Annotated in this window: 58 protein-coding genes and 1 pseudogene (1 of these 59 cut by a window edge); 28 read left to right on the top strand and 31 right to left on the bottom strand. The window is 67.5% G+C overall.

Going from position 1 to position 56,476, the window contains the following annotated elements; translation table 11 throughout:
* The 3 genes and pseudogenes from DTA22_RS12505 to DTA22_RS12515 form a co-directional block, all read left to right on the top strand.
* A pseudogene (locus tag DTA22_RS12505) lies at positions 1-371 on the top strand (arylsulfatase); the annotation flags it as partial.
* 5 nt (positions 372-376) lie between these two features.
* The gene (locus DTA22_RS12510) at positions 377-1,318 is read left to right on the top strand and encodes an HAD family hydrolase (protein WP_112299610.1); all 942 of its coding nucleotides are present in this window, start codon (positions 377-379) and stop codon (positions 1,316-1,318) included.
* 20 nt (positions 1,319-1,338) lie between these two features.
* Positions 1,339-2,277 (top strand): formylglycine-generating enzyme family protein, encoded by a 939-nt coding sequence (locus tag DTA22_RS12515; RefSeq protein WP_112299611.1) that lies wholly within the window; start codon positions 1,339-1,341, stop codon positions 2,275-2,277.
* Here the strand turns inward: DTA22_RS12515 and DTA22_RS12520 are convergent.
* The 4 genes from DTA22_RS12520 to DTA22_RS12535 form a co-directional block, all read right to left on the bottom strand.
* The gene (locus tag DTA22_RS12520) at positions 2,269-2,616 is read right to left on the bottom strand and encodes a YidH family protein (protein WP_112299612.1); all 348 of its coding nucleotides are present in this window, start codon (positions 2,614-2,616) and stop codon (positions 2,269-2,271) included. The genes DTA22_RS12515 and DTA22_RS12520 overlap by 9 nt on opposite strands.
* A complete protein-coding gene (locus DTA22_RS12525) occupies positions 2,613-4,103 on the bottom strand; it encodes a protein kinase family protein (RefSeq protein ID WP_112299613.1) in 1,491 nt (496 codons plus the stop codon). The genes DTA22_RS12520 and DTA22_RS12525 overlap by 4 nt, the downstream gene beginning before the upstream one ends.
* A gap of 141 nt (positions 4,104-4,244) precedes the next feature.
* Complete coding sequence (locus DTA22_RS12530) at positions 4,245-5,615, bottom strand: amidase (RefSeq protein WP_112299614.1); 1,371 nt, start codon at positions 5,613-5,615, stop codon at positions 4,245-4,247.
* A gap of 36 nt (positions 5,616-5,651) precedes the next feature.
* Positions 5,652-6,626, bottom strand: coding sequence for a D-2-hydroxyacid dehydrogenase (locus tag DTA22_RS12535; RefSeq protein WP_037241887.1), 975 nt, complete (start codon positions 6,624-6,626; stop codon positions 5,652-5,654).
* An 83-nt stretch (positions 6,627-6,709) separates the two neighbouring features.
* On the opposite strand from DTA22_RS12535, the gene DTA22_RS12540 reads away from it, so the two are divergent.
* From DTA22_RS12540 to thpD, 4 genes are read left to right on the top strand one after another with little or no spacing between them, the layout of a single operon-like run.
* Complete coding sequence (locus DTA22_RS12540) at positions 6,710-7,450, top strand: maleate cis-trans isomerase family protein (RefSeq protein ID WP_037242482.1); 741 nt, start codon at positions 6,710-6,712, stop codon at positions 7,448-7,450.
* Between the two features lie 35 nt (positions 7,451-7,485).
* Positions 7,486-8,226 (top strand): maleate cis-trans isomerase family protein, encoded by a 741-nt coding sequence (locus tag DTA22_RS12545; RefSeq protein WP_011596947.1) that lies wholly within the window; start codon positions 7,486-7,488, stop codon positions 8,224-8,226.
* Positions 8,213-8,890, top strand: a complete 678-nt coding sequence (locus DTA22_RS12550) for a GntR family transcriptional regulator (protein WP_037241885.1) — start codon at positions 8,213-8,215, stop codon at positions 8,888-8,890. The genes DTA22_RS12545 and DTA22_RS12550 overlap by 14 nt, the downstream gene beginning before the upstream one ends.
* Positions 8,891-8,926: 36 nt before the next feature.
* On the top strand, positions 8,927-9,841 hold the full coding sequence (gene thpD / locus DTA22_RS12555; RefSeq protein WP_112299615.1) for an ectoine hydroxylase: 915 nt from the start codon (positions 8,927-8,929) through the stop codon (positions 9,839-9,841).
* Positions 9,842-9,882: 41 nt separating this feature from the next.
* Here the strand turns inward: thpD and DTA22_RS12560 are convergent, their stop codons facing one another.
* Positions 9,883-10,326: a MarR family winged helix-turn-helix transcriptional regulator gene (locus DTA22_RS12560; RefSeq protein WP_037241876.1), complete on the bottom strand. Its 444-nt coding sequence runs from the start codon at positions 10,324-10,326 to the stop codon at positions 9,883-9,885.
* A gap of 155 nt (positions 10,327-10,481) precedes the next feature.
* On the opposite strand from DTA22_RS12560, the gene DTA22_RS12565 reads away from it, so the two are divergent.
* On the top strand, positions 10,482-11,681 hold the full coding sequence (locus DTA22_RS12565) for an MFS transporter (protein ID WP_037241872.1): 1,200 nt from the start codon (positions 10,482-10,484) through the stop codon (positions 11,679-11,681).
* A gap of 2 nt (positions 11,682-11,683) precedes the next feature.
* Here DTA22_RS12565 and DTA22_RS12570 read toward each other — a convergent pair whose 3' ends face one another.
* The 8 genes from DTA22_RS12570 to DTA22_RS12605 all read right to left on the bottom strand — a co-directional run bounded on the left by DTA22_RS12570 (position 11,684) and on the right by DTA22_RS12605 (position 20,579).
* On the bottom strand, positions 11,684-12,655 hold the full coding sequence (locus DTA22_RS12570) for a YVTN family beta-propeller repeat protein (RefSeq protein WP_112299616.1): 972 nt from the start codon (positions 12,653-12,655) through the stop codon (positions 11,684-11,686).
* Positions 12,656-12,707: 52 nt separating this feature from the next.
* Positions 12,708-13,556 carry an ACT domain-containing protein gene (locus tag DTA22_RS12575; protein ID WP_112299617.1) on the bottom strand — a complete coding sequence of 283 codons (849 nt, stop codon included), beginning with the start codon at positions 13,554-13,556 and terminating at the stop codon, positions 12,708-12,710.
* Positions 13,557-13,805: 249 nt separating this feature from the next.
* A complete protein-coding gene (locus DTA22_RS12580; protein ID WP_112299618.1) occupies positions 13,806-15,146 on the bottom strand; it encodes an MFS transporter in 1,341 nt (446 codons plus the stop codon).
* 110 nt (positions 15,147-15,256) lie between these two features.
* A complete protein-coding gene (locus DTA22_RS12585) occupies positions 15,257-15,661 on the bottom strand; it encodes a RidA family protein (protein WP_037241866.1) in 405 nt (134 codons plus the stop codon).
* Complete coding sequence (locus tag DTA22_RS12590; protein ID WP_112299619.1) at positions 15,654-16,382, bottom strand: hypothetical protein; 729 nt, start codon at positions 16,380-16,382, stop codon at positions 15,654-15,656. Before DTA22_RS12590 ends, DTA22_RS12585 begins: the two co-directional genes overlap by 8 nt.
* Positions 16,379-17,383, bottom strand: a complete 1,005-nt coding sequence (locus DTA22_RS12595) for a membrane dipeptidase (RefSeq protein WP_112299620.1) — start codon at positions 17,381-17,383, stop codon at positions 16,379-16,381. The genes DTA22_RS12590 and DTA22_RS12595 overlap by 4 nt, the downstream gene beginning before the upstream one ends.
* Positions 17,383-19,101 (bottom strand): hypothetical protein, encoded by a 1,719-nt coding sequence (locus DTA22_RS12600; protein ID WP_112299621.1) that lies wholly within the window; start codon positions 19,099-19,101, stop codon positions 17,383-17,385. The genes DTA22_RS12595 and DTA22_RS12600 overlap by 1 nt, the downstream gene beginning before the upstream one ends.
* Positions 19,098-20,579, bottom strand: coding sequence for an aldehyde dehydrogenase family protein (locus DTA22_RS12605; protein ID WP_112299622.1), 1,482 nt, complete (start codon positions 20,577-20,579; stop codon positions 19,098-19,100). Before DTA22_RS12605 ends, DTA22_RS12600 begins: the two co-directional genes overlap by 4 nt.
* Positions 20,580-20,689: 110 nt before the next feature.
* On the opposite strand from DTA22_RS12605, the gene DTA22_RS12610 reads away from it, so the two are divergent.
* Positions 20,690-21,589, top strand: coding sequence for a LysR family transcriptional regulator (locus tag DTA22_RS12610; protein ID WP_037241856.1), 900 nt, complete (start codon positions 20,690-20,692; stop codon positions 21,587-21,589).
* A gap of 4 nt (positions 21,590-21,593) precedes the next feature.
* Here the strand turns inward: DTA22_RS12610 and DTA22_RS12615 are convergent, their stop codons facing one another.
* The 3 genes from DTA22_RS12615 to DTA22_RS12625 all read right to left on the bottom strand — a co-directional run bounded on the left by DTA22_RS12615 (position 21,594) and on the right by DTA22_RS12625 (position 25,371).
* Positions 21,594-23,630, bottom strand: coding sequence for a neutral/alkaline ceramidase (locus DTA22_RS12615; RefSeq protein WP_112299623.1), 2,037 nt, complete (start codon positions 23,628-23,630; stop codon positions 21,594-21,596).
* A 164-nt stretch (positions 23,631-23,794) separates the two neighbouring features.
* A complete protein-coding gene (locus DTA22_RS12620) occupies positions 23,795-24,523 on the bottom strand; it encodes an acetoacetate decarboxylase family protein (protein ID WP_112299624.1) in 729 nt (242 codons plus the stop codon).
* Complete coding sequence (locus tag DTA22_RS12625; protein WP_174233794.1) at positions 24,520-25,371, bottom strand: SDR family oxidoreductase; 852 nt, start codon at positions 25,369-25,371, stop codon at positions 24,520-24,522. The genes DTA22_RS12620 and DTA22_RS12625 overlap by 4 nt, the downstream gene beginning before the upstream one ends.
* 141 nt (positions 25,372-25,512) lie before the next feature.
* Here DTA22_RS12625 and DTA22_RS12630 point away from each other — a divergent pair, with 141 nt between their 5' ends.
* Positions 25,513-26,688 (top strand): cytochrome P450, encoded by a 1,176-nt coding sequence (locus tag DTA22_RS12630; protein WP_112299626.1) that lies wholly within the window; start codon positions 25,513-25,515, stop codon positions 26,686-26,688.
* Positions 26,689-26,753: 65 nt separating this feature from the next.
* Here DTA22_RS12630 and DTA22_RS12635 read toward each other — a convergent pair whose 3' ends face one another.
* Positions 26,754-27,635, bottom strand: coding sequence for an aldo/keto reductase (locus DTA22_RS12635; protein ID WP_037241832.1), 882 nt, complete (start codon positions 27,633-27,635; stop codon positions 26,754-26,756).
* A 66-nt stretch (positions 27,636-27,701) separates the two neighbouring features.
* On the opposite strand from DTA22_RS12635, the gene DTA22_RS12640 reads away from it, so the two are divergent.
* Positions 27,702-28,526 (top strand): HAD family hydrolase, encoded by an 825-nt coding sequence (locus DTA22_RS12640; protein WP_112299627.1) that lies wholly within the window; start codon positions 27,702-27,704, stop codon positions 28,524-28,526.
* Positions 28,527-28,577: 51 nt separating this feature from the next.
* On the opposite strand, the gene DTA22_RS12645 is transcribed toward DTA22_RS12640, so the two are convergent.
* The 5 genes from DTA22_RS12645 to fadD3 are packed head-to-tail and all read right to left on the bottom strand — an operon-like array spanning position 28,578 to position 34,166.
* Positions 28,578-29,627 (bottom strand): acyl-CoA dehydrogenase family protein, encoded by a 1,050-nt coding sequence (locus DTA22_RS12645; RefSeq protein WP_112299628.1) that lies wholly within the window; start codon positions 29,625-29,627, stop codon positions 28,578-28,580.
* Complete coding sequence (locus DTA22_RS12650) at positions 29,624-30,592, bottom strand: acyl-CoA dehydrogenase family protein (RefSeq protein ID WP_112299629.1); 969 nt, start codon at positions 30,590-30,592, stop codon at positions 29,624-29,626. The genes DTA22_RS12645 and DTA22_RS12650 overlap by 4 nt, the downstream gene beginning before the upstream one ends.
* Positions 30,589-31,749 carry an acyl-CoA dehydrogenase family protein gene (locus DTA22_RS12655; protein WP_112299630.1) on the bottom strand — a complete coding sequence of 387 codons (1,161 nt, stop codon included), beginning with the start codon at positions 31,747-31,749 and terminating at the stop codon, positions 30,589-30,591. Before DTA22_RS12655 ends, DTA22_RS12650 begins: the two co-directional genes overlap by 4 nt.
* Positions 31,750-32,622 (bottom strand): enoyl-CoA hydratase, encoded by an 873-nt coding sequence (locus tag DTA22_RS12660; protein ID WP_005254492.1) that lies wholly within the window; start codon positions 32,620-32,622, stop codon positions 31,750-31,752. It lies immediately after the preceding gene.
* Positions 32,619-34,166, bottom strand: coding sequence for a 3-[(3aS,4S,7aS)-7a-methyl-1,5-dioxo-octahydro-1H-inden-4-yl]propanoyl:CoA ligase (gene fadD3 / locus DTA22_RS12665; RefSeq protein WP_037241820.1), 1,548 nt, complete (start codon positions 34,164-34,166; stop codon positions 32,619-32,621). The genes DTA22_RS12660 and fadD3 overlap by 4 nt, the downstream gene beginning before the upstream one ends.
* A 48-nt stretch (positions 34,167-34,214) precedes the next feature.
* Between fadD3 and DTA22_RS12670 the strand changes: the two genes are divergently transcribed.
* The 15 genes from DTA22_RS12670 (at position 34,215) to DTA22_RS12735 (ending at position 47,004) form a co-directional block, all read left to right on the top strand.
* Positions 34,215-35,435, top strand: a complete 1,221-nt coding sequence (locus tag DTA22_RS12670; RefSeq protein ID WP_112299631.1) for an acyl-CoA dehydrogenase family protein — start codon at positions 34,215-34,217, stop codon at positions 35,433-35,435.
* On the top strand, positions 35,432-36,232 hold the full coding sequence (locus DTA22_RS12675; RefSeq protein ID WP_037241813.1) for an SDR family oxidoreductase: 801 nt from the start codon (positions 35,432-35,434) through the stop codon (positions 36,230-36,232). The genes DTA22_RS12670 and DTA22_RS12675 overlap by 4 nt, the downstream gene beginning before the upstream one ends.
* Positions 36,233-36,331: 99 nt before the next feature.
* Positions 36,332-36,946 carry a TetR/AcrR family transcriptional regulator gene (locus DTA22_RS12680; protein WP_037241811.1) on the top strand — a complete coding sequence of 205 codons (615 nt, stop codon included), beginning with the start codon at positions 36,332-36,334 and terminating at the stop codon, positions 36,944-36,946.
* A gap of 13 nt (positions 36,947-36,959) precedes the next feature.
* Entirely contained in the window at positions 36,960-38,108 is a 1,149-nt protein-coding gene (locus tag DTA22_RS12685; protein WP_112299632.1) for an acetyl-CoA C-acetyltransferase, read from the top strand.
* A 90-nt stretch (positions 38,109-38,198) separates the two neighbouring features.
* A complete protein-coding gene (hypA, locus tag DTA22_RS12690; RefSeq protein ID WP_005244680.1) occupies positions 38,199-38,528 on the top strand; it encodes a hydrogenase maturation nickel metallochaperone HypA in 330 nt (109 codons plus the stop codon).
* A 5-nt stretch (positions 38,529-38,533) separates the two neighbouring features.
* On the top strand, positions 38,534-39,349 hold the full coding sequence (gene hypB / locus DTA22_RS12695) for a hydrogenase nickel incorporation protein HypB (protein ID WP_112299633.1): 816 nt from the start codon (positions 38,534-38,536) through the stop codon (positions 39,347-39,349).
* Between the two features lie 160 nt (positions 39,350-39,509).
* On the top strand, positions 39,510-40,565 hold the full coding sequence (locus DTA22_RS12700; protein ID WP_005244678.1) for an NADH-quinone oxidoreductase subunit B family protein: 1,056 nt from the start codon (positions 39,510-39,512) through the stop codon (positions 40,563-40,565).
* Between the two features lie 57 nt (positions 40,566-40,622).
* Positions 40,623-42,416, top strand: coding sequence for a nickel-dependent hydrogenase large subunit (locus DTA22_RS12705; RefSeq protein ID WP_037241807.1), 1,794 nt, complete (start codon positions 40,623-40,625; stop codon positions 42,414-42,416).
* A gap of 10 nt (positions 42,417-42,426) precedes the next feature.
* Entirely contained in the window at positions 42,427-43,383 is a 957-nt protein-coding gene (locus DTA22_RS12710; protein ID WP_052033678.1) for a NifU family protein, read from the top strand.
* Positions 43,383-44,027: a DUF5947 family protein gene (locus tag DTA22_RS12715; protein ID WP_112299634.1), complete on the top strand. Its 645-nt coding sequence runs from the start codon at positions 43,383-43,385 to the stop codon at positions 44,025-44,027. The genes DTA22_RS12710 and DTA22_RS12715 overlap by 1 nt, the downstream gene beginning before the upstream one ends.
* Complete coding sequence (locus DTA22_RS12720) at positions 44,024-44,671, top strand: DUF6084 family protein (protein WP_112299635.1); 648 nt, start codon at positions 44,024-44,026, stop codon at positions 44,669-44,671. Before DTA22_RS12715 ends, DTA22_RS12720 begins: the two co-directional genes overlap by 4 nt.
* A complete protein-coding gene (locus tag DTA22_RS12725) occupies positions 44,668-46,110 on the top strand; it encodes a hypothetical protein (RefSeq protein ID WP_112299636.1) in 1,443 nt (480 codons plus the stop codon). Before DTA22_RS12720 ends, DTA22_RS12725 begins: the two co-directional genes overlap by 4 nt.
* A complete protein-coding gene (locus DTA22_RS37145) occupies positions 46,107-46,226 on the top strand; it encodes a DUF6893 family small protein (protein ID WP_397517833.1) in 120 nt (39 codons plus the stop codon). The genes DTA22_RS12725 and DTA22_RS37145 overlap by 4 nt, the downstream gene beginning before the upstream one ends.
* Before the next feature lie 7 nt (positions 46,227-46,233).
* A complete protein-coding gene (locus tag DTA22_RS12730) occupies positions 46,234-46,746 on the top strand; it encodes a hydrogenase maturation protease (protein ID WP_112299637.1) in 513 nt (170 codons plus the stop codon).
* A 3-nt stretch (positions 46,747-46,749) separates the two neighbouring features.
* Positions 46,750-47,004 carry a HypC/HybG/HupF family hydrogenase formation chaperone gene (locus DTA22_RS12735; protein WP_005244670.1) on the top strand — a complete coding sequence of 85 codons (255 nt, stop codon included), beginning with the start codon at positions 46,750-46,752 and terminating at the stop codon, positions 47,002-47,004.
* On the opposite strand, the gene DTA22_RS12740 is transcribed toward DTA22_RS12735, so the two are convergent.
* Positions 47,001-47,795 carry a hypothetical protein gene (locus DTA22_RS12740; RefSeq protein ID WP_037241796.1) on the bottom strand — a complete coding sequence of 265 codons (795 nt, stop codon included), beginning with the start codon at positions 47,793-47,795 and terminating at the stop codon, positions 47,001-47,003. The two genes, DTA22_RS12735 and DTA22_RS12740, sit on opposite strands and share 4 nt — an antisense overlap.
* 178 nt (positions 47,796-47,973) lie before the next feature.
* Between DTA22_RS12740 and DTA22_RS12745 the strand changes: the two genes are divergently transcribed.
* A complete protein-coding gene (locus DTA22_RS12745) occupies positions 47,974-48,927 on the top strand; it encodes an alpha/beta fold hydrolase (RefSeq protein WP_128970054.1) in 954 nt (317 codons plus the stop codon).
* 3 nt (positions 48,928-48,930) lie between these two features.
* Here the strand turns inward: DTA22_RS12745 and DTA22_RS12750 are convergent, their stop codons facing one another.
* Positions 48,931-49,914, bottom strand: a complete 984-nt coding sequence (locus DTA22_RS12750; RefSeq protein ID WP_112299639.1) for an NAD-dependent epimerase/dehydratase family protein — start codon at positions 49,912-49,914, stop codon at positions 48,931-48,933.
* Positions 49,915-49,949: 35 nt separating this feature from the next.
* Here DTA22_RS12750 and DTA22_RS12755 point away from each other — a divergent pair, with 35 nt between their 5' ends.
* On the top strand, positions 49,950-50,597 hold the full coding sequence (locus DTA22_RS12755; RefSeq protein ID WP_005244660.1) for a ScbR family autoregulator-binding transcription factor: 648 nt from the start codon (positions 49,950-49,952) through the stop codon (positions 50,595-50,597).
* On the opposite strand, the gene DTA22_RS12760 is transcribed toward DTA22_RS12755, so the two are convergent.
* The 7 genes from DTA22_RS12760 to DTA22_RS12790 form a co-directional block, all read right to left on the bottom strand.
* On the bottom strand, positions 50,594-51,541 hold the full coding sequence (locus DTA22_RS12760; protein ID WP_052033676.1) for a ScbA/BarX family gamma-butyrolactone biosynthesis protein: 948 nt from the start codon (positions 51,539-51,541) through the stop codon (positions 50,594-50,596). The two genes, DTA22_RS12755 and DTA22_RS12760, sit on opposite strands and share 4 nt — an antisense overlap.
* Positions 51,542-51,635: 94 nt before the next feature.
* Entirely contained in the window at positions 51,636-52,211 is a 576-nt protein-coding gene (locus DTA22_RS12765) for a hemerythrin domain-containing protein (RefSeq protein WP_037241786.1), read from the bottom strand.
* A gap of 83 nt (positions 52,212-52,294) precedes the next feature.
* Positions 52,295-53,062, bottom strand: coding sequence for an HpcH/HpaI aldolase family protein (locus tag DTA22_RS12770; protein WP_112299640.1), 768 nt, complete (start codon positions 53,060-53,062; stop codon positions 52,295-52,297).
* 14 nt (positions 53,063-53,076) lie between these two features.
* Positions 53,077-54,033, bottom strand: coding sequence for an aldo/keto reductase (locus DTA22_RS12775; protein ID WP_112299641.1), 957 nt, complete (start codon positions 54,031-54,033; stop codon positions 53,077-53,079).
* On the bottom strand, positions 54,033-54,890 hold the full coding sequence (locus DTA22_RS12780) for an ATP-binding cassette domain-containing protein (protein ID WP_112299642.1): 858 nt from the start codon (positions 54,888-54,890) through the stop codon (positions 54,033-54,035). The genes DTA22_RS12775 and DTA22_RS12780 overlap by 1 nt, the downstream gene beginning before the upstream one ends.
* Positions 54,887-55,702: an ABC transporter ATP-binding protein gene (locus tag DTA22_RS12785; protein WP_112299643.1), complete on the bottom strand. Its 816-nt coding sequence runs from the start codon at positions 55,700-55,702 to the stop codon at positions 54,887-54,889. Before DTA22_RS12785 ends, DTA22_RS12780 begins: the two co-directional genes overlap by 4 nt.
* A gap of 1 nt (position 55,703) precedes the next feature.
* A protein-coding gene (locus DTA22_RS12790; RefSeq protein WP_112299644.1) for an ABC transporter permease crosses the window boundary here: on the bottom strand, positions 55,704-56,476 show its 3' portion. Its footprint extends 175 nt past the window's final position; the window shows 773 of its 948 coding nt (coding positions 176-948); the start codon falls outside the window, past its right edge — the gene reads right to left on this strand; the stop codon is at positions 55,704-55,706.

Consider the following 56,476-nt stretch of genomic DNA (forward strand, 5'->3'; position numbering starts at 1 on the left):
CGTCCCCGCGCCGGGGAATGGTCTACTTCTCCGACGACTGCGACGTGCTGGGCATCCGTTTCGACAACTGGAAGATCGTGTTCATGGAGCAGCGGGCGCAGGGCACCCTCGGACTGTGGGCGGAGCCGTTCACCGCCCTGCGGCTGCCGAAACTGTTCAACCTGCGCACCGACCCGTTCGAGCGTGCCGACATCACGTCGAACACCTACTGGGACTGGTTCCTCGACCACGACTACATCGCCATCTACGGAACCTTCATCACCAGTCAATTCCTCGAGACGTTCAAGGAATTTCCCCCGAGGCAGGAGCCGGCGAGCTTCACGATCGACCATGCGGTGGCGAAGCTGCACGCCTTCCTGGCGAAGGACTGACCGACATGGGGGCCGGGCTGAGTGGTTCCTGGGCGGACGGAGCGACGCGGTCCGCGATCGAGGACTTCGTCGGGCGGGTGACGGCACGCGGGCCGGACTTCGTCGACTCCGCGGACCGGGTGGCCGTGTTCGACAACGACGGCACACTCTGGTGTGAGAAGCCGATGCCCATCCAACTCGACTTCACCATCCGGCGCTTCGCCGAGATGGCCGCGGACAATCCCGATCTGCAGCAGACGCAACCGTGGAAGGCGGCCCACGAGCGCGACCTTCACTGGCTCGGTGCGGCGATGGTCAAGCACTATCACGGCGACGACGGCGATCTGAAACTGTTGATGGGCGCAGTCACCGAGGCATTCGATTCGGTCACCGTCGAGAATTACGATGCGCGGGTCCGGGCCTTCTTCGACGACGCGGACCACCCGACGCTCGGTCGCCCGTACTCCGGCTGTGGATACGTGCCGATGGTCGAATTGCTGCGCTATCTCGAGGCGAACGACTTCACCATCTACATCGCGTCCGGCGGTGATCGCGACTTCATGCGCCCGGTCGCCGGGCGGCTCTACGGGGTTCCGCCGGAACGCGTCATCGGCAGCGCCCTCGGCCTCTCGTACCGTGAAGGGGCGGACGCAAGCGACCTGCTCTACAAGGCCGCGATGGACTTCTTCGACGACGGTCCGGAGAAACCGGTCCGAATCTGGAGCCGGATCGGGCGACGGCCGATCCTGTCGGTCGGCAACTCCAACGGCGACCTGCCGATGCTCTCGTTCTCCGGGCAACCCGACCGCCCGTCGCTTCGGGTGTTGATCCTGCACGACGACGCCGAACGCGAATTCGACTACGTCGCCGGCGCCGAGCAGGCCCTCGAACACGCACGAGAGAAGGGCTGGACCGTGGTAAGCATGAAGAACGATTGGACGAGCGTCTTCTCGCCCGCCGTGACCTGATCAGGCAGAAGGGAAGGCGTGTGGAAACCCAGACCGTCTCCGAAGTCCGGCACGTCCCCGCCCAGACCTTCACGATGGGCTCGGATCGGCACTATCCGGAAGAAGGTCCGGCGCATCGTGTCGCGGTCGACGCCTTCGCCGTCGAGACCCACCAGGTCACCAACGCGCAGTTCGCGCGATTCACGCGCGATACCGGCTACGTGACCGTCGCCGAGCGCCCGCTGGACCCCGCCGAATTCCCCGGGGCTCCCGCGGAGAACCTGCAACCGGGATCGATGGTGTTCACCCGCACCCGGGGCCCGGTCGATCTCCGTCACCTGAGCCAGTGGTGGACCTGGACCGTCGGCGCGTCGTGGCAGCACCCGACAGGCCCCGGGTCGTCGACGGCCGGCCTGGAACAGCATCCCGTCGTCCACGTCGCCCACGAGGACGCGGCAGCGTACGCAGAGTGGGCCGGGCGGTCCCTCCCCACCGAGGCGCAATGGGAGGCCGCGGCGCGCGGCGGACTCGACCGCGCCGAATTCACCTGGGGCGACGCCGCCGAGAGTGAATCCCGTCCGCTGGCGAACTACTGGCACGGGGAGTTCCCGTGGCGCCCGGACCCCGGCTACGGCACCACGACCGCCGTCGGTAGCTATCCGCCCAACGAATACGGTCTGTTCGACATGGCGGGGAACGTGTGGGAGTGGACCGCCGACTGGTACGCGGACCGGCACAGCGACACAGCGGAGTCGTGCTGTGCGCCCCGCAATCCGCGGGGGCCCGGCATGTCGGAGAGCTTCGATGCCCGGCAGCCCCAATTCCGGGTGCCCCGACGGGTCATCAAGGGTGGATCGTTTCTGTGTGCCGACAGCTACTGCCGTCGGTATCGGCCCGCGGCACGGCGGCCGCAGATGGTCGACACCGGGATGAGCCACATCGGATTCCGCTGCGTCACGGCCCTGCCCGGGTCAGAGTAGGACCACCACGGCGAGGAGTGCGAGCACTGTGACGACGCTGGAGGTGACCACGGCGGTGAACGTCGCCGGTGCGAATTCCCCGGATTCGATCTGCCTGCTGATGACCCGATAGCGGACGGTGCCGTAGACGGACACCAGTAGCCCGGCGCCGATCAGGATCAATCCGGCGGCCACGGCGTGGGCGCCGCGGTGCGGTGCGAACTTCGCCACCGCCACGCCCAGCGCGGCAACACTGATACCGGTGCGATGCCAGGCGAGGTAGGTTCGCTCGTTGGCGAGATGGTCGCGTGCGGTGCTACCGGTGTTCGGCTGGGTGGGACCGAAGATGTTGGGGCTCATGCGCCGCTACCCAGGAAGCCGATCTCCGACAGGCGCGACTGGAACCCGGACTCGCCGCCGGACAGTCCCGAGATCCAGATGAGGACCCGACGGGTGGGTGTGGGAGTCCGGGCCACGATCTCGGTGACCCCGTCGCCGAGCGTGGCGGCGCCGATCACCTGGGTGCGTTCGATGTTCGCCCACGCGACGGGGGCGGTCCGGATCTCGACCGTGGTGCCCGGTGTCGGGGAGTCGATCCAGACGGTCCGCAGATCGACGGGCTCGGGAAACGACACGATCAGACCCACTCCTCGCTTCGTCGCCGACAGTTGCTGCGGGTAGCGGTCGGTCGCCCAGGATGTCGCGGGGTTCGCGTCGACGGCGAGGGAGGCAGTGGCACCGTTGTCAGGAAAGCGCAGCGGGGAGTAGACGGCCGCGGATGACGGGGTGAGCGGTGTCTGAAAGGGGTCCGGCACCGGCGCGATCTGGCTGAGCATGCTGTCCGCGACGGCGGCCGGGGGAGCGTCCGACGCGGTGAATGTGGCGCCCGCCGCCCACCCGGCGGCGCCGAGCGCGACGATCAGGGCGAGTGCGCCGCTCAATGCGGGAAGTGGGGCGTTCGGCCTGGGGGGCCGGTTGACGGATGCCGGGCGGGCTCTCTTCGTGGTCGAAGCGAATGCGGATGCGGTGCGAGCCCGCGCGTCCGCCAGGATTCGGTCGAGGGCGTCGACGACCGCCTGCGCGGTGACCATGCCGGGTCGCCGAGCGAGGGCGTTCATGGCCACGTCGGACAAACGTCGTGGAATCGCGGGCCGCACACGATGCGGCGGGACGACGGAACCGTCACCGCGCCTGCCTGCCGGGGGCAGTCCGGCTGCCCGGGTTTCGCCGGACGAGGACAGCGGCCACGTGCCGAGCAACAGGGTGTACAGGAGCGCGCCGAGCCCCGCGACGTCGTCGGCGGCGGTGCCGTCGGCGAGAGTGGCGGGGAAGGCGAGGACCGCGAGTCCTTCCCGGGAGATCCGCACCCGGTTGGGATGATCGAGTGAGAGGCGGGCACCGAAATGGTGTGCGTCTGCGGTCGCCGCGGCGAGGTGCCGCACGGTGCGAGCGGCATCCAACGGACGCGGGACCGTGCGCGCGACATCCGCGACACGCCACCCGGGCGTCCATTCCGCGACCACGGCGATCCGGTCGCCGACCGCCGCGATGTCGTACACCTGCGCGATCCGGCCTTCGTGGCTGAAGCTGGTTCCGGTGGTGTTCCGGCAGAAGCGCGCCACCGGATCCGGACGTGTGTCGGTGGCGCGGACCTGCGCCGAGTCGATGAGGCTGAGCGCGACGTCCCGGCACAGTTCGGTGTCGTGCGCGTGCCACCACTGCACCCAGTGGGGGCCGGCGAACCGTCCGAGGAGCCGGTATCGGGTGGCGACGAGCATGCCCGGGGCGAGCGGATCCGGGCCCTGCGGCGAATGCGGCGGGACCCCGGACACCGGCGTCGCTGTCATCTACTCTCCCGGGCTCGCCCCGACCCCGAAAATCCCTGTCAGGCAACTGTCACCCGGGCAGCAACGCAGACGTTCGCGCAGCACCGGGCCTAGTGCTGATCATCCTCGGATGCAGCGCGAATCGTGCGCTTTTCGGTCGACCTAGCCGAGGACGTGTTCCGCATATCGCGCGACCGCAAGTACGAGGTCGTCGGAGTGGCGGGGGCCGATGATCTGCAGACCCACCGGCAGTCCCGCCGCGGTCCGGCCCACCGGGATGCTGATCGCCGGCTGCTGCGTCAGGTTGAACGGGTAGGTGAACGGCGTCCACTGCGGCCAGCTGGTGAGGTCGCTGTCCGGCGGCACGTTGTAGCCGGCCTCGAACGCCGGAATCGGGACGGTGGGTGTGAGCAGGACGTTGTGCGTCAGATGGAATTTGCCCATCGTGATGCCGATGTCCGCGGCCACCGCGCGGGCGTCGAGATAGTCGACCGCGCTGAACTTTTCGCCTCGTTCCCAGATCTTGCCGAGCCCTGGGTCGACCTTGTCGCGCGCGCCTTCAGGGAAGTTCTTCAGCATGGCCGCGGCCCCGGACGCCCACAGCAGCTCGAAGGCCTCGATCGGATCGCTGAAGCCCGGGTCGGCGGCGGTGACCGGCAGGCCTGCGGCGTCGAGGGCCTGCACGGCGCGGTCGACGATCGCCCGGACCTCCGGATCGACCGTCACGTAGCCGAGCGTGGGGGAGTACGCGACGCCGAGTCCGACCACGTCGCGGCCGATCTCGCCGCGGAAGGTGGTCGCGAATGGGGCGAGCGACGTCGGGTCGCGCGGGTCCGGCAGCGACAGGATGTCCATCAGCAGTGCCGCATCCTCGACCGTGCGGGTGAGGGGGCCGGCATGCGCCAGCGGTCCGAACGGGCTCGCCGGGAACAGGGGGATGCGACCGTGGGTGGGTTTGAAACCGACGACGCCGCAGAACGAGGCGGGGATGCGCACACTGCCACCGCCGTCGGTGCCGACGGAGCAGGGGCCGAGACCCGCCGCGACCGCCGCGGCACTGCCGCCCGACGAACCACCGGCCGTCTTGGCCGGGTCGGCCGGGTTGCGGGTGATCCCGCACAGGGCGCTGTCGGTCACGGCCTTCCAGGCGATCTCGGGGGTCGTGGTCTTGCCGAGGAATACCATCCCGTCTTCGCGGAGCCGGGCGGCCACGGGACTGTCGACGTTCCACGGCTGGTCCTCGTCGACGGCCTGTGATCCCCGGAGCGTCGGCCAGCCGTCGGTGAGGAAGATGTCCTTGATCGAGATCGGTACGCCGTCGAGCAGTCCCTTGGAGTAACCGGTGTTCCAGCGCTCTTCGGACTTCCGCGCCTGCGCGAGCGCCCGCTCCTCGTCGACGAGGCAGTAGGAATTGATGGTGCGGTCACGCTCGGTGATGGCGTCGAGCATCGCCTGCGTCGCTTCCACCGGCGAAAGTTCTCCGGACGAGTAGGCCGTGACCAGTTCGACGGCGGTCATGTCGGTGGGATTCATGAGAACTCCTTCAGCCTGGACGTTCGGGCCCTGTCTTCATCGGCTCGGTACGTAACCGAGGTGCTTGTCAACTACGTTCTCGAGCGGGTACCCCGCAACCCAGCGTTCGAAATTGTCGGTGAACACGGTTACGAGGTCATCTCGCCAGCCGGCGAAGTCGCCCGAATTGTGGGGGGTGATCGAGACGTTCGGCATGTCCCAGAGTGGATGGCCGGCGGGGAGCGGTTCCGTGTCGAACACGTCGAGCGCGGCGCCCGCGATCGTCCCCGTCCGGAGCGCGGCGACGAGGTCGTCGGTGCGGACGAGCTCACCGCGTCCGACGTTCACGAACCGGGCACCCGGCTTCATCGCGGCGAACGTCGAGTCGCGGAACAGGTGGCGGGTCTGCTCGGTGAGTGGTGCCACCGCGATCACGTAATCGGCGACGGCGAGCTGCTCCGGGAGGTCTTCCGTCGCGGCGACCGTCCCGAAGTCGGGGTCGGCGTTGCGTGCGGCGCGGCCGGACCCACTGACCTCCATCCCCGCCGCGCGGAGAAGCCGGGCGATCGCGCGGCCGATGGGGCCGGTGCCGACGATCAGGGCGGAGCGGCCCGCGATCCGCTCGGATTCCCGGTGCTGCCAGGTATGAGTCTGCTGCAGGCGCAGCGAACCGGGCAGATCCTTCGCGAACGAGAGAATCTGGGCGAGCACGTACTCGGCGATCGCCCCGTCGAACACGCCCCGTGAGTTGGTGATCGTGACGTCGCTGTCGCGGGCCTCGGGGAACATGACGGGATCGACGCCTGCCGCGGCGATGTGCAGCCACTGCAGGGAGCCGGCGGCGTGCCAGGCTCCGGGCACCGCGTCGGTGAGGAAGTCGTAGAGGAACAGCACGTCCGCGCCGTCGAGGGCGTCGCTCAGCCCCGCCTTGCCGGTATAGCGAACTTCGGCACGGGACGCGACGGGTGCCATGAGTTCGTCGCTCGGCAGGACGTGGGCATGTAGCACCGCGACGATCGGGTTCCGACTCACGTTGACACCGTATGAGTAACTCGTATGATTGTCAACAATCTGATAATGCTCGGGCGCGGCCGAAACGAAGGTGAGGCCTGGTGTTGGAACTGAACATTCCCGAATTCGAGGGGCCTATCGCGCAACGGGGAATCGGCATCATCGCCCCGTTCGACTTGGCGCTCGAACGAGAACTGTGGCGATGGGCTCCCCTCGAGGTGAGCCTCCATCTGGCGCGCACGCCGTACGAACCCGTGCCCGTCAGCCTGGAGATGGCCGAACTCGTGTCCGAGCGAAGACACCTCATGGCGGCGACGCGCGACGTCCTGCACGTCGAGCCCGAGGTCGTGGCCTATCTGTGCACGTCGGGAAGCTTCATCAAGGGTCTCGAATACGAGCGAACCCTGTGCGACGCGATCTGCGAGGCAGGCGCCCAGCACGCGATCACCACGTCCGGCGCGCTGGTCGAGGCCATCGAACACCTCGAGCTGAGCAGGCTGTCGGTGATCACGCCGTACGACGCCCCGCTCACCGAACGGCTGCACGCGTTCCTGAACGAGGCAGGCACCGAGGTGGTTCGTTCCGATCACCTCGGACTCGGCGGCGGCATCTGGAAGGTCAACTACCGCACGATCGCCGAGCGGATCATCGCTGCGGACGACCCCAGGTCGGAGGCGATCTTCGTCAGCTGTACCAACCTGCCGACCTACGACGTCATCGCCCCGCTCGAGCAGGAACTCGGCAAACCGGTCCTCACCGCCAACCAGCTCACGATCTGGGCCTGTCTCGGCCGGATGAAACTCCCCATGACGGGCCCGGGCAAGTGGCTCCGCAACGTCTTCTGACATCACCCCACACGACACGGAAAAGAGGAGAACGCATGACGAGCACGCCGACCCCCACTGTGGGATTCATCTACCCCGATCACGCCGCCGAGGACGACTACCCCTTTGCCGCGGAGATGCTCGGAGTGGATCTGCCGGTCGTGCACATCTACGGAACCGACCTGCACGCCGTGCCCGAACTGCTCGACCTCGGGAGCCCCGAGAAGCTCGCCGGCGGGGCCGCACTCCTCGCCGAGGAGAAGCCGGACGCCGTCGTGTGGGCCTGCACCTCGGGCAGCTTCGTCTACGGCCCCGACGGGGCGAAGCAGCAGGCCGAGACGCTCGCCGCGGCCACCGGTGTACCCACGTCCAGCACCAGTTTCGCGTTCGTCCACGCCCTGCACGCACTGGGGATCACACGCGTCGCGGTGGCCGCGAGCTACCCGGAGGACGTCGCGAAGCTGTTCGTCGAGTTCCTCGCCGCCGCAGGCATCGAGGTGCTGTCGATGTCGAGTGCGGGAATCGACACCGCGGCCGAGGTCGGTCTGCTCAGCCCTGAATCCGTGGTGGAACTCGCGGTGGAGAACGACCACCCGGACGCCGAAGCCCTGCTCATCCCCGACACGGCCATGAGGACGCTGGGTGCGCTGAGTACTCTCGAGCAGCGCCTCGGCAAGCCGGTCCTCACGGCAAACCAGGTGACCATCTGGGAAGGCCTGCGTCTTGCGGGCCACACGGCGGTGCACCCGTCGTTAGGAACCTTGTTCGAGAAAGGCCACAGTCATGGCTCTGACTGACCTGGAACCCGTCAGTCGTCAATCGACTGCCGAATTCATCGCGGACCGCCTGCGGGTCGCCATCATGAAGGGTGCGCTCGAACCGGGTGCGCAGCTGGGCGAGGCGGAACTCGCCGCGCATTTCCAGGTCTCGCGCGGGCCCCTGCGTGAAGCCATGCAGAGGCTCGTGTCCGAGGGCATACTGCACAGCATCCGTCATCGCGGGATCTTCGTGACGGAGCTGACCCTCGACGACGTCGTCGACGTGTACCGCAGCCGCTCGGTCATCGAGCGCGGGGCGCTCGAGATGATTCTCGACGACGGCCGCCGGGAAGCCACATACCTGGCACTCGAACCCACCGTGCTCGTGATGCAGGCCGCGGCCGAGCGCGGCGACGCCGCCGCCGTCTCGGACGCCGACCAGCAGTTCCATCAGATCCTGGTGGAGAGTTCGGAGAGCCCCCGGCTCATTCGGGCGGCGAGGACGCTCCTGATCGAGACCCGGATGTGCCTGGGTGCGTTGCAGACCACCTACGACGACATCCGCGAGCAGGCGCAGGAACACGCGACCCTGCGCGAGGCGATCCGGTCGGGTACAGCTGGAGAGGTGCAGAAACTGCTCGCCGAACACCTGGACGACGCCGTTCAGCGGCTCCGCGCCGACCAGAAGACTCTGTCGTCGTAGCGACAGTGAAGTAGAGGTAAGTGCCGAGGAGGGGCAATGACTCAGGTAGCTGAGGTTCAGGGATACACCAACCGTCACGATCGCTACCCGACTCGGATCGCCGCCGAGCCGTCGATGCTCCAGCGGAGCGAACCCGCCGTGTGGGGCGGGCCCGCCGACGGGCCGTTCGATTCGTCGGCCCTCGCCGGACACGAGTCACGCGGCTTCACGATCATCGACAACGTGCTGAGCGCCGGCGAAGTGATGTCGTGCCGGGAGGAACTCGACCGGCTGTCCCGGGACCCGGCGATGCGCGACAGCGGACGCGTCATCATCGAACGCGGCACCGACGAGGTTCGTTCCGTCTTCGACGTGCATCGGCGCAGCGACGTGATCGGCGAGCTGATCCGCGACGGCAGGATTCTCGACCGCGCGCGGCAACTCCTCGGCTCCGACGTCTACATCCACCAGAGCCGCATCAACTCGATGCCCGGTTTCAAGGGCACCGGCTTCTACTGGCACTCGGACTTCGAGACCTGGCACGCCGAGGACGGTCTCCCCGTCCCGCGGGCCGTCAGCTGCTCGATCACGCTGACCGAGAACTACCCGTTCAACGGGTCGTTGATGGTGATGCCCGGTTCGCACAAGCGGTTCGTCCAGTGCGTCGGTGCTACCCCCGACGACAACTACACGTCGTCTCTCGTTGCGCAGGAGGTCGGGGTTCCGCGTCGCGAGGACGTCACCCGGATGGCGGCGGAGTTCGGGATCGACCAGTTCACCGGAGCCGCGGGTACCGCGCTGTGGTTCGACTCCAACGTCATGCACGGGTCGGGTAACAACATCACGCCCTACCCGCGGTCGAACCTGTTCCTCGTGTTCAACAGTGTCGAGAACACCCTCGTCGAGCCGTTCGCCGCGGCACGTCCGCGGCCGGAGTACATCGCGTCGCGCGACTTCACCCCGCTGTCCTGACGTGAGTGGCAAAGCGTGCCCCGGCACGCTGCGCCACTCACCTATGCGGGGACTTCGTGCAGGGCTCGGGCGAGGTGGGCGAGCTCGGGAATTTCGGCGGCCTGATCGAGCGCCGCTTCCAGTGTCGCGTCGTGGGTGGGACGCGCCTCGTCCAGTGCGGCCCGGCCCGCGGGTGTGAGCTCGGTGTAGATGCCGCGACGGTCGTCGTCGCACAGAATGCGGGTGAGCAGTCCGCGGTTCTCCAGACGGTTCACCAGCCTGGTGGTGGCGCTGCTGCTCAGCGCCGCCGCGCGGGCGAGTTGTGCCATGCGCATGTGCCAGCCGTCCTGGCGGCTGAGGGCGTCGAGGACCGTGTACTCGACCACCGAGAGATCGTGCCCACGCTGGAGGGCGCGTTCGAGCTCCGCCTCGAGTAGGCCGTGCAGGGCCGCGAGCGTGCGCCATCCCTGCGACCGGATCTCGACGGCGTCGTCAGCGACTGCCATGGGCCACCTCCTGTGGTTACGACTGCCGCTTCAGAATACCAGCTTGCGCACATAGCAGGCGTGTGCAACTATTTATGGAGCGCCTGCAACTACTGCAGGCGCGGTATTCGAGCTAGTGCTCTTATCTCCCAGTCTGTACGAAAGGAGTGGCTGCGATGCCACTGGGTCTGCTCGCCCTCGCAATGGGCGGCTTCGGGATCGGTCTCACCGAATTCGTCATCATGGGATTGCTGCCGGAAGTGTCGGCCGACTTCCAGGTGAGCGAGTCGGTGGCCGGCTACCTCATCTCCGGCTACGCCCTCTCCGTCGCCATCGGAGCGATCGTCATCACCGCGGCGGTCACCCGCTTCGACCGCAAGCGCGTCCTCCAGGCGCTGATGGTGCTGTTCATCGGCGGCAACCTGCTGTCGGCGCTGGCCCCGACGTACGAGGTCATGATGGGCGGACGCGTCCTCGCGGCCCTGTGCCACGGCGCGTTCTTCGGCATCGGCTCGGTCCTCGCCGCCGACCTCGTACCCGCGAGCAAGCGGGCAGGCGCGATCGCGACGATGTTCGCGGGACTGACCATCGCCAACGTTCTCGGCGTCCCGTTCGGCACGTTCCTCGGCCAGCAGTTCGGCTGGCGGTCCACGTTCTGGGCCATCACCGTCATCGGCGTCGTCGCGCTGATCGGCATCGCAACGCTGGTGCCTTCCGTGTCCCGTCCGGCGGACGCACCGGAATCCGCCGGTCTGCGCAGCGAACTGCGGGCCTTCCGGTCTCCGCAGGTGTGGTTCTCGATCGCCGTCACCATCCTCGGATTCGGCGGCATGTTCGGTGCGTTCACGTACATCGCGTTCACCCTCACCGAGGTCGGCGGATTCGCATCGACGAGCGTCCCGTGGCTCCTCGTGCTGTTCGGTGGCGGTCTGTTCGTGGGCAACGTCCTCGGCGGTCGTGCCGCCGACAAGGCACTCACCCGCACGTTGATCACGATCCTCGCCGTGCTCACCGTCGTGCTCGTCGTGTTCGCTCTCACCGCGGGGAGCAAGCCGATGACCATCGTGGCCCTGTTCTTCATGGGCCTCTTCGGTTTCGCGACCGTCCCCGGACTGCAGATGCGGATCATGAACTACGCGGCGCAGGCGCCGACCATGGCGTCCGGCGCGAACATCGCCGCCTTCAACGTGGGCAACGCACTCGGGGCATGGCTCGGCGGCATCACCATCGCCGCGGGACTCGGCTTCACGTCCCCGATCTGGATGGGTGCGGCGCTGACCGTGGGTGCGCTCGGCGTTCTCGTCCTCGCCACCGCACTCGACCGGCGGTCGAAAGATCAGCCGGTGGAGGAGGATCCGGCGGTGGTGTCGGTCTAGCGTCAGCGCGGCAGCGTCGCGTCGCCCGGTGCGCGCGTGATGGTGGCGATCGTGTCATCGTTCTGACTGGTGGCGTAGGCCCTCGCGCCGTCGGCGGAGACCGCGACGCCACCGGCGCTGCCGCCGACGGCGAGCGACGTCACCTCGGCGTTGGTACCCGGATCGAAGACCGTGACGGCCCCACCCTCGGAGTCGACGACGTACAGAGTGTTCCCGTCCCCGGTCACCGCGGCGCCGCCCATCGTCCCGTCGACGCCGAACGTGGCGGTCACCGTGTTGGTGGCCACGTCGATCACCGACATCTCCGCGCCGCTGCGCACGTAGGCCCGGTCGTCGGTGGCCGTCACCGCACTGGGGTGGGAGGCGACGGGAATCGTGTCGACGACGGTCGTCGTGGCCGTGTCGATCACGGTCACCGTGTTGTCGGAGGAGTTGGTGACATACACGTGTGTGCCGTTGGTCGCGAGCTGGATGGGGAAGGCGCCGACCGGGACCGTGGCCGTCACCGTGTTCGTGGCGGTGTCGATCACGGAGACAGTGCTCTCGACGCCGTTGGTGACGTAGGCGTGGGCCCCGTCTGCGGATACCGCGACCGCCAAGGCGAATTCGCCTACCGGAATCGTGGCCGCCACGGTGTTGGTGGCGGTGTCGATCACGGACACGGTCCGGTCGGCGGTATTCACGACGAACGCCCTCGCACCGTTCGGGGCGACGGCGATCCCGGTGGGTCCGCCGCCCACCGGGACGGTGGCGGTGACGGCGTTCGTGGCGGTGTCGATGACGGAGACGCTGTTGGCCCCGGAGTTCGTGGCGTACGCGACTGCGCCGTTGGGTGCGACCGCCACCTGCATCGGCGTCTGCCCGACGGGAACGGTGGCGGTCACGGCATACGTCGGAGCCGCACCGGCGGTGGTGGCCAGGAGGCCGAGCGTGGCGACGCCGATCGTCAGGACAGTCGAAGTGCGGGCGAACATCACCGTCGTAGTGTCTCTCGCACCGTGGCCGTCGTCCGGGATGTCCGCAAGATCACGTGGCAGGCCCGGCGAGTCCCCCCGAGTTCGTGGTCGCGCGGGTTCGCTGCGCCAGTTCGCTGAGGCGACGAGCGCGGGCGATCTCGGCCGGTGTGAAAGGCTCGTCCGCCGGCCGCACGAAGACGAGCGGCTCACCCTCACCCGACGGGATCGCAACGGACGCCGCCGTGGTCGGATGGTCGCTCACGCGCGAATCGACGTACTGGGCGCCGAGGAGTTCCGCGATCGACAGGGGCAGTTCGGAGGGATCGGCGGCTACGCGCGACGCCAACGTCAGTGCCTTGGTCTGGCCGTCGATCAGCGCGAGCGCCGACGCCGGCCAGATGCCCACACTGCTCCCGCCTCCAGCTCGGACGGCATGCGCGAGCGCGTCCGGCGACGTCTCGCGGCACGCGCCGACGATCAACTCGTCGAGCGAACCGCCGTCCAGGTGATGGACGTGCACGGTCAGGATGTTCGCGTCCAGCTTCGCGAGGTTGTGGGCCAGCGATTCGAGCTGTCCCGGTTGGTCGCTCACCCGGACGCGGATGCGCCAGAGCGACTGCCCGGTCGGGAGAGGGCCGTGCTTGCCGTCGGGCGGACCGTGCAGCCAGCCGCCGAGCAGTCTCATCGCCGACGGCTCCACCACCCAGATCACGAGCACCGTGGTGCTGATGGTCAGGACCGTGACGGTCATCAGATAGGAGGCGTGGAAATGAACGACCAAGGCATGGAGCGCTAATTCGACGGGAAAGACGGCGCACAGTTTCGCGAGCGCCAGGCGGACGCGACGGGGGTGCGGAAGCCGACCGCACGCCTCGCACGCGTTGACATGAACTCCGGGTTCCCTCTCGGCATCGTTCATGCCTCCACTGTCGTCCCGAAGTATTGCCGGGTAGTTTCATCGCACGGTCGGTGGTGTGACGGATGAACGTGAAATGTGTTGGGGTGCAACGCTGATGTGGTGGGCGAGACACCGCGTCACCGCGTGTGATCGGGCGCACCCTTCGCGGTGGCCGATGCGCACCGGGCATGGTGACGCCGCTGCCGCCGGGGACTGTCGACCGGCAGCAGCGGCGTGATCAGGAGCGTTCCGCGCAGTGATCGAGAGCGCTCAGCGCAGTGAGGCGGCGTCGCTCAGGTCCGTTCCCCGGGTCTCCGGGGCCATGAGGAAGCTGACGAGGGCTCCCACCCCGGCAATGCCCGCGGCGATGTACATCGTTGCGGAGAGTCCGAGATTGGACAGCGCCCACGGGGTGGCGAAGGTGCCGATCGCCGCGCCGATCCGGCTGATGCCCGTGCAGAGGCCGACCGCAGTGGCCCGCACCTCGGTGGGGAACAGTTCGTTGGGGTAGATCCATTCGAGGATGGAGGGTCCGCCGTTGAAGAGCGCGTAGATCGCGAACGCGAACGCGATCACCCACAGGCCTGCGTCCGGCTTGATCGCGAGGAACAGCAATCCGAGACCGGAGAGTACGAACCCCCAGATCAGGATCGGCCGGCGACCGAGTCGATCGACGAGCAGCAGTGCGACGATGTTGCCGATGAGGAAGAACAGGTTGATGAGCCCGTAGCCGATGTGGGCCAGATTTCCGGAACCGAGGTTGAAGAGTTCGAGGATCTGCGGCCCGAATGCGTAGATGGCGAACAGGGTCACGATCGTGCACGTCCAGAAGATCGAGATGAAGACGACCCGCTGCAGGTACCCTCCGCGCATCAGTCCGCGGATCGAGGTGGTCCCTTCCTCGTCGGGCAGATCGTCCAGGGTCGCATCGTTTCCGATCGTCTTTCGCAACACCGTCAGTGCCTCCGCGGAACGTCCCTTGCTCAGAAGCCAGCGTGGCGACTCGGGGATGCTCGTCCGCGCGATCACGATCAGGGTGGCGGGGACTGCCGAGGACAGCAGCATCCATTTCCATCCGTCGGGATGGTTGAGCAGAAGGTAGCCCACGAAAGCGGCGGTGGTAGCGCCTACGAACCACATGGCATTCAGGCCGCCGACGAGTTTGGCGCGCCAGGCCTTCGGTGCGAACTCCGTCACCAGGGCGGTGGCGATGGGGTAGTCGGCGCCGACTGCGATGCCGATGATCAAACGCAGAATGAACAGTTGCATTTCGTCCGCCGCGAAGAATTGCAGCACCGAGCAGACGATGATCACGATCAGGTCGATGGTGTACATCAACTTTCGGCCGATCCGATCGGTCACTGCGCCGAACACGGCGCCACCGAGGAAGACGCCGATGAGAGCCGATGACCCGATGAGGCCGGCCCACAGCGCGCTCATGTCCCATTGCGCCTGGATCTGAACCATCGCGATGCCGATGATGCTGAGGATGTAGCCGTCGAGAAAGGGTCCGCCCGAGGAGAAGAGGGCGAGTTTGGCGTGAAAGCCGTTGAGCCTGGCGCTGTCCAGTGTGACGCCCGATCGGGCGGTGACGGTGGTGTCGAGGTTCATCTGAGGAATCCCATCGGGGGTGTGGGCTTGAGGGTCGGTCCCCACGTGATGTGGTTGCTGCCACATTAGGAAGTGAATCAGCGGCGCGGAATTACCAATCTCCTACCAATTCATGCTCCGTGCTTATCAATTCGGTGGTCGACGGCCGCGACCGCGTCGATTTCGATTCTCTTGCTGCCGCGGAAGCGTGCAACCTCCACGGTCGTCCGTGGCGGTAGCGGAATCCCTTCCAGTCGATCGAGATACGCGGTGTTGTATTCGTCGAACTCCGAGAGATCGGCCAGGTACACCGTGGTCTTCAGGAGCGTGTGCAGGCCGCCACCCGAAGCCAGGAGCGTCGCTTCCAGATTGTCCAGTGCGACCTTGACCTGCTCTCCGATCGCGGCCGGGGTCTGTCCGTCCGCGGTGGTGGGGATCTGCCCGCACGCCCAGATGGTGCCGGCGAACACGGCGGCTCTCGAGTACGGTCGTTCGATCCCGTGCGGATGAGCGACGAGTTCACGCTGGTCAGTCATGCTGGGCCTCCGGAACGAGAAATCGCCTGCCGAGTGCGTACGCCCGCGACCACGTCGCGGTGTCGACGAAGACGCCGTAGGAGACGGCGTGGCGGTATCGCGTCTCCCGTTCGGCGGCGGTGTGGACGGGACGGGACGAGTTCGCGGCGAATGGTGCCGTCCAGACGAGCGTGCCTCTGTTGGATTCTGCGCCGCATTCGAACGTGACGGCGACGTCGCGGTACATGTCGCCGGCGGCTGTCACGACCGTCGCGCGCCGCTCGTGGTCATCGAGAGCGACCAGCCACAGTGTCGTGCCGGACCGGGAGGCGGCGCGGAGGGCGTACCAGTCGGCGGCCTCGTGGTCGTCGATCCCTGACAGCAGGACCGGTCGTGCTTGCGACAGCGCGAGGTCGACCGCCAGGGGTCCCGACAGCAGGCCGCTCCGGGGCGAGTGGTCGACGATGTCGACAGCGGAGCTTTTCGACAGCGTCGCACCGGTGGGACCGCTCGACGGATCGAGCCGGTCCAGCGTGTCCAGGAGAGTGTCGATCCCGGTACGCGCGTGGAGTTGCATCGCCGTCACGGTGTCGGCCGCGGCGCCTGCCTCGCCCGAACTGACACCGGCCGCGTACAGGGCGCGGAAAGCGGTCTCGCGAACCTCACGTACCGCCAACCTGATTCGGTTGTTCGTGGTGGGGAGTGTGTCGCGCTCGGACGTATGAGTGAGCATGTCGGTCATCGGCGTTCCTGTGTCTCGTGCAGGCCGGGAAAGACGTCGTCGAAGAGCCGCAACCAGTTCTCGCCGAGAATCTTCGCGATGGTCTCGTCGTCGAGTCCGACATCGTGCAGGCACTCGGTGAGAACCGGGAAGTCGGACGGGCCGGAAAACCAGTTCGGCCACATCGGCCACTCGGGTTCGACCGGATTCTGGCTGGGCGGGCGCCAGCGACCGTTGCGCAACCACGCGACGTAGTCCTCCGACCAGTTTCTGGTGCAGTCACTCCCGATCGCGACGTGGTCGGGCCCGATCTGGTCGACGAGTCGCGCGACCATGACCGCGAAGTCGGAGCTGGAGGTGGTTTCCCCGCCGAGAACGTTGGGGTAGAGGCAACATCCGATCACGCCGCCACGGGCCGCCAGCGCATCGATGACCTCGTCCGGCTTGTTGCGGGGGCTGTCGACGAACCACGTCGGGTTCGAATGGGTGATCGCGATAGGCCTTTCGGATGCGTCGATCGCATCCAGGCAGGTACGGTTTCCGACGTGCGAGAGGTCGACGAGCATCCCCACGCGATTCATTTCGCCGATCAGTATTCGCCCGAACGCGGTGAGTCCCGAGTCGTGCTCGTCGTAGCAGGCGCCGCCCGCCAGGTTCTGAATGTTGTAGGTGAGTTGCGCGACACGAACGCCCAATCGATGGAAGATCTCCACCATCCGGTAGTCGTCCCCGAACGGCGAGGAGTTCTGGAACCCGAGGAGTACGGCGATCCGGTTGTCCCGCTTCGCAGTGCGAATGTCTTCGGACGTCTCCGCGAGGGTGACGATGTCGTTGTTGTCGGCGGCGAGTTGATACCACTGCGCGACGGCGCCGAGAGTGTCGGTCGGCCCGTCCCACACCGCGCAGGTGGCGTTCACACCTGTGACACCACCGGCTCGGAGTTCCTCGAGGACCTTCCGGTCCCAGTTGTTGATCTGAAGACCGTCCACCACCAGCAGGTCGGAGTGAGTGAGCGTGTGCACTAGGAATCCTTTCGCGGCTTGCGGGTGAAGATCCAGTCGTCGTCGACTCCGGCGGCGACGTCGTCGGCCCGTGGGGCTCCCGAGTAGAGGGTCACGCGGAGCCAGTCGGTCGATTGCGGGCTGTAGTTGTCCATTCCGTACATCGCCAGCTGGAATCGCTGCAGATTCAGGGGAAGGAACTTTTCGGCGAGCAGGTTGTCGTGTGCCTCCGAATACGGGACGTCGGCGAGTGTCTGGACGCGGGCGACGATTCCGCGGTGCCACGGGTGCTCGACGAGAAAGGCGGCGACCGGCGTTTCGTCATGCGTCGACGCGAGATCGCGGTCCAGAGCGGCGACGGACCGGGCGATGTCGATCGGATGCTCGACGTTCTCGCCGGGATCGATACCTCTGCGTCCGCGACGCGGCTCTTCGTTGTTCTCCGAGGAGAACCAGAAGTGGGTCAGCTCGTCGGGATCGTCGAAGTCGAAACGCCGCACCCACGCGTAGCGTTCTCGCACGACGGAACGCAACTGGGCGCAGGTCTGCGCGGGATCGACGTCCTGCCGTTGATCGCAGCACAGCAACTCCTCGACCTCGGCGTCGAGTTGAGGATGTACCTCGACGATCACGCTGTCCATGACACTGCGGACTTCGGGGCCGAATGTCGCCGCCTGCTCGTGGAGTTCCCGCCACGCATGTGTCGTTGCTTCGCCGCCGATCGTCCCGCTGTCGATGTACTCGGCCAGCATGGCCCGGAGTGGTTCGAGCTGGGACGAGAGTTCGCCGCACGGGACGAAGGGCGCAGTCGCCAGGTCTGCACGTTCGCGGAAGTAGTGGGTGGCTCGCTCGAGCAGGTCACCGGCAGTGTGGATGCGCCGATCGGCGGGTGTGGTCGCCTGTGCCAGGGCGTGCGCGAGTGGGAGCTCGCGCGTGGCGCACCAGGCGTCGAGCACGTGCGGGTGGTTGATCACGTAGGGCACCATGCCGAGACCCGTGGCGTTGCCCAGCCCGAGGTAGCGTCGCCAGTCTCCGGACAGCCGCACCGACAGAGGGTTTCGGGCGCGGGCACAGTGCTCGACGAGGTCGTAACTGAGCTCGCGCAACAGCCAGGCGGTCAGCATGTGTGCCCGGTAGGGGAGACGCAGAGGATGGCCGGCATCGAGCCGATCGAAATCTGCGAGCCCGAACTTTCCGTTGCTGTAGAACGCGGTACTCCGCAGAATGTAGGCGGCATCGCCCATGGTCGTGATGTCCGGTTGAGTGCCCTCGGAGAGGCGGTCGACGACGTAGTCGAAGAATCGGGCACTGCGGTTTGCCCGCGTCCAGATGAGAGTGCCGTCGTCTGCCCGGCCTTCTTCCTGACGCGGTACCTGCGAGCGCAATGCGTTCGCTCGGCTCTCGGTCAGCGGTCCCTCGATCAGGGCGCCGGTGACGTCCCAGGCCTTGGCGATGACACGATCGGTTCGATCGCTCTCGATGAGGGTCGTCGAGAACACGACGAATCGCACCTCGTGTGAACCGATGACGACGCGGTACACGATCTCGCCGCGGCCGGCATCATCGACGTCCCAGCGCTCGCGTTCCACCCGCCAGTTCTGCGCGGCCGCCGTTCGGAGGAAGGACCGGGCGAAGCTGTGCCGGGTGTAGCGTGCCGCTCCCATGTCGGCCGGGTCCAGGACCTGCTCGGGCGATCGCGCCAGGGTCTGTGTCCGGCGGAGGGTATCGGTCGGCCTCATGCGTCACTCCTCGGCGTTCCGGTGCGGGCGTAGGCGATCTTGCTCCAGGTGAAGAACTCGGCACTGGTTGCCGCATTCTGCTCACGGGGAGCAGGGAAGGAGGAGTCCTTGAGTCCGCCGAAGGGAGCATGGAGTTCGGACCCGGTGTTGGGGGCGTTGACTTTGATCAGTCCCGCTTCGAGGTCACGAATGCAGCGTCGAACTGCGCGCTCGTCACACGTGAACACTGCGGCGGTGAGGCCGAAGGGTGTCGCGTTCGCCATGGCGATGGCCTCGTCGAGGTCCTCCGCGCGCAAAATCGTGGTCACCGGTCCGAACACCTCCTCTCGGCAGATGGTCAATTCGGTGGTGCCGGCGAGCAGAGTGGGGGCGACGAAGGCGGCACCCGACGTGGGGAGTGGTGCGCGCGCCAGCAATTCGGCGCCCTCGGACAGCGCCTGGTCGACTGCGGCCGTTACCTCCTTCGCCGCGCGGGACGAGACGAGCGGGCCGATCTGCGACTCGGGTGCCAGTCCGTCGCCGACCACCAGTTCCTCGACGCGGGCGACGAGTTCGGGAACGAGTGCGTCGTAGGCGTCGCCGACCGCGATGATCCTTCGCGTCGCCGTACATTTCTGACCGGTGCTTCCCATGGCACCGGCGATCAGCACGGCTGCTGCGTCGTGCGGATCGACGTCGGGGAGCACTATTGCCGCGTTGTGCCCGCCGAGTTCCATCTGGACCTTGGCGCCGCGGGGGACGGCGGCAGCCTGGATCGACCTGCCCACCGGTACCGACCCGGTGAAGGTGACTCCGGAGATCTCTTCCCGGGCAACCAGTTCGGCGCCGATCGGGCCCGGTCCCAGGATCATGTTGAGGACACCTGCCGGGACACCCGCTGTGGCAAGGACTTCGGCAAAGGCCGCGGCGACCGCAACTGTGTCGCTGGCGGGTTTCCAGACGACGGTGTTGCCCCAGAGCAGTGCAGGCGCCAGCTTCCAGGCCGGGATCTGGAGCGGGAAGTTCCACGGGGTGATGGCGGCGACGACGCCGAGCGGGCGCCGGACCGTCCGGATCACCTCGTCGGGATGGGACGAAGGGTAGGTGGCGCCGTCGGCGTTCCTGCCCTGCGCTGCGTGGTAGTAGAGGGTCTCGACGGTGGCCCCGACTTCGGCGCGCGACTCGGGGAGGGTCTTGCCCTGCTCTCGGGTCATCAGCTCCGCGATCGCGTCCGCACGTTCGGCCAGGATCTCGGCGGCCCGGCGAAGGACCAGTCCGCGGGCGATGATCCCGCGGTCGTCCCATTCCCGCCGAGCCGACACTGCGGCGGTCACCGCTGCGTCGAGGAGGCGGGTGTCGGCGGGATGGTATTCGGCGACCGCGGTCTCGTCGGCCGGGCTCGTCGTCGTGGTGACCGGACCGTCGCCGTCCACCCATTCACCGCCGATCAGGTGGCGTAGAAAGTTGTCCGTGTCCGGCGCGGTGACGTGGTGCTCCACTGCTGACTCCTCGAAGGCATGGTAGTTCGGTGCCTTCAACGCTAGGCCGGGCACACACCGCGCAGAAGTACCTATTGTCAACCGACTGATAAGTTGCAAGTATCAATCGCGTGGAACTGCGGCAGCTTCGATACTTCGTCACGGTGGCCGAGGAGATGAACTTCAGGCGCGCTGCGGAACGCCTGCACATCGCGCAGCCGGCACTGAGTCAGCAGATCAGCAAGTTCGAGAAGGAACTGCGAACCACCCTGTTCGAGAGAACCACGCGACGCGTCGAGCTGACCGACGCGGGCCGGGTGCTCCTGGACGAGGGCCGACGCGTCCTCGCGGAAGCCGATCACGCGCTGGCGGCAGTGGAGCAGGTCGCGCACGGTGAGGTCGGGCTGCTGCGCATCGGCTTCGTCAGTTCCGCGGCGCTGAGGATCGTCCCCGCCACGGTGCTCGCCCTGCAGAAGGCATGGCCCGGTGTCCAGGTCGAACTGTCCGAGTCGACGACCGACCGTCAGCTGTCCGGGATCGCCGACGGAATTCTCGACATCGGACTGGTGCGTGAGGTCGACCGTGCGGAGGGCATCGTGGTGCGCCCGCTGACCCGCGAGCCGCTGCTGGTCGCGATGCACTCTTCGCATCCCTTCGCGAACCGGACGTCGGTGCGGCTCGTCGAATTGCGCGACGAACGGTTCCTCACCTTTCCGCGAGGCCAGGTTTCGCGACTCTACGACCACATCGCCGCCCTGTGCCACCACGCGGGCTTCCGGTTGGAGGCCGCCCAGGAGGCGCTGCAGTTTCCGACTCTCCTCGGGTTGGTCGCCGCGAACACCGGCGTCACCATCGTCCCCGCCAGCCTCAGGGCCCTGCACCTACCGGACCTGCGGTACGTTGCGCTCTCCGATCCGCAGGCGGCCTCGACCGTCTCGGTCGCGTATCGCGCCGACAGACAACAGGTCCCGGCGATCCGGCATTTCCTCGACGTCGCATCGTCCCTCGACCTGACGGACGAAACCCGATAGGCGGTTATCCGACCTCGAAGTCGTTCGACGTCCCGGTGAATGCGGTGATCGCGCCTGCCGCGTCGCGGCTGTTGCCGAAGTGCTGCACACGGTAGCGACCGGCGGGGGTACCGTCCGGGACGTCCCACGTGATGCGCGCGAGCGACTGGTTCGGCCCGGTGCGCGTCCAGCTGTACTTGGTCGACCAGTCGCCGTCGTCGGCGTGACGCACCCAGCCGTCGCCGACCCGGCGCTGGATCTCGAGGAACGTGCCACGTCGGCGCGCATCGTTCCGGGGGTGGCCGGTGACGAACTCGACCGCGATCTGTTCGCCCGCCGACACTTTCGCGGCGGGCTGGGTCAGCACGTCGCCGAAGACGCGGCTTGCGGGCGGTTCGTCGCGGTCGATGCCCGGACCGAGGTAGGGCTGGAACTGCGACAGGTCGCGGGGTGCCGGGCCGCGGGGAACGTCGCGGCCGGTGCGCAGAGCGTCGGCCAGTGCCGCGAACCCCTGCTGGTACGCGGGCAGCGTGTACCGGCCGAAGAGGGTCGAGCCGCCCTCGTACTGCTGCGCGTCGTACTCCTGCGGGGTGGTGCAGTAACTCGCGTACGAGTTGGCGTAACCCTGGAAGATCACGTTCTCCAGGGGCACCCCGAGTCTGTCGGCGACGGTGCGGCGGATCCGCAGCCCGGATACGATCGTGAATTCCGCTGGGCCGCCCACGACATACACGCCGCCGATGCGGATGATCTGAATCTTCAGCACGTGCGGAACCCACCCGTCGGGTGGCAGCAGACCGACGGCCACCAGCACGAGTTTCGGGGCCTGCGCGTCCTGCAGCCACTGCGGGATCGGCGCGTCCATCCCGCCGAGTGCGTCGACGAGCGGGTTGGTGGTGCCCTCCGGGAAGATCGGGATGGCCGGACCGTCCTCGGTGCTGCCCGCGCTCATGGCGGCACCGACACACGCGGGGGACGTCCGGTAGGTGCGGCCGTCAGGGGTGTATTCGCCGCCGACCTCCTGATTCGCCATGTCGAGGTACATGATTCGGCTGTCCATGCCGCCGGTGAGGGACTCCGACGCCGACTCCCACGCCGTCCGGGCGGCCTCGACCTGCCGCTGCCCGATGATGCGGGTGTTCTCGAACTCGTCGTCGGTGGGACCGTGGCCGGGCCGGAGGTCGAGGTTGGGGGACATGTCGCCGGTGTTCGTCTGCGGGAACGCGGCGACGAAATGCGGCTTCCGATCGTCGAGGTAACGGACACCCTCGTGGTCGTGCTCCCAGAAGTAGGCGGCCGCACCCTTGTTGTCGCCGGAGATCAGATGGTTCGTGTCGGTGAGCGAGGCGCCGTGGGTGGGGAACCAGTTGATCGCCCCGACGTCTCTACCGCCCTGCGTGATTCGCAGGACCCGCATCGACGTGTCGATGCCCAGGGGGTAGTAGTCCCTGTCCTCGGCGGGGTTGCGGTCGAACGCGATCCGCGAACGGTTGACGCTGGCATCGGTGAGTTCGCTGCGGCCGTACGACACCGAACCGGGAGTGAGGGAATCGTGCGCGGCGGTGATCGCCTCGACGATGCCGCCGACCTCGGCGTCGAACACCTGACGATTGTGGCCGAGCACGGCGAGGTTGTAGGCGTAGTCGTGGGAGGCGCCGCCGCACGCCGCGTGGGAGTGCACCGCCGTGAGCATGACGTTCCGCTCGGTGTACAGGTCGCCGTGGAGTTCCGCGAGCCGGGCCAGCACGGCGTCGTGCACTGACTGGAAGATCATACAGACGTCGACGCAGACGTAGACCACACGCTGCCGGCCGGGCTCGGCGAACACGAACGCCCGCGCACGGGTTCGCTGATGCAGTCCCTCGGCGCGCTGCTCGAAACTGGAGTACCCCATCATCCCGACGTCGGCGACCGGTCCGGTGGCGTCGGAAATGCCGACACCGACGAGGAATTCATCCGAACCGTCGGTGCCGGGATCTGCGGCCGCCGTCCCGGAACCGAGCGCGGCGAGCGCCGGAGTCAGCGCCGCCCCCGCGAGCACGCTGCGTCGTCTGATCTGCACTACCGATCGTCCTTTCGGCGGCCGCCCCCCCGAGGGCGGGTGCCACGAATTGGTCAAGCGTCCAGAACCGTAGCCGGTATTGGACCCCAGTTCGGTAATCGGCGCAACCCCACCCCACGTGAGTGGCAAAGCGTGCCCGCGCACACTTCGCCACTCACGTGCGGTCAGACGGGCTGCGCGTCCCCGAACGTCATCTTCAACTCGGGGATCGAGGACGTGACGAGAGCACGTTTCGGAAGTCCCAGCGACCGCAGTTCGTCGGCGATCGGGTGGCTGCCCAGTTTCAGCTCCGCGCCTCCGGGCCGGGAGCGAACCCCGGTCGGGCTCATGTCCCAGGTGGTGAACCGGGTGAGTCCGTCGAGGTGCGAATAGGCGGCGAGCGACGTGCCGGCCCCCGAGCCCGGTACCGGGATCCCCTGCTTGACGCTCAACTGGGCGATCAGCCGACCGCCCTGACTCACCGAACCGCGCTTGACGGAACCGGTGTGGTCTACGTCGAAATCGGCCAGGACCTTCGGAAAACCCCAGATACCGCGGCCGGCGGCCAGGGTGAAGTCGCCGTCGACCGGCAGCTGATGAATCAGAGCACCCGCCCTGCCCCGGGCCAGCGCCTTCAGGTCCTTCGGGACCGAGGCACCGTCGGAACGGTGGTCGCGGACGAGGAACGCCACCCCGAATTCGTTGTACGGGCCGAGGTCGCCGTCCGCGTAGTCGACGAACACGAGAACACACACTCCGCGTCCCGGCCGGAACTGCAGGATCTCCAGTCCGGTGTAGTCGATCAGCGACTGGGCGGCGACGGTCGGCACCGAATACATCGCCATGAACGCCGACGCGGCCCGGATCTCCACGGGCATGTCGACCTGCTTGCCGAGAACCTGATGCGACGTCACGGCGCGACCACCCCGCGCAGACCGTCGGCGCCGAACATGGGCTCGAACATCGACCCGAAGTCGGGTCCACGACGCAACATCTGGCCGCCGTCGACGTTGATGATCTGACCCGTGATCCAGGTGGAGTCGGGGCCGAGGAGGAATTTTGCCAGTGCGGCGATGTCGGTGACCTCGCCGACCCGTGCGATCGGGGTGTTGGCCAGATAGTCGTCGAGGACGGGTCCGCCGTCGGTGATGAGCGCGACGAGGTCGGTGCGGGTCAGGCCGGGGCGGATGCAGTTGACGCGGACGTTGCTGGCCCCGAGTTCGTCGGCGGCGAGTTGCGTCAGGTTGTCGACTCCCGCCTTGGACGGACCGTATGCGCCGAACCAGCGGTGCGTATTGCTGCTCGCGATCGAGGAGATGGTGACGATGGAACCGCCGCCACCGGCGACGAGCGCCCGGGCGGAATGCTTGATCGTCAGCATGGTGCCGGTGACGTTCAGGTCCACGGTCCGCCGCCACGCATCGACGTCGAGTTGGGTCACGGGTCCCACCGATTCGTTCCCGCCTGCGCACGTGACGACGCCGTCGAGCAGCCCGGTGCGCTCGCCCGCCTTGGCGACCGCGCGGACGACGTCGTCTTCGTTCGTGACGTCGGCGGTGACCGTGTCGACCGTCCCCGCGGGATCGTCGGCGGTGATCTGCTCCGCTGCGCGTGCCAGCTTCTCCTCGTTGCGACCACAGATCGTGACGTGGACGCCCTCGGCGGCCAGGGCGGTGGCTATGCCCAATCCGATGCCACTGCCGCCGCCGGTGACGAGCACGGACGTCTTCGCGAGCCCGCTGCTGCCGTCGTTGGTAACCACGTACACCTCCAGTTAATAGAACTCGTGCCAATTCTCGAGTCGAGGATCTGCGAAAACTGTCGCTATACCACTGCGTCATAGTAAGAACACGTTCTATTATCAGGGCACGAACGGCGGGATTCAATGCTGAGGAGTACCTCGATGACGGACAGGCCGGAGTTCGATCTGATCGACGGACGGTTCTACTCGGGCGAGCTCGGCGACCCGCGGCAGGCCTACGCGTGGATGCGCGCCCACGAACCGGTGTATCGCGCGGACGGGATTCTCGGCGCCGCGTCGTACGAGGCCGTCCTGGCGGCCGAACGCGACCCCGAGTTGTTCTCGAACGCGGGCGGAATCCGGCCCGGGGTGGGCCCGCTGCCGCAGATGATCGACATGGACGACCCACAGCACCTGCAGCATCGCCGACTCGTCAACGCCGGCTTCACCCGGAAACAGGTGGAAGCGAAGATCGGCCGAATCCGGGAGATCTGCGATCACCTCATCGACGCCGCCTGCGACAAGGACGAAGTGGACTTCGTGCGCGATCTGGCCGCGCCGCTCCCCATGGCGGTCGTCGGCGACATGCTCGGGGTGCGACCCGAGGAACGCGACACGTTCCTGCAGTGGTCCGACGACCTCATGAACGCGCTCGGCAGCAACGCCACCCCGGAGGAACTTCAGGCACAGGCGAATGCCTACCTGGCATTCAACGAATTCACGCTCCGCACCATCGAGGAGCGGCGGCAGAATCCGACGGACGACCTCACCAGCATCCTCGTGCACAGCGAGATCGACGGGCACCGGCTCAGCGACCCGGACATCGTCGGCGAAACCCTGCTGATCCTGATCGGCGGCGACGAGACCACCCGGCACGTCCTCAGCGGTGGCATGGAACAGCTGATGCGTCACCCCGACCAGCAGGAGCGCCTCGTGAACGACCCAGACGGCATCCCGGCGGCAGTCGAGGAGATGCTGCGCTGGTCGTCGCCGATCAAGAACATGTGCCGCACCGTCACCCGCGACGTCGAATTCTTCGGAACCGCCCTGCGCGAGGGCGAGAAGATGATGCTGCTCTTCGAATCCGCCAACTTCGACGACGCGGTGTTTCACAATCCCGAGGTGTTCGACATCGAACGGTCGCCGAACCCGCACGTCGCGTTCGGTTTCGGTACCCACTTCTGCCTCGGCAACCAACTCGCCCGGCTCGAAGCGAAGATCATGTTCGAGCAACTGCTGTCGCGGCTGCCGGACATGGTGCTCGTCGACGACGGCCCACTGCGGCGTCGCCCCGCCAACTTCGTGTCCGGTCTCGAGGAGATGCCGGTGAAGCTCTAGGCGCTTCGCGCCCGTGCGCCTTTTGGTAGCTGGAGCAGCCAAAAAGGCGCACGGGCCCGGAGGGCCTACTCCGGTGCGCCGATGTTCAACTCATTCGGGTGGGCTCCGACACGGGTGCCGTCGTCCATCGTCTCGATCTCGCTGAGGTCCTGCTCGCTGAGCTCGAAATCGAACACGTCGATGTTCTCGCGGATCCGCGACTCGTGGACCGACTTGGGAATGACGATCAGCCCGCTCTGCAGATGCCAGCGGATCAGCACCTGGGCCGCGCTCTTGCTGTGCCGGTCGCCGATGCGGGTGATGATCGGATCCGTGAGCAGCGTGTTCGGCTTCGAGTCGTCACCCCACCCCGAGTTGCTGGTGCCGCCGAGCGGGCTCCACGATTCGACGGCGATGCCGTGGTCGACGGCGAACCTCCGGATCTCCTGCTGGGCGAGATGCGGATGCAACTCCACCTGATCGACCGCCGGTACGACGCCGCCGCGGTCGATCAGCAACTGCAGGTGACGCGGTTCGAAATTGCACACACCGATCGCCTTGGCACGACCGGACTCGGCGATCTTCTCCAGCGCATCCCACGTGCGGAGGATGCGGTCGTCGTCCTGCAGCGGCCAATGGATCAGGTACAGGTCGACGTAATCGACGCCGAGACGTCCGAGGCTGGCATCGAACGCTTTCAACGCCGGCTCGTAGCCCTGGTCCGCGTTCCACAATTTGGTGGTGAGAAAGATGTCTTCGCGGGCGACTCCCGAGTTCGCGATGCCGCGGCCCACACCTTCCTCGTTGCCGTAGGCGGAGGCGGTGTCGATGTGCCGGTAGCCCGCCTCGTCCAGGGCGAACCCGACGGCGTGTTCGGTCTCGTCGTTGTCCGCCTGCCAGACTCCCAGGCCGAGCTGCGGGAGGATGGTTCCGGAATTCAGCACGATGCTGGGTACTCGAGGACTCATGCTGTCCAGGCTATCGACTGTGGTGGGGTCATGAGGGGTACATGCGCTGCCTGGCATCATGCGGAGGTGACGCAAATTCGGTTGTTGGCGACGGACCTCGACGGCACCCTGCTGCGATCGGACCGCACGATCTCCCCGCGCACCGCGCAGGCCATGGAGGACGCGCGACAGTCGGGGGTCGAGGTGGTGTGGGCGACGGCCCGCGCCAGGCATTCGGTGCACGAGCTTGCGCAGTCGTGCGGATTCCGCGGCAAGGCGATCTGCGCGAACGGGGCGGTGGTCCTCGATCTGGCCGACGGAACCCCGGTGATCACGACGACGACGACCATCGCGATGGCGTCGGCCGCGGCGGCGATGGACCGGGTGCGGACGCTGATGCCCGGTGTCGTGTTCGCGAACATCGGCCCGACCCGCTTCGTCGCCGAACCGGCGTACGCGGCGTTGTGCGAGTTCGCCGACCACCACCGGCACCCGCACGAGATGACGCTGTCGGAGCTGCTGCCCGACATCGACGAGCCGATGGTGAAGATCGTCGCGCGGCACCCGGAGGTACCCAGCTCGGAGCTCTACCGGGCGGCGGTGGCGGCGGGTGTCGACGGCGTCGAGCTGACGCATTCCGGCGCGCCGTACGTCGAGATGGCGGCATCCGGTGTGTCCAAGGCGAGCGCGCTCGCCGAGCTCTGCGCGGTCGACGGGATCTCGTCGGAGGAGGTCGCCGTCGCCGGGGACGCCATCAACGACGTCCCGATGCTGAGGTGGGCAGGCACGGCGCTGTGCCCGTCCAACGCGCTGCCGGAAGTCCTCGCCCTGGCCGACCACGTCCTGCCCAGCAACGACGAGGACGGGGTCGCCAGCTACCTCGAGGCGCTGGCAGGCGCTCCGCGCCCGTGAGTGCTTGACGAGTGCAGAGACTCGTTAACCACGCACGGGCGGCGAAGCCGCCTACAGCCCGGCGGCGGTAGCGAGCTCGGGCAGGTACTCCCGCGGCTGCCCGAACAGCTGTGCACTCCCGTGCGCACGTTTGAAGTACAGCTGCGCGTCGTGTTCCCACGTGATCGCGATGCCGCCGTGCAGCTGGATGGCCTCGGCCGCGACGTGCTGCAGCGCCTCCGAGCAGTACACCTTCGCGATGACGGCGTCCTCGTGCGTCCCCGACAGCGCCGCGGCGTACGACATGGACCGGGCCGTCTCGACGAGGGCGTACATGTCGGCCATGCGATGTTTGAGCGCCTGGAACGACCCGATGGCCCGTCCGAACTGCTTGCGCGACTTCGCATACTCGACCGTCTGCTCCAGCGCCGCGGACGCCGCGCCCACCTGTTCCGCCGACAATGCGATCAGCGCGACCGTGCGCAACTGCTCGACGAGGTCGGTGGGGGAGACGAGCCTGCGCGCCGCGACTCCGTCGAAGACCACCTCCGACAGCGGACGCGTCGGGTCCATCGCCGGGACACGGCGACGCGTCACGCCGTCCGCCGCCGCGTCCACCTCGAACAGGCCTTCGGACGTGAGAACCAGCAGCACGTCCGCGACGTCACCGCCGAGCACGTACGACGCCGTCCCCGACAGCGTCTCTCCCGACGCGGTGACCCCGAATCCGGACCAGCCGTCCGCGTCTGCCCAGCACAGCGCGGCCACCGAGCCTGCCGCGATGCCGGGCAGCAGTCGGGCACACGCGTCGTCGTCCCCCGACAGCACCAGCGCCTGCGCGGCCAGCACGGCGCTGCCCAGCATCGGCGACGGCGTCAGCGTGCGGCCCAGCTCTTCCTGCACCACATGGACTTCCAGCAGCGACGCCCCGACGCCGTCGTACTTCTCCGGCACGGCCAGCGCGGCGACGCCGATCTGCTCGCACAGCTTCGACCACAGCGTGTCGTCGTAACCGTGGTCGGTGGTGATAGCCCGGCGGACGGCGGCCGAGTCGGAGTGCTTACCCAGCAGATCCCGGACCGACGACCGGAGCGCGGCCCGCTCCTCGTTGTCGAAACTCATGACGCCTCCACGAGCGAATCGACGACGCGACCGCGGTGGAACGCCGGCGTTCCCCAGGCCGTGACCAGCGCCCGGACCTTGGTGAGCCACAGCGAGAGGTCGTGCTCCTGCGTGTACCCGATGGCACCGTGCACCTGCAGCGCCACCCGCGCGGCCCGGTACGCGGCATCCCCGCACGCGACCTTCGCCGCCGAGACGTCCCGGGAACTGTCGACGGACCCGTCCCGCACCGACAGTGCCGCACCGTGCAGCAGCGGCCGCGACATCTCCAGCCCGACCGCGACCTCGGCGAGGTGGTGTTTGATGGCCTGGAACTGCCCGATCACCTTGCCGAACTGCTTGCGCTGCTTGGCGTAGTCGGTGGTGACGTCGAGCAGGGTCTGCCCGAGTCCCTGCAGCTGGGCGGCGGTGGCCAGGGCGCCGAGATCGAACGCGGGCGCGAAGTCGACGTCGCCCAGCGTGTCGCTCGCGGTGAGAGGGAACAGCCGTCGCGACGGATCCACCGAGTTCTGCGCCGCCCCGGTCTGTCCGAGGCTCACCGTCGCGCCGTCGACGAGCAGAACCAGGTCGGCCGAGTCGGCATCGACGGCGAACGGCACGTTCGGGGCGGCGGCGACCGTGGCGAGGGAACCGGAAGCCAACGCCGCCAAGCGGTCCGGGGCCACCTGCGCGAGCAGGGCCGGCGCGACCGCGACGGTTTCGGCCACCGGCCCGGGAACGGCATGACGTCCGAGTTGTTCGACGGCCACGACGAGGTCGACGGCGTCCGCGCCCAGGCCGTCGTGTTCGTCCGCGATGAGCAGTCCGTTGACGCCGGTCTCGGCGAGACGCTGCCACACCTTCAGGCCCGGGCCCGTGTCGCCGGTGTTCCACGACCGGATCACCGACGGCATGTCGGCCTTCGACAGCAGGGCGTCGATGCTGGACGCGAAGTCCTGATGGGAGGAGTCGAGTGTGAATCTCATCGATCCGCCTTCGGTAGGCCGAGCAGCCGCTCGGCGATCACGTTCTTCTGAATCTCGTTGGTGCCGGCGTAGATCGGACCGGACAGGGAGAACAGGTAGCCGTCCATCCAGTTGTCCGCGAGCTCCGCCGAGGCGCCCTGCAATTCGAGTGCCGTCTCGTGGGTGGCGATGTCCCACTCCGACCAGAACACCTTGTTGATCGACGATTCGGCACCCAGTTGCCCGCCGTCGGCCAGTCGGGTGACGGTGCCGAACGTGTTCAGCTGGTAGGCGCGGGCGCCGATCCAGGCGTCGGCGACCTTGTTTCGCAGGGCCGTGTCGTCGGTGCGTCCGCTGTCCCGGAACAACTCGACCAGCCGGTCGACGGTCGCGAGGAAGCGGCCCGGGCTGCGCAGCGACAGTCCGCGTTCGTTGGACGCGGTGCTCATCGCCACGCGCCAGCCCTCGTTCACGCCGCCGATCACTCCGGACTCGCCGGGGTTCGCGGGGTCGTCCGGGACGAAGACGTCCTCGAGGAAGATCTCCGCGAAACCGGGCTCGCCGTCCAGCTGATCGATCGGGCGCACGGTCACACCCGTCGAGCGCAGGTCGAACATGAAGTAGGTGATGCCCTTGTGCCGCTGGGCGTCCGGGTCGGACCGGAACAGCCCGAAGCCCCAGTCCGCGAAGCTCGCCCGCGAACTCCACGTCTTCTGCCCGTTCAGCACCCAGCCACCGTCGACGCGCCGGGCCGTGGACCGGAGCGACGCGAGGTCGCTACCCGACTCCGGCTCCGACCAGGCCTGCGCCCAGATTTCGTCGGCGCGGGCCATCCGCGGCATGATCCGGGCCAACTGTTCGGCGTTCGCGTGCTCGAACAGCGTCGGGGCGAGCAGGAAGATGCCGTTCTGACTGACGCGTCCGGGCGCACCCGAGCGGTAGTACTCCTCCTCGAACACCACCCATTCCAGCAGCGACGCGTCCCGTCCGCCCAGTTCCTCCGGCCACGACACCACCGACAGCCGGGCGTCGGCGAGGGTGCGTTCCCACTCGCGGTGCGCCTCGAAACCCTCGGCGGTGTCCATCGACGGCAGCGGCTCGGCGGGAACGTTGTCGCGCAGGAACGTTCGGACCTCCTCGCGGAAGGCGACGGTGGCGTCGTCGAACTCGAGATCCACTTACTTCGCCCCTTCGTTCGAGTTGCGTGCACTGGCCGCCATCGACTTGGCATCCATGCCGCCGAGCGGATCGGTGTCGATCTCGGCGTTGTGCGCGTGCGCGAAGTGGTGGAGGCCGAAGACGGAGTCCATTCCGTTCCGCATGCCCATCTGGTCCTCGCACTGGTTGACGGCCTTCTTGGTGAGCGCGAGACCGAACCGGGGCATGGCGGCGATGCGTCCGGCGATGGCGAGGGTCTCCTGCTCCAGGTCCTCGCGGGGCACGACACGGTTGACCATGCCCACCTCGTACGCGCGCTGCGCGGTGAACCGGTCGCCGGTGAAGAGGATTTCCTTCGCGAACCGCGGTCCGAGCATCCACGGATGCGCGAAGTACTCGACCCCCGGAATGCCCATACGTACGACCGGATCGGAGAAGAACGCGTCGTCCGACGCGACAATGAGGTCGCACACCCACGCCAGCATCAGGCCGCCGGCGATGCAGGCGCCCTGGATCATCGCGATGGTCGGCTTCGGGATTTCGCGCCAGCGACGGCACATCCCGAGATAGACCTCCATCTCGCGGGCGAACCGCTGGTCGCCACCCGGCTTGTCGACGTGGTCCCACCACATCACGGCCTTGTTGTCGTAGTGCACGTGATGGTCGCGGCCCGGGGTGCCGATGTCGTGCCCGGCGCTGAAGTGCTTGCCGTTGCCGGCGAGGACGATCACCTTCACGTCGTCGTCCTCGACCGCGCGCTCGAACGCGGCGTCGAGGGCGTACGTCATCACCGAGTTCTGGGCGTTGCGATAGTCGGGGCGGTTGAGCGTCACGAATGCGACACCGTCACGCACCTCGTAGGTGACGACGTCACCCTCGTCCGGAACCGTCATTTCTTCTCCTCACGCAGAACGTTTTTCATGACCTTCCCGGAGGGGTTCCGGGGGAGGGAGTCGACGAAGCGCACCGACCGGGGCACCTTGAAATTGGCGAGTCGCTCCTTGCAGAACGCGACCACGTCGTCCTCGGCGAGCGTGACGCCCGGCTTGGCGACCACGTAGGCCCGTCCGACCTCGCCCATCCGCTCGTCGGGAACACCGATGACGGCAGACTCCGCGATGCCGTCGAGTCGGGCAAGGGCGTTCTCCACCTCAGCGGGATACACGTTGAAACCGCCGGAGATGTACATGTCCTTGAGGCGGTCGGTGATGTCGACGTAACCGCGGTCGTCCAGGGTGCCGACGTCGCCGGTGTGCAACCAGCCGTCCGCATCGATGGTCTTGGCGGTCGATTCGGGGTCGTCGAGGTAACCGAGCATCACGTTCTCGCCGCGTACCAGGATCTCGCCCTGGTCGCCGATCCGGACCTCCATCCCGGGGATGGCGCGGCCCGACGTGGTCGAGACGGTCACCGGGTCGTCGTCGGTCCGGCACATCGTGACCACCACCGCCTCCGTCTGACCGTAGGCGGTGAGGACGGCGTCGAAACTCAGCTCCGACTGCATCCGTTCCACCAGGGCGACCGGCACCGCGGCCGCGCCCGTGATCGCGACCCGCAGGCTGGACAGGTCGTACTTCGGCCGGTCGGGGTGGTCGAGGATCGACTGGAAGATCGTGGGGGCGCCGGGCAGCACGGTGATCTGCTCGTCGTGCACGGTCGCCATCACCCTCGGCACGTCGAACACCGCCATCGGCACCACCGTCGCCCCGTTCAGCAGGCACACCAGGAACCCCGCCTTGTATCCGAAGGTGTGGAAGAACGGATTGATGATCAAGTAGTTGTCGTCGGAGGTGACCTCGGCGCACTCGCCCCAGGCCTGCGCGATGCCCACCGACTGCCGGTGTGCACTCATCACGCCCTTGCTGCGGCCCGTGGTGCCCGACGTGAACATGACGTCGGAGACGTCGTCGGGGGAGACGGCGGCCGCTCGGGCGTCGGCCTCGGCGCGGGTGTCCTCGTCCGCGAGTGCGAGGAAGTCGTCGAAGGCGAAAACGCCGGGCAGCTCGACGTCGCCGCCGTCGACCGGAACCCGGACGACCGTCGGCAGGTCCAGAGTGCTCGACTCGTCGCGAAGTGTCGCGTACCGGTCGGTGCCCAGGAAGTTGCCCGCGACCACCAGGGCGGTGGTCTTGGTGCGCTCGAGAATGTCGAGGGCCTCGGTGGCCGTGTACCGGGTGTTGATCGGGACGAGGGTCGCACCGGCGTAGTGGATGCCGAGTGCCGCGACCACCCAGTGATACGTGTTGGGCGACCACACCGCGACATGGTCGCCGGGCCGCACGTCCTGTGAGCTGAGTGCTGCGGCGAAATCGCGGACACGGTCGTGCAGTTGTGTGAAGGTCAGACGGACGTCGCCGTCCGCCACGGCTGTGAGCTCGCCGAATTCGCGTGCGGCCCGTTTCAGGGCGGACGGGGTGGTTGTCGGTTGTTCGGTCACTGGGCTCCCTACCTACCTAGCAAGTGCTTGGTAGGTTATCTTACAGACGTGGACCAGAGCGAGAGCCCGGACGGGCTGATCACCGACGACGACTTTGCGCAGACCGTCAGGACGTGGCTGAACGACAATCTCACCGGCGACTTCGCCCGGCTGAAAGGCAAGGGCGGCCCCGGCAGCGAGCACGAGTTCTTCGAGGAACGGCTCGCCTGGGACCGTCATCTCGCCGCGGCGGGATGGACCTGCCTCGGCTGGCCGAAGGAGCACGGCGGGCGCGGAGCCACCCTGGCTCAGCAGGTGGTGTTCCATCAGGAGTACGCGAAGTCGGGGGCGCCGGCGCGGGTCAGCCACGTCGGCGAGGAACTGCTCGGGCCGACGCTCATCGCGTTCGGCACCGAGGAACAGAAGCGTCGCTTCCTTCCCGGAATCAACACCGTGACCGAACTGTGGGCGCAGGGCTACTCCGAACCTGGCGCCGGTTCCGACCTCGCGAACGTATCCACCACGGCGCGCCTCGACGGCGACAAGTGGGTGATCAACGGGCAGAAGGTGTGGACGTCGCTCGCGCACGTCGCCCAATGGGCGTTCGTCCTCTGCCGCACCGAACCGGGATCCAAGCGGCACCAGGGCCTGAGCTTCCTGCTCGTCCCGCTCGACCAGCCCGGCGTCACGGTCCGGCCCATCCAGCAGTTGACCGGCACGTCCGAGTTCAACGAGGTGTTCTTCGACGACGCCGTCACCGACGCGGATCTGGTGGTCGGGGAGCCGGGCGACGGCTGGCGGGTCGCGATGGGTCTGCTCACCTTCGAGCGCGGCGTGTCCACGCTCGGGCAGCAGATCGGTTTCGCCCGCGAACTGCAGGGCGTCGTCGACCTCGCGAAAGCCAACGGTGCGGCGACCGACCCGAACATCCGGGAGAAGATCGCCCGCGCGTGGGTCGGGCTGCGGGTGATGCGGGCACACGCCCTGCGCACCCTGGAAGCGGTCGACGCCGGGACCTCCGGCGCGGAGGCGTCCGTCGCGAAGCTGCTGTGGGCCAACTGGCACCGCGACCTCGGCCAGCTGGCCATGGAAGTGCAGGGCGCGGCGTCGCTGCTCGCCCCGGCCGATCCGTCGTCCGACGTCACGAACCCCGAACATCTGGAACTGGGCGAGTGGCAGCGACTGTTCCTCTTCACCCGCGCCGACACGATCTACGGCGGATCCAACGAGATCCAGCGCAACATCATCTCCGAGCGCGTGCTCGGACTCCCCCGAGAGGCCCGTTCATGACTACTACTCCACTCGCCACCGCGCCCGTCGAGACCCCGGGACACGACCTTCTGAAGGGTAAGAAGGTCGTCGTCACCGCCGCGGCGGGCACCGGCATCGGCTACGCGTCCGCGCGGCGTGCCCTGCTCGAGGGCGCCGACGTGCTCGTGTCCGACTGGCACGAACGCCGGCTCCTCGAGACGAAGGAGAAACTTGCCGCCGAGTTCCCGGGACAGGTGGTCGAGGCGCTGACGTGTGACGTGTCCAGCACGGAACAGGTGGACGCGCTGATTTCGGGGGCGGCCGATGCGCTGGGCCGGATCGACGTCCTCGTCAACAACGCCGGACTCGGCGGCGAGACCCCGCTCGTCGACATGACGGACGAGGAGTGGGATCGCGTCCTCGACATCACGCTGAACGGAACGTTCCGGGCCACCCGCGCGGCCCTGCGCTACTTCAAGGGGGTCGAGCACAACGGTGTGCTGGTCAACAACGCGTCCGTCCTCGGGTGGCGGGCCCAGCACTCGCAGGCGCACTACGCGGCCGCGAAGGCCGGAGTCATGGCGCTGACCCGGTGCAGCGCGATCGAGGCCGCCGAGTACGGGGTCCGGATCAACGCCGTCGCGCCGTCCATTGCGCGGCACGCGTTCCTCGCGAAGGTGACCAGCGAGGAACTCCTCGACAAGCTGGCGTCCGACGAGGCGTTCGGCCGCGCCGCCGAAGTGTGGGAAATCGCCGCCACCATCGCCGTGCTCGCCAGCGACTACACCACCTACCTCACCGGCGAGGTCGTGTCGATCTCGTCGCAGAGGGCGTAGGCGGCTCCGCCGCCCGTGCGTGGTTGACGAGTGTCTGGACTCCTTAACCGCGCACGGGGCCGAAGGCCCTAACAAGCGCTTGGTTGATAGGATGTGACGATGACGCCACCCCCCGCCGACGACACGTCCGGCAAGTCCGGACGCCGCACCGAACTCCTCGACATCGCGGCCACCCTGTTCGCCGAACGCGGCCTGCGGGCCACCACCGTGCGCGACATCGCCGACGCCGCGGGCATCCTGTCGGGCAGCCTGTACCACCACTTCGACTCGAAGGAGTCGATGGTCGACGAGATCCTACGGGGCTTCCTCGACGACCTGTTCGGCAAGTACCGCGAGATCGTCGCGTCCGGACTCGACAGCCGCGCGACCCTCGAAGCGCTGGTCACCACGTCGTACGAGGCGATCGACGCGTCGCACTCCGCGGTCGCGATCTATCAGGACGAGGTGAAGCACCTCGTCGCGAACGAGCGCTTCGGGTACCTGTCCGAACTGAACACCGAATTCCGCGAGCTGTGGATGGGTGTGCTCGAGGCGGGAGTGACGGACGGCAGCTTCCGGTCCGACATCGACGTCGAGCTCGCCTTCCGATTCCTCCGCGACACCGCCTGGGTCGCCGTCCGCTGGTACCGGCCCGGTGGCTCGGTGACGGTCGACACCGTCGCCAAGCAATACCTTTCGATCGTCCTGGACGGACTTGCGAGTCCCCATAACTGACTAGGAGTTTCACATGACCGAGGCCTACATCGTCGACGCCGTTCGCACACCGATCGGCAAGAAGAACGGTGGCCTGTCCGGCGTGCATCCCGCCGACCTGGGTGCGCACGTCATCAAGGCCGTCGTCGAGCGCACGGGCATCGACCCGGCCGATGTCGACGACGTCATCTTCGGTTGCGTCGACGCGATCGGCGGACAGGCGGGAAACATCGCCCGCACCGCGTGGCTGGCCGCCGGCTACCCGGAAGAGGTCCCGGGGGTCACGGTGGACCGGCAGTGCGGGTCGAGCCAGCAGGCCGTGCACTTCGGTGCGCAGGCGATCCTGAGCGGCACCGCCGACCTGATCGTCGCCGGCGGTGTGCAGAACATGAGCCAGATCCCGATCGCCTCGGCGATGGTCGTCGGTCAGCAGTACGGGTTCGACACCCCGTTCGGCGGGTCGACGGGCTGGACGGAACGCTACGGCGACCAGGAGGTGTCGCAGTTCAACGGCGCCGAACTGATCGCGGACAAGTGGGACATCAGCCGCGAGGAACTCGAGCGCTGGGCGCTGCAGAGCCACGAACGGGCGCGGACGGCCATCGCCGAAGGTCGCTTCGACCGCGAGATCGTCCCGTTCGGTGACGTGACGACGGACGAGGGTCCCCGCGAGACCAGCCTCGAGAAGATGGCCGCGCTGAAGACCCTCACCGAAGGGGGTCGTCTGACGGCCGCGGTCGCGAGCCAGATCTCCGACGGTGCGAGCGCGGTGTTGCTGGCCTCACCGGAAGCGGTCGAGCGGTACGGCCTGACGCCCCGGGCCCGCATCCACCATCTCAGCGCCCGCGGCGCCGACCCGATCTTCATGCTCAGCGCCCCGATCCCCGCCACGCGCCACGCGCTGGAGAAGACGGGCTCGAGCATCGACGACATCGACCTGGTCGAGATCAACGAGGCCTTCGCGCCGGTCGTCCTCGCATGGATCAAGGAGATCGGCGCCGACCCCGCGAAGGTCAATGTCAACGGCGGCGCGATCGCCCTCGGCCACCCACTCGGCGCGACCGGCACGAAGCTGATGGCCACACTCCTCAACGAACTCGAGCGCACCGGCGGACGCTACGGCCTCCAGACCATCTGCGAGGGCGGCGGCACAGCCAATGTCACCATCATCGAACGCCTGTGAGTACTCATTAACCGCCCGCGGTTAATAAGTACTCACAGGCGCGAAGCGCTACGCTCGAATCACAGGTGACGAGTCCTGAACGGGGCCGTGATGCACGAGTTGGCAATCACCCAGAGTGTCGTCGACGCCGTCTGCGAGACCGCCGCGGGACGGACGGTCCACAGTGTGCGTGTGCAGGTGGGGGCGTTGACGGCCGTGGTCGCCGATTCGATGCAGTTCTGTTTCGAACTGGTCACCGAAGGGACCGTCGCGCACGGTGCCCGTCTCGACATCGACCACACCCCGGGCGGTGCGCACTGCCGTGAGTGCGGCGAGGATTTCGCGCTCACGGACCTGGTGTTGCTGTGCCCGTGCGGAAGTGCGGACGTGGAGGTCACGTCGGGTCGGGAACTACGAATCCTCTCGATGGAAGTGAGCTGACGCAAATGTGTACCACCTGTGGATGCGGAGACGAGACCGGAACGAGGATCACGGTGCCCCACGAGCACCCACACGACCACGAGCACCCACACGACCACGAGCACCCGCACGACCACGAGCACCCGCACGACCACGACCACACTCACGAACACCCCCACGAACACCCCCACGAGCACGCGACCGAGACGGTCACCCTCGAGCAGAAGGTGCTGGCGAAGAACGACCTCATGGCGGAGCGCAACCGGGGCTGGCTGGCCGGCCGCGGGGTGCTCGCCCTGAACGTGATGAGCTCGCCGGGGTCGGGGAAGACGACGCTTCTCGAACGGACGATCGCCGACATCGGTGGGCAGCGACGGGTCTCGGTGGTGGAGGGCGACCAGGAGACGATGCTCGACGCCAACCGCATCAAGGCGACGGGATGTGCTGTGGTGCAGGTGAATACGGGCGCCGGGTGTCATCTCGAAGCCGAGATGATGCGGGACGCGTTGACCGCCCTCGACCCCGAGCCGAACTCGCTGCTGTTCATCGAGAACGTGGGGAATCTCGTCTGTCCGGCCCTGTTCGATCTCGGTGAGAAGAGCAGGGTGGTGGTGATCTCGGTGACCGAGGGGACGGACAAGCCGCTCAAGTATCCGCACATGTTCGCGGCGGCGAACCTGGTGATCGTGAACAAGGCGGACCTGTTGCCGTACGTGGACTTCGACGTCGACCTCTGCACGAAGTATGCGCGGTCCGTGAACCCCGACCTTCGGATGATCACGCTGTCGGCGACGACGGGTCAGGGCATTGCGCAGTGGTACGACTGGATTGCGAAGCAATGACGCCATTACACGACGGGGTCGAACTGCGCGGTGCGACGCGCCGAGGACCGTTGACATCCGCTCGGCGGCGGAGCTAAATAAATATCAGCGCCACACAGGTGGGCCGACGGTCGACTCCGGTGGCGACAGGAGTTGTGTTCACTCCGGAAAGCGACCTGATATGCCGACACAGGAAGCAATCAACGCCGAGGACACCCTGATTCACGTGCTGTGGATCAATGCGGGACTCAGTTGCGACGGCGATTCGGTGGCCTTGACGGCTGCGACGCAGCCCAGTGTCGAGGAGATTGCTCTGGGAGCCCTGCCGGGTCTGCCCAAAGTGGCCGTGCACTGGCCGCTGATCGACTTCGAGAACGGCCCGGAGGGCGGCGCCGACGACTTCCTGGAGTGGTTCTGGAAGGCGGATCGCGGCGAACTCGAACCGTTCGTGCTGGTGGTGGAGGGTTCCATCCCGAACGAGCAACTTCACGACGAGGGTTACTGGTGCGGTTTCGGCAACAACCCCGAGACTGGCCAGCCGGTGACGACGAGTGAGTGGCTCGATCGTCTCGCTCCGAAGGCGACGGCGATCGTCGCGGCGGGGACGTGCGCCACGTACGGCGGTATCCACGCGATGGCGGGCAATCCGACCGGTGCGATGGGCGTTCCCGATTACCTCGGCTGGGATTGGAAGTCGAAGGCGGGCATCCCGATCGTCTGCGTTCCCGGTTGCCCGATCCAACCGGACAATCTGTCGGAGACGCTGACGTATCTCCTCTACATGGCGACCGAGCAGGCGCCCATGATTCCGCTCGACGACGCTTTGCGTCCGCAATGGCTGTTCGGGGCCACGGTGCACGAGGGCTGCGACCGCGCCGGCTACTACGAGCAGGGTGACTTCGCCACCGAGTACGGCTCACCCAAGTGCATCGTGAAGCTGGGGTGCTGGGGTCCTGTCGTCAAGTGCAACGTCCCGAAGCGGGGCTGGATCAACGGTGTCGGTGGGTGTCCGAATGTGGGCGGTATCTGCATCGGGTGCACGATGCCGGGCTTCCCGGACAAGTTCATGCCGTTCATGGACGAACCCCCGGGCGGCAAGATCTCCACCGCGGCGTCCGGACTGTACGGATCCGCCATTCGGAGCCTCCGCAAGATCACCAAGACCACCTTGGACAAAGAGCCGCACTGGCGCAGTCGCGGTACGAAACTGACCACGGGCGCCACACGCACCTGGTAGTCCCGCTCGGGGTCTCGGGCGGTAGTCCGCCGGCCTCGAACACTGAGAGGTACGTCGATGACAACGATCATTCCGGAACCTTCGCACAAGTCGGAATCCGACGGCCTGGTCGAGATGGCGTGGGATCCGATCACGCGCATCGTGGGCAGCCTGGGCATTTACACGAAGATCGACTTCAAGCAGAAGGAAGTCGTGGAGTGTCACAGCACCTCGTCGATCTTCCGTGGCTATTCGATCTTCATGAAGGGCAAAGATCCCCGCGACGCCCACTTCATCACGAGCCGCATCTGCGGTATCTGTGGTGACAACCACGCGACGTGTTCGTGTTACACCCAGAACATGGCCTACGGCGTGCAGCCGCCGCACATCGGCGAGTGGATCGTCAACCTCGGCGAGGCCGCGGAATACATGTTCGACCACAACATCTTTCAGGAGAACCTCGTCGGTGTGGACTTCTGCGAGAAGATGGTCTCCGAGACCAATCCGGGGGTGCTCGCGCAGGCCGAGAAGACCGAGGCGCCGCACGCCGGCGAGCACGGCTACAAGACCATCGCCGACATCATGCGTTCGCTCAACCCGTTCACCGGTGAGTTCTATCGGGAGGCGTTGCAGGTCAGCCGGTGGACGCGAGAGATGTTCTGCCTCATGGAAGGTCGGCACGTCCATCCGTCCACCCTGTATCCGGGTGGTGTGGGCACGGTCGCGACGATCCAATTGATGACCGACTACACGACGCGTCTGATGCGCTACGTGGAGTTCATGAAGAAGGTCGTCCCCATGCACGACGACCTGTTCGACTTCTTCTACGAGGCCTTGCCCGGCTACGAGAAGGTCGGCCTGCGCCGGACTCTCCTCGGCTGCTGGGGGTCCTTCCAGGATCCCGCGGTGTGCAACTTCTCCTACAAGGACATGGAGAAGTGGGGACGGGCCATGTTCGTGACGCCCGGCATCGTGGTGGACGGCAAACTGATCACGACGTCCCTCGTCGACATCAATCTGGGCATCCGAATCCTGCTGGGCAGTTCGTATTACGACGACTGGACCGACCAGGAGATGTTCGTGAAGAACGATCCGCTCGGGAACCCGGTCGACCGCAGGCATCCGTGGAACCAGCACACCAACCCACACCCGCAGAAACGCGACATGGAGGACAAGTACAGCTGGGTGATGTCGCCGCGATGGTTCGACGGCACCGACCACCTCGCGCTGGACACCGGCGGCGGACCGCTGGCCAGGCTCTGGAGTACCGCCCTCGCCGGCCTCGTCGACATCGGGTACGTGCAGTCGACCGGTCACAGCGTGAAGATCAACCTGCCGAAGACCGCGCTGAAGGGCCCGGTCGAGTTCGAGTGGAAGATCCCGCAGTACGGCAGCAACACCATCGAGCGTGACCGGGCGCGGACCTACTTCCAGGCGTACGCGGCGGCGTGTGCGCTGCACTTCGCGGAGAAGGCGCTCGCCGAGATCCGGGCGGGGCACACGAAGACGTGGGAGAAGTTCGAGGTCCCCGACGAGGGCATCGGCTGCGGATTCACGGAGGCGGTACGCGGTGTCCTGTCGCACCACATGGTGATTCGCGACGGCAAGATCGCGAACTATCACCCGTATCCGCCGACCCCGTGGAACGCCAACCCTCGCGACAGCTTCGGGACACCGGGCCCGTACGAGGACGCGGTGCAGGGTCAGCCGATCTTCGAGGAGAACGACCGGGAGCACTTCAAGGGTATCGACATCATGCGGACCGTCCGCAGTTTCGACCCCTGCCTGCCCTGCGGTGTGCACATGTATCTCGGTGAGGGGAAGACGCTGGAGAAGCTGCATTCGCCCACCCAGTCCGTGACCGGCGAGTGACGAGGTACGCATGGAGAGTGGCGGATCGGAGACGTGGGGGAGTGACGAAGTAGGAGACGACCCCGATCGGTGGCGGACAGCCGGCGAGAGGATCGACAGCCTGTTGGACGCGAGTTCGACAGGTGGCTCGGTGGCACGTGATCGCGCCGAGCAACTGGTCCGTGAGGTGGTCGAACTCTATGGCGCCGGGTTGCAGCGCGTCCTCGAGATCATCGGTGACCGCGACGACGACCTCGTCGAGCGGCTCGCCGACGACGAACTCGTGGCCAGCCTGCTGCTGGTGAACGGACTCCATCCGCACGATGTCGAGACGAGGGTCGCGACCGCGCTCGACAGTGTGCGCCCCTACCTGGGCTCCCATGGCGGTGACGTCGAATTGCTCGGCGTGGTGGACGGTGTGGTGCGGCTTCGGTTGACCGGCAGCTGTAAGAGCTGTCCGTCGTCGGCGGTGACGCTGGAATTGGCAGTCAAGGACGCCGTACTGGCTGCCGCACCGGAGACCGTGGACATCGAGGTGGTGGGTGCCACGCCCGCCGCAGGATCCGGGCTGATCGCCGCGGAATCGCTGTTCTCCCATGTTCATCCGGACGGATCGGACGGGTCGAGCGGCACCGGGACGTGGGTGTCGGTGCCCGAACTCGAGGAGCTCACGCCCGGGGAGGTGGCGGGATTCTCCGTTGCCGGGCTACCGATTCTGGTGTGCCGGATCGGGGAGCAGTTGTTCGCCTACCGCGACCGGTGCGCCGCCTGCACCAACTCGCTGGCCGGGGCCACGCTGCAACGCAAGGCGGGTGGGCAGGTGGGAGACGCGGTGCTGCGCTGCCCGTCGTGCCGGGCGCACTTCGACCCGCGCCGGGCGGGCCTGCGCCTCGACGGTGACGCGGACGCCGAAACGCTGTCGCCGCTTCCGGTCCTCGTGCGTGACGGCGTCGTCTCCGTCGCGGTGCCGGCCGCGGAGGTGGCGTGATGAGCCCGTCGGGGAACGGACTGCGCATACTGCAGCGCATCGCGTCCGAGCGGCCCACACCGGTGGTCGGGGAGCGGTGCGACATGTGCGCCGTGCCGATCGCCGACGCCCATCAGCACGTCGTGAACGTCCAGGACAGGCAACTGATGTGCGTGTGCCGTGGGTGCTACCTGCTGTTCACCGACGAGAGCGCCGAACTGCGCTTCCGGGCCGTCCCGGAACGCTACCTGTCGTTCCCCGACTTCGAACTCGCACCGGGACGCTGGGACGAACTGGAGATCCCCGTCGGGCTCGCGTTCGTGTTCCGGAACTCCCTGCTGGGCAAGACCGTCGCGTTCTATCCCGGCCCGGCAGGTGCCACCGAGTCGGAGCTGCCACTCGACGCCTGGGACAGCGTCCTCGCGGCGAACCCGGCGCTCGGACGGCTGTCCGCCGACACGGAGGCGTTGCTGCTGCGGATCCCGGAGCGCGGCGGCGGCGACCCCGAGTGTTACCTCGTCCCCATCGACGCCTGCTACCAACTGGTCGGCGAACTGCGGCAGGTGTGGCGGGGGTTCGACGGCGGCCAGGACGCCCGCCGGGTCATCGACACGTTCTTCGAGACGGTGCGTGCGCGCAGTCGCGTCGCGAAGGAGCCGACGTGACCGAGCTGTCGTTCCACGTGGAGGACGTGTTTCCGGAACCGTTCGCGGTTGCGCCGAATCTCACTGCGCGAGTGGAAGTGACGGAGTCCAGCGATGCCGTCGTGCACGCGATGGCCGTCCGGTGCCAGGTCCGTATCGACCCCCAGCGCCGCCGCTACACGGACGGCGAGGCGGTGGGCCTCCTCGACCTGTTCGGGCCCCGTGAGCGGTGGACGTCCACACTCAAACCGTTCCAGTGGATGCAGACCAGCACCGTGGCCCAGGGGTTCACCGGGTCCAGCGTGGTGGAGTTGCCGCTGCCGTGCACGTACGACTTCGAGGTGACGGCGTCGAAGTATCTGCACGCCCTGGACGAGGCCGGGTCGACGGTGCCGCTGGTGTTCCTGTTCAGCGGAACGGTCTTCACCCGCGGGGTCGCCGGTTTCGGTGTGGAACGGATCCCGTGGGACCGCGAGTCGACCTACGACCTGCCGGTGTCGGTGTGGCGCGAACTTGTTCAGGCGCACTACCCGAACACGGGGTGGGTGCGCCTCGACCACGACACCCTCGCAGCGCTGGCGCGCTACAAGGCGGCGCACGGGCTGATCGGCCTGGACGTCGCCATTTCGGACCTGCTGCAGGGAGCCGGGGAGGTGATCGCATGATCTCCCCGGCGTCCCTGCAGCGAGTACGTGCCGTGGCCGACGCGGTCCTGTACGAGGGCTACCTGCTGTATCCGTATCGTGCGAGTTCGTCGAAGAACCAGTCGCGGTGGCAGTTCGGCGTCCTCGGACCGTCGGGTGCGGCCGAGTCGGGGATCGGCGAAGCACCACGCATGTCCTGCCAGACCCTGATGCGGGCCGGCGACGGTGCGGGGGTGAACGTCACCCTCCGATTCCTGCAGCTCCAGGTGCGCAGCATCGAACGCGCGGTCGCGGACTCGGCGGAGTTCGTTCCCGTCGACGAACTGACCGTCGCGGGCGCGAGCTGGCTCAGCTGGGACGAGGCGGTGGAGCGCGAATTCGATCTCGGCATCCAGCACCCCGCGCAGTGGCCGGGCGAACGCAACCTCGACGTTCACATCGACGGCGGCACCCAGGTGGAGGAACTGCGGGACGAGGACGGATCCCTCGCCGGCCGCGTGGTGCGCACTCGATGGCCCGCACACGCCGTCGTGACGGTGGGGAGCGACAGCGTCGACGGGCTGAACCGCGTGCGGGTGTCCGTCGAGAACACGACCACCGCGCAGGACGTTGCCGGCTGGGACAAGGACTCGGCGATCCGGCAGTCCCTGATCGGCGCCCACCTGATCCTGGCGGCCGAGAATACCGAGTTCGTCTCACTCCTCGAACCTCCCTCGGAGGCGGCGCAACTCGCGGGCACGTGCGCGCACGAACGGTGCTACCCGGTGCTGGCCGGGCTGCCGGGGGAGACGGACCTCGTCCTGGTGTCGCCGATCATCCTGTACGACCACCCGGAGGTGGCCGAGCAGAGCGACGGGGCACTGTTCGACGCCACCGAGATCGACGAAATCCTCACACTGCGCGTCATGACCCTCACCGAGGAGGAGAAGCGGCAGGCCCGCGCCACCGACCCGCTCGCCGCCCAGATCATCGACCGGTGCGAGCAGATGTCGCCGGCGACGCTCGCCCAGATGCACGGCATCCTGCGAGACCCGCACCTCCCGGACCCGCACCTCCCGGACCCGCACCTCCCGGACCCGCACCTCCCGGACCCGGGCCTCCCCGACATGGGGCTCGTCCCGGAACTGACCGACGACATGCCGTGGTGGGATCCGGACGCCGACACCGCCGTACGCCCGGACGTCGACGGCGTGATCGTGAACGGCATCCGGGTGGCGAAGGGCACCGTCGTGCGGATCCACCCGTCGCGGCGCGCCGACGCCCAGGACCTGTTCTTCGCGGGACAGCTGGCTCGCGTGGTGACCGTGCACGCCGACGTCGACGGTGGCACCCACGTCGGGGTCGTGCTGGTGGACGACCCCGCGTCGGAGTTGCACGAGTGGTACGGACGGTATCTGTACTTCGCCCCGGACGAGGTGGAGCCGGTCTCGGCAGACACCGGAAAGGATGGACAGCCATGAAGATTCTCGGAGAGATGACTACCGCGGCTCTGGCGTTGGTTGCGGTCGCGGGCGTCGCGATCGCCGTCATCGCGATTCCCGATATCAGGCGATATCTGCGTATCCGGAAAATGTGAGACGCACGTGACGGTGGGCAGGCGAGTTCTGGTTGCCGGTGTAGGCAACATCTTCTTCGGCGACGACGGTTTCGGGCCCGAGGTACTGCGCGGGGTCGCGGCCAGGTCGCTGCCGCCGGGAGTTCGCGCCGTCGATTTCGGCATTCGTGGAACGCATCTGGCATACGAGCTGCTCGACGGGTGGGGCGCTCTCCTGCTGGTGGACGCGGTGCCCGACCGCGGTGAGCCCGGCGCGCTGAGGGCGTTCGAGGTGGGCTCCGACTCCGTCCCGGCGGCGCCGCTGGACGCGCACAGCATGGATCCGGGGGCGGTGTTCGCGAGCTTGCGCGCGCTCGGCGGAACCCTGCCGCGGACCGTGGTCCTCGGCTGCCAGGTGGAGAACACCGGCGAGGGGATCGGGCTGTCGCCGCGGGTCGAGGCCGCCGTCGGACCGGCCGTGGACATGGTGTTCGAGGTCGTGGACCAACTGCTGGAGTCCGACTCCGCGGCAACGCTGCAACCGGACGGGACGGAGGGCTGAATCGTGTGTCTCGGTATTCCCGGTCAGGTCGTGCGGATGCTGGAGGGCTACGGCAACCAACTCGCGCTCGTCGACGTCGTCGGCGAACAGCGCAAGGTGAACATCGGCATGCTGCCCGAGGACGTCAGCCTGGAACCGGGCGACTGGATCGTCATCCACATGGGATTCGCCATGGAGAAGGTGGACGAGGCGGGCGCCGAAAAGGCGATGGCGGGACTGGAGATGATGGGGCGGTCGCGGACGGCGGACGAAGACTAGCCCTGCGTGCCGGCATGATGCGGGTCCGGTGGTCCGGCAACGAAGTCGCGCGCCCGGTTCCAGCGGGCGTGGTAGCGCTCGTCGAAACGTGCCTGGGACCGGGCCATCCGCCGCGGTCGGGTCCGGTAGCGGCGCACCGCCCACCAGGAATCGGGTTTGGCCAGGCGGATCGCGCCGACGATCGCGACCGGCTGGAACACGACCCCGACGATCCCCGTGACGAACTTCCCCTTCAGCAGGCAGATCACCGAGATACCGAGCGTGACGAACAGGTAACCGATCGACACCCACCATTCGGTGGTGCCGATCCGACCGGTCACGAGTTCGGCGCCTCCGATCATCAGACCGGTGATCATCAACGCGCAGAAGATCGCGTCCACCGACTTCCTGCCGGCAGTGCTCCAGTACACGTCGTCGAGGTGCACCCACAGCGCGAACTCGTCGAAGGTGAGCGCGAGGCCCACTCCGAACGCCGCCGCGAAGACGTTGAGCGCCGTGCCCTCCGGGGTGGTGGCGATGAGTGCCACCCCGGCGAGAGTCATGAGGAGGATCCCGAGGACCTGGTGGTGAACGTGAACGCCGCCGATGGTGATGTCGCCGATCAGACCGCCTTCCGGCTCCACCGCGTCGTCCGGTTCCGCCGCTCCCGTTTTCGCGCGGATTCGGCGGGTGATGATCCGGGTGACGACGAACGTGACCAGGACCGCGATGAACAGCCACATCACCGGAACCAGCACCACTACCCGGCTGTCGCCTTCGGTATCCACGACGATCTCGGCGAGAAGGGCCATCTCGACACTCCGTCAGGTGGGGGACATCATCTCCAATCTGGGTATACACCTCACCGGCGGGCTGCGGACGAAGACCGGCCCTTCCGTGTGCCCGCCGTGACGGCCGTTGTCGAGCCTTGACCTCGGCTGGGCGCTGGAGGAGCGTGATGAGTCCCGGCTCGGGATGAGGTGATCGGTTGTGCGGAGATCGCGTCGGCTTTGGGTGGGGGTGCTCGTCGCGCTGATGGTGGCCGTCTCGTCCTGCGCGTCGGACTCCGATGACGCTGCCGCGCGAGACGTTGCAGGCCCGGTGGATATCGGAGGGGGCCGCAGTGTGTATCTGACGTGCGGCGGCGAGAGCCGTGACGGCGACCCGACCGTGGTCCTGGTCTCGGGGTATCACGATTCCTCGGATGTGTGGACGCAATCCGACGTGCTGAGCGTGATCGGTTCGGCGGCGGGGCCGCCGGTGTTCGAGGGCGTCTCCGCCTCGCATCGGGTGTGCGCGTACGACCGGCCCGGCACCGTGCGATATGTCGAGGGAACTCCGCTGACCGACCGCAGTTCTCCGGTCCCGCAGCCGCGCACGGCCGAGGACATCGTCGCGGAACTGTCGGCGGTTCTGAGCGCTGGGGAGGTGGCCGGGCCGTACATCCTGGTCGGGCATTCGCTGGGCGGGTTGATCGTGCGCCTCTACGCGCACACCCATCCCGATCAGGTGCGCGGGGTCGTGTTCGTCGACGCATTCAGCCCCACCGTGCCCGCGTTGTTCGGGCCCCAGTGGCCCAGCTATCGCGACGAACTGTTGAATCCACCGATCGACCAGTTGCCCATACCGTCCATGCACAGCCCCGAGTCCGAGCGCGTCGACCTGGACGCCAGTGTCGCGCAGGTTCTGTCCGCGCCCCCGCTGCCCCCGATGCCGCTGGCGGTGCTGACCAAGACCGAATCGTTCGCGGGACTCCAGTCGCTGCCCGGTCTCCCCGCCGAGGACGTGAACCGGGTGTACGAGAAGGCGCAGGACGACCTCGTCGCGTTGGAACCGGCGACGCCGCACACCTTCGCGACCGGTAGTGACCACTACATTCAGTTCTCGCAACCCGATCTCGTGGTGAGCTCGACCGAACTGGTGATCTCCCGGGCCGGGCGGTAGTGGCTACCGTCGGGACGGGAAATGGTGCAGGGCGCCGACGCCGACGCCGACGCCAGAGGCAGTCCACAGGCGGGCAGGGTCGTACCAGTGGTCGCGGCCGATCAGGTCGAGGTGTCGTTCGGTCAGACCGTGCCGGGCACCGGCGGTGACTGCTTCGTCGAAGGTGAGACTCGTGGCCGGCAGTCGGAGACGGCCCGAGTCCGCGAGTGCCTGACCGAGTTCGCGGACGGACACCGGGTCGGGATGGCAGGCATGGAATACGTCGCCGGGGCGCGCGGGGGACTGCGCGGCGAGGCCGGCGAGGAGCCGTGCGAGATCGTTCACCGCGATGATCGAGATCCGGGATCGTCCCTCGTCGACCCAGGCCCCCAACGTCTCGAGGATCCGGGTGAATCCGGGAACGAACCAGCGGTCGCCGTGGCCGTGGACGAATCCGGGCCGGACGACGCAACCACCCCGTTCGAGGACGCGGTGTTCGGCAGTCAGCCTGCTCGCGCTCAGTGCCGAGACGGGTGCGGGCGCGGCCTCGAACTCGCCGATTCCGCTGTGCGGCCCGGACCCGTACACGCCGATGGTGCTGACGTAGATCACCTGGTCGATGCCGTTTCGGGCCGCGGCGGCAAGCAGATTCTCGGTGCCCTCGACGTTGACGGCGACGCACTGCGCCGGGTCGTTCCCGGTGTAGGAGGCGGCATGGATCACGACATCGGCGCCGATGAGCGCCCTTTCGAGGCTCGCCGGATCGGCGAGAGTCGCCCGGGCCGACACGACGCCCGGAATCTCGGTGTGTGACGGTGTGCGCGCCACCGCGGTGCAGTGGATTCCGGCCGACGCCAGTGCCGTCACGGTGGCCGATCCGACGAAGCCGGTGGCTCCCACCACCGCGACACGGACCGGCGTGGAGGGTGTTCGACCGTCGTCGGTCGCGGTCGACGCTGGTACCGTCTCTCCGGGCAATGGGCGTGTGGTCCGTGCTTTCATCGTCATCGTTCTTCTCTCGTGCGGCAGGGAAAGGTGTGAACGTGGTTCAGCAGGCGCGTGCTGCGGCGACCCGACAGCAGATCGTCCGCGGGGCGGCGGAGATGTTCGAGAAGTCGGGGTTCGAAGGAGCCAGGCTCGGCAACATCGTCGAGAACGCCGGAATCACGAAGGGGGCCTTGTACTTCCATTTCCGCTCGAAAGAGGATCTCGCGCGGTTCATCATCGGTGAGCAACACCGGATCTCCATCGCGTCGGTCGAGGCGATCGGCCGTGAGCAGGTTTCGGCGATCGAGCAGATCGTGATGCTCTGTCACGAGATGGCCCGGCAGATCGTGAACGACCCGATCGTGCGAGCCGGTATCCGGATCACCCTCGAACTCAGTGCCGACGACCAGGGCCCCGCCGATCCCTATCTCGACTGGATCAACAGTTGCGAGATGCTCGCCACGCGGGCCGTCGAGCAGGGAGATCTCCTCCCGGACATCGATCCGCCGAGGCTGGCGCGGTTCGTCATCGGCGCCTTCACCGGCGTCCAGACCGTCTCCCAGGTGTTGACGCAGCGCACCGACCTCGAGCAACGCGTCGACGACATGTGGGGGTTCCTGCTCCCCGGGATCATGCCCGCGACCCGGCATCAGGACATCGCCCGGATCCGCCGGGCCCGCTGGACACCCGACGACGCCGATTAGCGCGCGCATGCGCTCACCGCGGTAGGGGCCAGCGCCGCGGTTCCTCGCACGACCGCCACGCCGCCCTGCACGAGCGCTCCGCGGATCGACAACGCGCCGTCGTCGACCACATCCAGCCGGATCGTGGCCCGCTCGTCGAGTTCGGCGAAACGGTGGAACGTGGCGCCCAGGGACACGAGGTGCGCCTCGGACACGCCGAGCCGCGCGTAGGCTGCCTGCCGCAATGCCTCGAGCAGAAGCATCCCGGGAATGTGATCACAGGGATGGTCGAACAGCACGGGGTGCGCGGCGTCGATCCGCAACTCCCACTCGTTCTCGGAACACCGGGGACCCAGGACCACGTGCGCGTCGTCGACGTGACCGACCAGCCCCGCCGGAACGGGGTCGGGGCACCACGGCGCCCCGACCGTCCGCGGTCCGCGCTCACCCCACCGGGCCCGCGAGTACGCGGCCGGCGGAAACACGGCCGCGTGACCCGTCGCGGTGCCCACGTCCTGTCCGCCGAGCCGGAACCGCAGGTCCACGCGGAACGCGGACAGCGCACCGCCGCGGTACACGTGCTCGGACACGGTGACCTCGACGACCACGTCGGCGGCCGCCGCGCCCACCGCGAGCGTTCCGGGCACCGCCTGCACCTGGAGGTGCTGCATGACGAACCGGTTCGGCAGCGGAACGGAGTAGCGGGTGTGTCCCAGGTAGATCGCAGTCTGCCGGAGCGTTTCCGCCAGCAGCATCGTGTCGTAGCGCCCACCGCGGGCGCGGTAGAAGCCGTGCAGGCGGGGCCACTGCGCGGCGACCACGAACTGATCCGGCCCCGCTAGCGAGACGCAGTCGGTGAGGAAGACCTCGGCCACGGACTGGCGATGCACGTACCTGCGGGGCACCGTCCGCTCGAACGACATCGGGGGAAGCGCATCGGGCATCGGACGGGAAACTCGAACCACAACCCCATCTCCCCACGAACCGGTCGGCCCGATGCCGCGGACCGCCGAACTATAGAACACAGACCGCGCGGTCTGTGATGTGGGGAGTGCGTTGCTACTGGCCCTTCAAACTTCCGATTCGCAGTGATCCCGCGCTGCTACCCTCGTCGAGGTCCTCTTCGATCTCCCGGACGTACTCTCTCGGATCTTTGTCCGAGGTGTCCACATCCCTCGTGGAACGGTGCACGAGGAAGTATTCGGCGAAGCGCCGCCCGAGCGACTCGCGAAGATCCCCCGGGGCGGTCCGGAAGTCAGCCAGCCCCTCGCGTTCCTCCTCGGCCATGTGCTCGTCGTTGGCCCGGCGCGTTCGGCCGACGGCCGCCCACCACTCCGCGGAGAGGACGGGAAACCCCGCCGCCGCACGGACGCCGTCGCGGATGTCGTTGTGGTCCCCGATCGCGTCGAGGGTTTCCGCCTCCGCCTCCGCGTCCTCGCCGACACGCAGCAGCTGCGGATAGAAGATTTCCTCCTCGGCCGCGGCGTGCAGATCGAGGCGTTTCGCCAACGGCGTCCACACCGCCTCGACGGCAGTGACATCCACCCGGCGGTGAGCCTTCAATTCGTCCAGTGCGGCGAACTGTCGTCGGAACCACTCGTGGTCGTCGAAGATCAACTCGATGATGTCAGGCATGATTCGGTCCTTCGTTGCATCTCTCCCTCGGGCAAGGAATTCAGAATCTTCCTCGTGTCGGCACCGTTCCGGGCGCGGAGCGCCTATCGTTCCCCGGTCGCGGCTTTGAGATGCGCGGCAGAGGCGGCTTTGAGATGGGTGAGGTCGGACGCGACGGTCGCGAACGTGTATCCCTCGGCGAGTCGGCGAGCCGCCACCGCACCGTCGGGGGTGTGGATGCCCGCCGCGATGCCTGCCGCCGCGGCAGCCTCCCGGACGCGGACCAGGGCCGCCTCGAACTCGTCGTCCACGCTCGGATCGTTCGGGTGCGCACCACCCACGGCGAGGCGCAGATCGGACGGCCCGACGTAGACCCCGTCGAGTCCGGGGACGGCGCAGATCTCTTCCACGCTCGCCAGTCCCTGCGGTGTCTCGATCATCACGACGACGACCGTGTCGCGGTTGGCGTCCGCCGGGTTCGGGCCGATCCGCAGTTGGGAGCGCATCGGCCCGTACGAGCGAACGCCGGCAGGCGGGTAGGTCCCGGCCGCAACGGCCTGGGCAGCTTCCTCGGCGGTGTTCACCAGCGGAACGATCACTCCCGCCGCGCCGGCGTCGAGTGCCCGGCCGATCGGTGTCGGATCGTTCGACTCGACCCGGATCATGCCGACCGTTGAGCCTGAGGCGTCGATGGCGGTGAGCCCCGCGACCATGCCGGAGTATCCGATCAGGCCGTGCTGGAGGTCGAGGGCGATGTAATCCCAGCCGACGTGGGCGAGCCATTCCGTCGACACCGGGCTGTCGATCACGGACCAATAGCCGACGATCCGTTCCCGGCCGCGGAGTCGGGCGGCGAATTCCTGGGCGCTCATGGGGGCGATGTCTCCTAGCGGTTGTAGTTGGGCATGGGTCCGCGCAGGGCGCTGCCCACTTCGTCGCACGCGTCGATCAGTTCGTTGTCGAGTGTGCCCTTCGCGACGGCGGCGATGTTCGACTGCAGTTGTGCCACCTTGGATCCGCCGAGGAGGATCGGGCCCGCCGCGGGCTTGGACACGAGCCAGCGCAGAGCCAGTTCGGTGAGCGGGATGCCGGCCTTGTCGGCGATCACGGACAACTGCGTGATCGCATCGAAGATCGCGGTGTTCCAGTACCGCTCCTTGTACATCTGCGCCAACCGCGAATCACCGAAGCGGCCGTCGGCCGGCTGGGCGTCGAACGAGTGCCGTCCGGTGAGGAGACCGCCGCCGAGTGGGTTGTAGACCATCGTGATCAGTCCGGTGACCGCGGCGAATTCGACGTACTCCTCCTCGATCCGCCGGGCCAGGAGGTTGTACAGCTGCTGGGCCACGATCGGGCGGGGCGCGCCGACGGCGTCGGCCGTGTGGTTCAGTTCCGCGATCTGCCAGGCCGCGAAGTTGGAGACACCGAGCGCGCGGATCTTGCCCTCCGACACGAGATCGGCGACGGTGGAGAGAGTGTCGGCGAGGGGGGTGGCCCGGTCGGGCTGATGGAGATAGAACAGGTCGACGTAGTCGGTGTCCAGTCGCTTCAGGCTCGCCTCGACGCTCGCCCGGAGGCCCGCGGGAGACAGCGGAGAGTTGCCGCCCGCGTCGGGGTGGGGCATTCCCGCCTTGGTGGCGAGGGTGACACGGTCGCGACGCGTGCCCAGCAGTCGGGCGAGGATGCGTTCGGACTCTCCGCCGGCGTAGCCGTTGGCGGTGTCGACGTGGGTGATGCCGGCGTCGAGCGCGGCGTCGACCATTGCGGCGGCACCGTCGAAGTCGACGGTGTCCCCGAACGTCATCGTGCCGAGAACGAGTGAGGTCAGGTCGAGTTCGGGCATCAAGCTACTCCTCGGGATACGGTTCGGGGAACCTCGGTTGCGCCGGGCGGGCGCGAGACGATGTGACGGGGTTTGATCCCGACCATGGTGGTGGGATCGAGCGCGGCGGCGCGGAGGGCCTGGGTGTACGGCTCGGCGGGACGTTCGAGAACATCGGTGGTGGAACCGCTTTCGACCACCTGCCCGCGCGACATGACGATCACGGTGTCGCTGATCTCGCGGACGACGCCGAGGTTGTGGGAAATGAAGACGTAGGTCAGACCGGTGTCGTGCTGGATCTCGCGGAGGAGGTCGAGCACCTGAGCCTGCACCGACACGTCGAGCGCGCTGGTGGCCTCGTCGCACACGAGGAGTTCCGGTCCGCTCGCCAGAGCCCGGGCGATACCGATGCGTTGCCGCTGACCGCCGGAGAACTCGGCGGGTCGACGGTGGAGCGCCGTGGCGGGCAGGCCGACCTGATCGATCAACGCCGCCGCCCTGCGCGCTCGCTCGGGCTTGCTCCGGACGCCTTGGAGGCGGAGGGGTTCGCCGACGATGTCGACGGCGGTCAAGTGCGGGTCCAGAGATCCGTACGGGTCCTGGAAGACCATCTGCACGCGGGACCGGAAGGGACGCAGCGCCTTCTCCGACAATTGCGCGATGTCGGCACCGCCCACGAGGATGCGGCCGGACGTGGGCGTGAGGAGCCGGACGATCGCCTTCGCGATGGTCGATTTCCCGCACCCGGACTCGCCGACGACGGCGAGCGTCGCACCCTTGTCCACGGAGAAGCTGACGGTGTCGACCGCGCGGAACACACCGTCGGGGACGGGGTATTCGACGACGAGATCTTCGACGGACAGCAGCGGTGCGCTCATGTCGATGCTCCTACGGTCGTGGTGTAGTCGCCGAGCCGCGGCACGGCGTCGAGCAGCTTCTTGGTGTAGGCGCTGCGAGGATGGAGGACGAGGTCTTCGGCCCCGCCGTTCTCGACGAACCGGCCGTCCTTCATGACGTAGATGCGGTCCGACATCAACCGAGCGACGCCGAGGTCGTGGGTGATGACGAGCAGTCCGACGCCCGTGCGCTCCTGCAGTTCGAGCAGCAGGTCGAGGATGCTCGCCTGCACGGTCACGTCGAGGGCGCTGGTGGGTTCGTCGGCGACGATCAGTTCGGGACCCGACGCGAGCGAGCAGGCGATCAGTACACGCTGCAGCATGCCGCCGGACAACTGGTGGGGGTACTTCCCGAGTTGGCCCGCCGGATTCTGGATCCGCACCTGCTCGAGCAGTTCCACGGCCCGCGCGGTTTCCTTCGCCTTCCCGGTGATGCCGCTGTGGCGCACCGCCTCCCGCAGCTGGGCCCCGATGGTGTGCACCGGGCTCAGTGCCGTCATCGGATCCTGCGGGATCAGGGCGATGTGCCGTCCCCGGACCTTCGCGAGAGCCTTCTTCTGTCCGAGGATGTCGCAGTCCTTGAACCGGACCGCGCCCGAGAGGACGGCGAGGTCGTCGGGCAGCAGACCGAGGAGGCCCATCGCGGTGGTCGATTTACCCGACCCCGACTCACCGATGATGGTCACGGTTTCGCCGGCGTCGATACAGAAGGACACGCCGTCGACTGCGCGGATGACGCCCCGGGCGGTGATGAGTTCGATCTGCAGTTCGTCGACTCTGAGGAGATTCCCCATGTCAGACCTCTTCCTTTCGCAACGAGATCCGGTGCAGGAGCCCACGGCGCTTCCCGGGCGACCGTGCCGGGCGGTCGCGGAGCCCGTCGCCGAGCAGGTTCACGCCGATCACGAGCAGCACGATGACGAGGCCGGGGAGGGTCACGAGCCACCACGAGGTGGTGATGTAGTCCTGGCCGTCGGAGATGATCCGGCCCCAGGTGGCGAAGGGGCGTTGCGGTCCGGCGCCGAGGTAGCTCAGTGCGCTCTCGAGGAGGACGGCCTGCGCGAGCAGCAGCAGGACGACGAGGGATGCCTGCTTGATGATGTTGGGGATCACGTGGCGCAACAGGATGGCGGTGCGTCCGAGTCCGAGTACCCGGGAGGCCGCCACGTACGGTTTCTCGCGTTCGACGAGGACGAGTGAGCGGGTCAGCCGGGCGATCTCCGGCCACTGGGCGATCGCGATGACGAACGTGATGACCGGGATCGACGGGCCGAACAGGGCGACGACGAGCAGCAGCATCATGAGGAGCGGCAGCGACAGCTGGGCCTCGAGCAGCCTGCTCACGACCGTGTCCGTCCAGCCGCCGAGGTAGCCGGCGAGTGCGCCGAGGCACAGGCCGATCAGCCCGGAGACGACGACCGCGAGAATTCCGATCGTCAGTGACACCTGTCCGCCGTAGAGGACGCGGGAGAGGAGGTCCCGGCCGAGTTGGTCGGTTCCGAAGAGGTGACCGTCCGTCAGCGGTGGCAGGCGCCGCTGGGCGAGGTCGGTGGCGTCCGGAGAGGGCA

The sequence above is a fragment of the Rhodococcus wratislaviensis genome, assembly GCF_900455735.1.
GTDB classification, from domain to species: Bacteria; Actinomycetota; Actinomycetes; order Mycobacteriales; family Mycobacteriaceae; genus Rhodococcus_F; species Rhodococcus_F wratislaviensis.

Coding starts and splice junctions, on each gene's coding strand:
- DTA22_RS12510 (WP_112299610.1), top strand. CDS start 377: ATGGGGGCCGGGCTGAGTGGTTCCTGGGCGGACGGAGCGACGCGGTCC.
- DTA22_RS12520 (WP_112299612.1), bottom strand. CDS start 2,616: ATGAGCCCCAACATCTTCGGTCCCACCCAGCCGAACACCGGTAGCACC.
- DTA22_RS12525 (WP_112299613.1), bottom strand. CDS start 4,103: ATGACAGCGACGCCGGTGTCCGGGGTCCCGCCGCATTCGCCGCAGGGC.
- DTA22_RS12530 (WP_112299614.1), bottom strand. CDS start 5,615: ATGAATCCCACCGACATGACCGCCGTCGAACTGGTCACGGCCTACTCG.
- DTA22_RS12545 (WP_011596947.1), top strand. CDS start 7,486: ATGACGAGCACGCCGACCCCCACTGTGGGATTCATCTACCCCGATCAC.
- DTA22_RS12550 (WP_037241885.1), top strand. CDS start 8,213: ATGGCTCTGACTGACCTGGAACCCGTCAGTCGTCAATCGACTGCCGAA.
- thpD (WP_112299615.1), top strand. CDS start 8,927: ATGACTCAGGTAGCTGAGGTTCAGGGATACACCAACCGTCACGATCGC.
- DTA22_RS12560 (WP_037241876.1), bottom strand. CDS start 10,326: ATGGCAGTCGCTGACGACGCCGTCGAGATCCGGTCGCAGGGATGGCGC.
- DTA22_RS12565 (WP_037241872.1), top strand. CDS start 10,482: ATGCCACTGGGTCTGCTCGCCCTCGCAATGGGCGGCTTCGGGATCGGT.
- DTA22_RS12570 (WP_112299616.1), bottom strand. CDS start 12,655: ATGTTCGCCCGCACTTCGACTGTCCTGACGATCGGCGTCGCCACGCTC.
- DTA22_RS12575 (WP_112299617.1), bottom strand. CDS start 13,556: ATGAACGATGCCGAGAGGGAACCCGGAGTTCATGTCAACGCGTGCGAG.
- DTA22_RS12580 (WP_112299618.1), bottom strand. CDS start 15,146: ATGAACCTCGACACCACCGTCACCGCCCGATCGGGCGTCACACTGGAC.
- DTA22_RS12585 (WP_037241866.1), bottom strand. CDS start 15,661: ATGACTGACCAGCGTGAACTCGTCGCTCATCCGCACGGGATCGAACGA.
- DTA22_RS12590 (WP_112299619.1), bottom strand. CDS start 16,382: ATGACCGACATGCTCACTCATACGTCCGAGCGCGACACACTCCCCACC.
- DTA22_RS12600 (WP_112299621.1), bottom strand. CDS start 19,101: ATGAGGCCGACCGATACCCTCCGCCGGACACAGACCCTGGCGCGATCG.
- DTA22_RS12630 (WP_112299626.1), top strand. CDS start 25,513: ATGACGGACAGGCCGGAGTTCGATCTGATCGACGGACGGTTCTACTCG.
- DTA22_RS12635 (WP_037241832.1), bottom strand. CDS start 27,635: ATGAGTCCTCGAGTACCCAGCATCGTGCTGAATTCCGGAACCATCCTC.
- DTA22_RS12645 (WP_112299628.1), bottom strand. CDS start 29,627: ATGAGTTTCGACAACGAGGAGCGGGCCGCGCTCCGGTCGTCGGTCCGG.
- DTA22_RS12650 (WP_112299629.1), bottom strand. CDS start 30,592: ATGAGATTCACACTCGACTCCTCCCATCAGGACTTCGCGTCCAGCATC.
- DTA22_RS12660 (WP_005254492.1), bottom strand. CDS start 32,622: ATGACGGTTCCGGACGAGGGTGACGTCGTCACCTACGAGGTGCGTGAC.
- DTA22_RS12675 (WP_037241813.1), top strand. CDS start 35,432: ATGACTACTACTCCACTCGCCACCGCGCCCGTCGAGACCCCGGGACAC.
- DTA22_RS12680 (WP_037241811.1), top strand. CDS start 36,332: ATGACGCCACCCCCCGCCGACGACACGTCCGGCAAGTCCGGACGCCGC.
- DTA22_RS12685 (WP_112299632.1), top strand. CDS start 36,960: ATGACCGAGGCCTACATCGTCGACGCCGTTCGCACACCGATCGGCAAG.
- hypA (WP_005244680.1), top strand. CDS start 38,199: ATGCACGAGTTGGCAATCACCCAGAGTGTCGTCGACGCCGTCTGCGAG.
- hypB (WP_112299633.1), top strand. CDS start 38,534: ATGTGTACCACCTGTGGATGCGGAGACGAGACCGGAACGAGGATCACG.
- DTA22_RS12700 (WP_005244678.1), top strand. CDS start 39,510: ATGCCGACACAGGAAGCAATCAACGCCGAGGACACCCTGATTCACGTG.
- DTA22_RS12705 (WP_037241807.1), top strand. CDS start 40,623: ATGACAACGATCATTCCGGAACCTTCGCACAAGTCGGAATCCGACGGC.
- DTA22_RS12710 (WP_052033678.1), top strand. CDS start 42,427: ATGGAGAGTGGCGGATCGGAGACGTGGGGGAGTGACGAAGTAGGAGAC.
- DTA22_RS12715 (WP_112299634.1), top strand. CDS start 43,383: ATGAGCCCGTCGGGGAACGGACTGCGCATACTGCAGCGCATCGCGTCC.
- DTA22_RS12725 (WP_112299636.1), top strand. CDS start 44,668: ATGATCTCCCCGGCGTCCCTGCAGCGAGTACGTGCCGTGGCCGACGCG.
- DTA22_RS37145 (WP_397517833.1), top strand. CDS start 46,107: ATGAAGATTCTCGGAGAGATGACTACCGCGGCTCTGGCGTTGGTTGCG.
- DTA22_RS12740 (WP_037241796.1), bottom strand. CDS start 47,795: ATGGCCCTTCTCGCCGAGATCGTCGTGGATACCGAAGGCGACAGCCGG.
- DTA22_RS12750 (WP_112299639.1), bottom strand. CDS start 49,914: ATGACGATGAAAGCACGGACCACACGCCCATTGCCCGGAGAGACGGTA.
- DTA22_RS12765 (WP_037241786.1), bottom strand. CDS start 52,211: ATGCCTGACATCATCGAGTTGATCTTCGACGACCACGAGTGGTTCCGA.
- DTA22_RS12770 (WP_112299640.1), bottom strand. CDS start 53,062: ATGAGCGCCCAGGAATTCGCCGCCCGACTCCGCGGCCGGGAACGGATC.
- DTA22_RS12775 (WP_112299641.1), bottom strand. CDS start 54,033: ATGCCCGAACTCGACCTGACCTCACTCGTTCTCGGCACGATGACGTTC.
- DTA22_RS12780 (WP_112299642.1), bottom strand. CDS start 54,890: ATGAGCGCACCGCTGCTGTCCGTCGAAGATCTCGTCGTCGAATACCCC.
- DTA22_RS12785 (WP_112299643.1), bottom strand. CDS start 55,702: ATGGGGAATCTCCTCAGAGTCGACGAACTGCAGATCGAACTCATCACC.